The organism is Massilicoli timonensis, from assembly GCF_900199515.1.
In the GTDB taxonomy this organism is placed as follows: domain Bacteria; phylum Bacillota_I; class Bacilli_A; order Erysipelotrichales; family Erysipelotrichaceae; genus Massilicoli; species Massilicoli timonensis.
Genome location: NZ_LT963434.1, coordinates 1,235,154 through 1,292,384, shown reverse-complemented (window position 1 = coordinate 1,292,384; position 57,231 = coordinate 1,235,154). Strand labels below are relative to the sequence as shown.

Genomic DNA, 57,231 nt, shown 5'->3' with positions numbered 1-57,231 from the left:
CCCATCCTCATTCTCTACACGCACCTCATGTCTTAATGCGGAGAACTTCAATACTCCGAAAGTCTTTTCCTTATCTAATACAATTCCATTCGCTAATCTCATAATCTGATACCCCCTTTACTTGCTTTCCTCGACTGGAAGCATATCGTCAGCCGTTAAGATATAGTTGGTGTAGCCACGACCTCGCACGTTCTTTCCCTCGGCGGTAATCTTAGGATTGACGAGCTTTACTTTCTGCTCATACTTGAAACGCTTTTCCCCAACCTTTGCAGGAAGCACCACGATAATGTCGTCGGCTCTCTGAATGTCGGAATACAGGTTATAGCTTCTTGTCACGGGAACAAAGCGACCATTGACACGCTGTTGCTCCACGTCATTTTCTCCTGCAAACTCTAAGTTACCAAAAGTCTGTGCCATATTTGGCACGATATATTTTAATTTCATGTGTTCTACCTCATTTCTTTCTGTGATTGATATGTGGGGAGCTACACTCCCCACGCCCCTAGTGGACTGTTCTTTTCCGTCAATCCGCAAGCAGATTAACAGAAAAGGAACAGTTTCGATTTTCATTTCCTGTTACAAGTACATACGGCGGGGAACGGGATTTCTTCATTATCATAAGCAGACCGCCCGATTAAGAGCGTCTACGCTTGAAGAAGTATGTCCCTGCCACGCCTGCACCAGAGAGAACAAGAAGCCCTAAGAATAAGGCAATGTTTGTATTATCGCCTGTCTTTGGAGCGTCTGTTGTCTTGCTCGGTGTATCTGGTGTGGTCGGCTGTTCCGGCTCTGTTGGTTCTTCTGGTGTTTCTGGTACTTCTGTGATTGTCACCGTCTGCCCGTCGTCCTCAATGTCCTTATGCTCTGTAACCTTTGTCGGTTCATCTGGATTGCTCAAATCGTATAATTCCTCAAAGGTCACAAGCTCTTTCCCGCCCAGCTCGGAAGCGTCGAATGTAAAGGAAATCTGTACTTCCATGCTTTCACTGTCGGCAGTAAAGGTATAGTCATTCTCGACACGCTCTCCGTTGATGATAAGCTCTGCGTTTTCGTCCTTAATCATCTGCCAGCCTACAAGCTGATACTTTGTGCCGATTTCCAATCCGTCAAACGTAACGGTATCAATGATTGTCACGTCTTTTCCTGCTTCAATCTCTTTCTTTCCGTCCTCGCTGGTCGCTGTGGTATGGATAGAGATGATACGCTCTGTGATAAGCACCGTCTGTCCCTCGTCGTCAATGTCCTTGTGTTCTGCCACCTTTACAGGCTCGTCCTCGTTGGAAAGGTCGTAAAGTTCCTCAAAGGTTACAAGGTTCTGACCGCCCAGAGAAGAAGCGTTGAACGTATATTCCATTTCAAACTTCATTTCTTCGCTGTCGGCTGTGAATGTGTAATCACTTTCCACACGCTGTCCGTCGATAAGAAGCTCGGCGTTTTCCTCTTTCAACATCTGCCAGCCTTTGAGCTGATATTTTGTGCCTTTTTCCAGCCCGTCAAGCGTAACCGTGTCAATGATTGTTACCTCTTTGCCAGCTACGATAGACTTCTCGCCGTCCTTGCCTGTGGCTGTGGTATGGATAGAGATTTCTTTCTCGTATTCATCAGTGAGTGTCCCTAAGTCAACGGTCACATTGTTTCTGGACACCACGATTTCAAACGGCGGGATAAGCTCAAAGCCTTTGTTGCCCTCACAGCGTAATTCCTCAATGATATAGGTATCGTAAATCAAAGCACCTTTGCTGTCGTCTGGCTCACTTGTTCCAAACCAGATACCGTCCTCGCTGGTCTTTCCTGCATTGGTGTTATGTTTGTGGGAAGCCCAGTCGGAAGAAGTAGAGAACTGCCCGTTATCATCTGTCACGATAATGTGGCTCTCACCTGTGGTCTTGCTTGTGATCCTAAACGGAACTCCCGCAAGACGCTGGTGTGTGCCAGCTCCAATCTTGACACCCTCTAGGTCGCCACGCTTCACTTGATTGTAAATTGATGTGTCCGCACCTGTAAGGTCAACGATTTTTCCGTCCTCTGTGATTTCAAATTCAATCGGTTCTGCACCGTCCGTCAGATAGCCCTCTGGAGCTTTGCTTTCCTCGATACGGTATTTCCCGTAAGGTAAGAGGTCAGCGGAAGTAGAAGCCACGCCCTCAATGTCGGTAAGGATTGTCTTTACCACTTCGCCTTTATTGTAGAGCTTGCCCTCGACAAGTACGGCATTGTCATTAAGGGAAATGATTTCAAATTCAGCGTCTTTCAAGGTCGCACTTCCTTGACCTTTGGTATCGCTGGTTTCCAAATCTCTTTTCTGGATTTTCACACCGCCACGGATAACCTTGTCTGATACATGGTACTGATTGCTTCCAGACAATACGGCAATGTCGCCGTCCTCGGTAATCTGTGTAAGGTACATTCCTTTAATCTGTTCTTCGCTACCGTTTGCCTGCATATACGCACCGTCAAGAAGATAGCCGTTAGGAGCTTTCGTTTCCTCAACGGTCAGCGTCCCTAGAGGAAGCACGTTCTTTCCGTCCTGTGTATAGAAGCTGTCTCCAGATACCTTGTATTCATCAGAAAGGCGGGAAACATAATGGATAGTGCCGTCGCTGTCCTTTTCAGCGATTGTCTTTGTCACCCATGTTTTTGTAGGCTCGCTGGGGAGATTGTCAACGGTATAGTGTCCCGCATAGAATTTCCATGTGAACTCCGCACCCTCTAGGGAAGCGTCGCCCTGTGGAGCGTCTTTCTGTGTTTCCATGTCAATCTTGAAAAGCTCGATAAGGGTATCTGTAACCTTTGGCGTATCGGATACGTTCAAGGTCGCTGTCTTGCCAGCTTCCACATTTAAGGAATACACTGTATTGTCCACCTTGTAGCCAGCGGGAGCGGAAAGCTCTTTGATGTAGACTGTACCAGCCTTTACTTCCACGGTATCAGTGTTTCCGCTGTTATCCGTCGTAAGGGTGGCAAGCTGTTTTGTGCAGTCCTTATCAGAATAGACACCATAAGTCGCACCAGCGATAGAGTAAAGCCCGTTCCCGTCGGTAATGCTGGCATTACTGGAAGTCTTTTTCAGTGTGGCATTTCCTACGGCAAGTTTCGCCCAGAACTGTCCAATGTCCTGCCCCTCGCCAGAGTAGATATAACCGCCACATTCATAGCGTCCTTTGTTCTCGCTGGCAAAGGCTTTCGCCCCAGCGTACACCTCGTCCTGTATCGCTTTTGGGATTTCATCATAGGAAGCTCTGACGTTATCGCATTGCCAGCCTAGATGAACACTCAATCTCTGCCATACGACGCATTGTTTCAAAAGGTAGATATGCTGACTGCTCAATCCGCTGTGGCTCTGCACATACTGATTAACATACTCGATTGAGAGGGCAACATCTGAAATCTGGTCGTAGCTCATGCGTGTGCTTGCGTCGGCTCTGGTCTTATAACCGTTGCGGAAGTTGGTGTTAATATCCACGCAGAAAGCGTCCTCGCCCTCAACGGTCATGTGTCCCTCATTGAATGTCGAACCGATAGAACCGTCATTCATTACTTTTTCAACGATACCGACACGCTCGGCACTTTCTGTCCAGTATTGCTTCTCGGAAGCGTGGACTGCCGTTGTCGGCAAAGCGGTAACGATAGTCGCAAAGGCAAGGAAGCCTGTGGCTAATCGCTTCAATATCTTTTTCATAGCTTTTAAAATTCTCCTTTCGTTTGGATATAGAAAAAGCCGTCCATTTCTGAACGGCTGGAAATAGAAAAGGAACGTCAATATCGGCGTTCCATAATCTACTTGCGATATTCAATTTTTAGTTTATCAATACTGATGTGCTGTACCATATCTTTGCAAATCTGGGATTTCTAACGTATCAAGGCTCATTCAATGGTAGTAAAATCGTAGTAATTTGAAGTATTTCAACCCTTGAAAATGCTGATAGATACAGTGTTTTAGCGGACAATCAGATTTTTAGTTGGTTTTTGCAATATAAAAAAAATGAAGCTGATATACCCTGTAACATGATAGCGGATCTTCGTAAGATTGCCATTGACGCATACATCATGTAAAAAGATCAAGCCTATTAAGGGAATGAGAAACAGAGAGCTTAACTATATCCAAAATCCGGCAAAGCAAACAGAATGAGGATAAGCATTGGATAGGAATGACAAATGATTTATGCTATAACCAAGAACGGGGGTGAGGAGGAGGAAAAAGGAGTGGAGGGGGATAAGGGGGGGAGTAAGTGGTATCATTATGGATGGATTAACATATACGACTTCTATGATACAGGAAATTAAAGAATTGCTTTCCAGCACACGTCAGCGGATCGCCGTACAAGTGAATACAGAATTGTTGTCTACTTACTGGAATGTCGGTCGCATTATCGTGGAGCACGAACAGAACAGCCAAGAACGAGCAGTTTATGGAAAGCAAACCTTAAAAGCACTATCCAAAGAATTAACGAAAGAATTTGGCAAGGGATTTTCTGTTTCAAATCTCCAGTTTATGCGCCGTTTTTATCAGACTTATCAAATTCAACAGACAGTGTCTGTTAAATTGTCATGGTCGCATTATTGCGAGCTTTTGACAATTTCCGATGATGAAAAGCGCAGATTTTACGAAAAAGAAGCGATTAACTCCGGATGGTCGATACGGGAAATGAAGCGTCAGATCGCAACCTCTCTCTATGAACGTCTACTGCTGTCCGATGGAAAAGCTAACAAAGCAAAGATACTTGCCCTTGCAGAAAAAGGAATTGAAATGACGCAGCCTGTGGACATGATAAAAGACCCATATGTTTTTGAGTTTTTAGGGTTACCGGAAAATAAATCGCTTATGGAAAGTGACCTTGAAAAGGCTCTTGTAGAGCAGATAGAAAAATTTCTGTTGGAATTAGGGCGCGGTTTTATGTTTGTTGGAACCCAGCAGCGTGTTACGCTGAATAATACGCACTACTATGTAGACATGGTTTTCTACAACAAAATTCTTCGCGCTTATGTTCTGATAGAATTAAAAACTGTCAAGCTCATGCCCGAAGCAGTGGGACAACTGAATATGTACTTGAACTATTACGCAGCAGAAGTAAACGACGAACATGACAATCCGCCTATCGGTATCATTCTTTGTACGGATAAAGACAGTGTAGCCGCTGAATATGCGTTAGGCGGTCTTTCAAATAATATCTTTGCTTCCCGATATGTTTCTTATATCCCGAATAAAGAGCAGCTTATCGACCAAGTAGAAACGGTATTGCAGGAATGGCACAATGACGAAAAATGAGAAAAGAACGGCTGCGGCAGTCAATATGTCGGCTGCTGCACCCGAAAGCGGGTAATGGTTTTTATATCTTCCTCCTTAATTTCGGTGCTGCATTTAACGCGTTTTGCCATACGCGCTTATAAAGCAAGTTTATGTGGAGATACGGCAAGATGAATGACAATATGTGAAAAACTAGATTGTAAGCTATGTAAAACTTTATAAACATTCGCGAGGACTTATAAGAAGATTTCCATCTTTCCAATCAATAAAAAAGCATTTCGATGATGAGACACAAGAAATATCATCAAAGAAATGCTTTTTATTATGCCTGTTCTTCTGTTGTGATCAGGTGATTTAATTTCTTGAACTCTGCTGTAACAAACAGCGCTACGACAATACCGGCGCCGATGTCGGCAATCGGTCCGGCATATAAAATGCCGTTTAATCCAAGTGTATTGCCTAAAATGATGATGAGTGGAATTAGCAGGATCACCTGTCGCATCATAGAAAGGATCGTTGCCTTGAGCGGCTGTCCGCTGGCTTGGAAATATCCTGTTGCGGCAATCTGGAAACCGGCCGTAAAGATGCCCATCAGAAAGATACGCATCGACAATACCGCAAACTCGGTAAAAAGCGGTTCGCTGTCACCGAAGATCGAAAGGATCTGATTAGGAAATAACAGACAAAGCGCCCATCCAAGCGTAGATACCGTCCCGGCGATCCCAATGCTCATCATACTGGTTCGTTTCACCCGATGAAATGCCTTGGCGCCGCGGTTGAAACCGATGATCGGCTGTGAACCGATGCTGATGCCAATACAGATCGACGTTAAGATCATGGAAATTTTGGTTACGATGCCCATGGCGCTCAAAGCGATGTCACCGCCGTAGATGCTGGCATTGCCTTGTGTGATGAGCATATTGTTCATCGTGATCTGTAAGATCGTACCGGCCATCTGGGTAACCCCGCTGGAAAACCCCAGTCCTAAGATCCGCTTACAGATGAAAGGGTCAAGCCGCAGCGTTTCTTTACGCAAGCGCATCTGTCCTTTTTTAATGAAATAATAAGTCAGGATCACTGTGGAAATGATCTGAGAAGTGATCGTTGCCAGCGCTGCGCCGAATACGCCCCAGTGAAATACGAAGATGTAAAGCGGGTCAAGGAATGTATTTAGGATCGCTCCAACTAACATGGCATACATGGCAAGCTTTGGATTTCCATCGGTTCTTACCAAATTTGACAAGCCGATGCCAAGCAGGTTAAATGTCGTACCGACGATCAAGACCGCTGTGTAAGTTTTTGCGTAATCCCATGTTTTTGCGGTTGCCCCAAACAGATGAAGCAAAGGATCGATCGCCAGCAAGCCTATCACTGTCATGATGATCCCGATGATGCTTAACAGCAAAAATGCGTTGCCCAGTGTGAGCTCTGCCTCCTCATTGCGCTTTTCACCCAGTTTGATCGCCGCATAGGCACTGCCTCCGGCACCGATGGTCGTACCTACCGCTAAAATGATCGTAACGATAGGAAAAGCGATGGTCGTGGCCGCATTGCCAAGATATCCGACACCCTGTCCGATAAAGATCTGATCGACGATATTGTAGATCGCGTTAATGAGCATGGAGATGACCGCAGGTAGCGCAAACGCCCGCAGCAGTTTCCCGATCGGCTCATATCCCAGTGGATTTGCCTGTTGTTTTTCCATAACATTCGCCTCCTTAAAAAATGAATAAGCAATCATTTGTTGCAGTTATCAACATGTTAGTATTATAGCATTCCTATTTGTAAAAGTATAGAAAGAATCAATTACCATGCACATCAAAAAAAGAACGAGACAAAAGAAAAAGATGCAGTGTGTAAAAATGACAAATTTCGTAAACAGGCAGCTATATCATGAGGATGATGCAGGATCGATCAGATAGATCTCTTACTGCATGAATCAAGCGCCGAAGCGGCAAGTCGGCTTGTTTGATGATCAGGAAAGGAGGAAAGAAGCAAAGACAAGCGATTTGAAGCAGGCAGCTATTGGAGGAAAAATATGAAACTGAAAAAATTAGGCAAAGTATTTTTTGTGTGCGGCTTGTTGCTGGGAATGCATACGCCTGCAGTAATGGCAAAAAACTACAACATTGCTGATTATGGCGTCAGCTATCACGACTATGTGTCTTTTGTCGTTGCCGGGAAAGAATATGAAATGCGTGATCTGATGGAGGCTGGAAAAGTGGATCTCAGCGGTGTTGATCGCAGTGCCGAGGTTACGATGCAGGTGGATATCGACGGTCTGAATCAGGCGCTGGAAGACGCCGGCAAAAAACCGCAGGCAGTCCATCAGGATTCTTACATCAGCCGCTATGAGAGCAGTAAGCCGACCGTTTATCATCTGGATCTTATCGGTGATGATACATACGCGATCGTAGATGAAGACAATGAACAGATGACTTTGGAAGAGTTTGCTTATGTGAGCACGGTACTTTTGTATTTAGATACAGCGTGGGATGGGACAAGCGTAAATCGCTATTATGGTATTGACACAAAGACAGCCGGAATTTTCCATATCAACGTAGCGGAAAAGAAGTATGCCAATGCACGATTCCATTTTGTCGATGCACAAAACAGTAAAGTGGAATATGCTTCCTATGCCTATACGTCAAAAGAGATGGGTGAACACGGAACTACCACGTTAGTCAAATATAAAGATCTGCCGATGCCGGAAGGCCTTGTTTATGCGGGACCGGAAGATGGCGGCGCTTATATTACATATGGCTATAAAGGTGTAGAACATGATGTATTGGTCATCAAGGAGGAAACAGATTTCAGCGCACTGCAGGAAAGTGTCAAAGAAGCAGAAGCTCTTTTACAAAATGCACAGATTTATGAAGAAGATGGTGTAAAAAAACTGCAAGCAGCTTTATTAACGGCACAGATTCTGCTGGAAAAAGGACAAGCTGCGATACAGTTTGAAGTGAACGATGCAAAAGACGCACTGGATCTTGCCATGGATGCACTTGTTTATGTAAAAGCGGATTATACAAAAGTAAACGCGGCGCTTGAAAAAGCGATGGCGCTGGATCCAAGCGACTATCAGGATTTCAGTGCGGTAAAAGAAGCGATCGACAAAGTGATCTTTGACCTTGATATCACCAAGCAAAAACAGGTTGATGCAATGGCCGAAGCGATCTTTCATGCAATCGACCAGCTGAAGGAAAAAGAGGACGATGCACAGATTGTTCCACAGCCTTCACCGATCACACCGCCTCAGCAAAATACATCTAACCAAGGAGCGATCACACCGGCACCGAATACCGGTGATACGACTTCTGCCGGTATGTATCTCGCCTTTATGATGGTGAGCGCAGGTATGGCAGGTGCACTTTATGTGAAAAGAGCGTGGGAGAAAAAAGCAAAATAACTTAGAAAGTGTAAAGGGAATGCGGAAATAGACGTGAAACGAGAGGATCGTTTTTGTAAAAGACGCATTCCTTTTTTAGGTTGATCGTAAAAAATGCGCCGATTCTTAGTTTTTACCTGTAAATTACCTTGCATAAATAAGATAAATCTTTTATAATAATCATGTACCCAAAAGACTTGTATAAAGGTCAAGATATGGTTGACAAGTTTCTACCCACTCTCCGTAAATGAGTGGACTACAAGCAGATTTTTTACTTTTTTCATAAAAAAGGCGTAAAGTTTGCTTGTGTAAGTATTGCTTGCGCTTTTTTTATTTATAGGAGGATACCGGTATGACTGTCAAAAAGATCGTCAGGACATTGGAACATTCTATGATAAAAAAGAAGTTGTATGTTGATGGTATTGCATATTGATTTTTTCAATATGTATTTTTTTTCATTTTAGGGAGGTAAAAAGATGAAACCAGTTGTTAGTATCGTAATGGGAAGCCGCAGTGATCTTCCTACCATGAAGGCGACGGGCGAGGTGCTAAAGGAGTTTGGACTTGCTTATGAAATTCGCATCATGTCAGCACACCGTACACCGGAAGCAGTGGAGGAATACGCGAAAAGTGCGAAGGACAGAGGCATTCAGGTCATCATTGCCGCAGCAGGAGGGGCTGCACATTTGGCAGGGGTGATCGCCGCTTCAACAACGCTGCCGGTAATCGGCGTGCCGATTCAGTCAAAGGCGCTGAATGGTTTAGATTCTTTGTTGTCGATCGTGCAGATGCCGGGAGGGATCCCGGTGGCAACGGTGGCCATCGGCTCGGCAGGTGCGAAAAACGCAGGGATCTTGGCAGCGCAGATGATCGCCTTGGCTGATGAAGCAATGGCGCAGAAACTGGTTGCTTATAAACAGGCGATGAAAGAGAAAGTATTGGCGGATTCTATCGTTGTGGACTTTGAATAGGAGAGGGAACATGAACGGACGTATTTATGTAACAAAGAAAGATGCCTATCAGGTAGAAGCGACTTCTTTATTGGCACAGCTGCGTACAGATCTGGGGATGGCGCAGTTAAAGAATGTCATTTTGTATAATGTGTATGATGTATTTCATGCCGATGAACACGATATGGAATTACTGAAAAGCAAAGTGCTTTCCGAAGCGGTAACCGATCAAGTGTTTGACGAGCTATCGTTAGCGGGAAAGACTTATGTGGCATATGAATGTCTGCCCGGTCAGTATGATCAGCGTGCGGACAGTGCGCAGCAGTGCTTGATGTTATTAAACAACAAACAAGATGTCGTGATCAAAAGCGGCAAGATCGTGGTTTTAGAAGGGGAAGTCGGTGATGCGCAGCTGGCGGCAGTCAAGCACTATTTGATCAATCCGGTGGAAATGCGAGAAAAGGATCTAAGCGTTTTGGCGTTTGAGGAAGATGTGGAAATCGAACCGGTGGAAACCGTAACTGATTTTGTCCATATGTGCGATGAAGCGATCGAAGCATATCGAAATGCGCAGGGACTGGCTATGACAACGCAGGATCTTTGTTATATCCGCGATTATTTTGCAAATGAAGAACACCGTGATCCGACGATCACGGAAATCAAAGTGCTGGATACCTACTGGTCGGATCATTGTCGTCATACAACCTTTGAAACGGTGCTGCAAAATGTAAAGATCGAAAAAGGAACGATGCAAAAAAGCATTCAGAAAGCGTATGAGCTCTATCTGCATTTGCGTGAAGCGGTGCATGAGAACCGCAAGCCGCAGACGCTCATGGATATGGCGACGGTGGCAGGAAAATATCTGCGCAAGCAGGGAAAATTAGACGATCTGGAAATCAGTGATGAGATCAATGCCTGCTCGGTGGAAATTGATGTCGATGTCGATGGAAAAACGGAAAAATGGCTGCTGATGTTCAAGAATGAAACACATAATCACCCTACGGAGATCGAACCTTTCGGTGGGGCGGCTACTTGCATCGGCGGAGCGATCCGCGATCCGTTATCAGGCAGAAGCTATGTTTATCAGGCGATGCGAATTACCGGCGCCGGGGATATTACGGCTGATCTTGCGGATACACTGCCTAATAAATTGCCACAGAGCCGTATCTCCAAAAGTGCCGCGCATGGCTATTCTTCTTACGGCAATCAGATCGGTTTGGCAACTACTTATGTCAAAGAGATCTATCATGAGGGATATGTGGCGAAACGAATGGAAGTCGGCGCTGTTGTAGGCGCCGCACCAAAAGCCAATGTGAAGCGCTTAAAGCCGCAGCCGGGCGATATTGTCGTACTGATCGGCGGTGCGACCGGACGCGATGGCATCGGCGGTGCGACCGGTTCTTCCAAAGAGCACAATGAAACTTCTCTGAGCAAATGTTCATCGGAGGTGCAGAAAGGAAACGCTCCGACGGAACGCAAGCTACAGAGATTATTCCGCGATCCGCAGGCAACCAAGCTGATCAAAAAAGCCAATGACTTCGGCGCAGGCGGGGTCAGCGTGGCAATCGGCGAATTGGCTGAGGGCATTGCTATTGATTTAGATCGGGTTCCGGTCAAATATGCCGGACTGAACGGTACCGAACTGGCGATCTCAGAATCACAGGAGCGTATGGCATGTGTGATTGCCAAAGCGGATTATGAGAAATTCAAGGAACTGGCTTATCGTGAAAACTTAGAGGCGACGATCGTTGCGGAAGTAAGCGAAACGCCGCGTTTGGTAATGAAATGGCGGGGACAAGTCATTGTGGATATCGCCCGTTCTTTCTTAGATACCAATGGAGTGCGTCAGTATCAGGATGTCGTGATGAAAGATACGACGGACTTGCAGGCAGATCCTTTTGCATCAAAGACGATCCATAAAGATGTGAAACAGGCGGTACTGGATAATTTAGCACAGCCAAATACCGCATCACAAAAGGGATTGGTGGAGATGTTTGATGCGACGATCGGGAAATCGACTGTTTTGATGCCATATGGCGGCGCGTATCAGCTAAGTGAAAGCGAAGGCTCGGTACAGAAACTGCCGGTATTTGGCTATACCGATACCGCATCGGTCATGACATACGGATACAATCCCGAGATTGCCGTATATTCTCCATATTTAGCCGGCAGCTATTCGGTTGTCGAAGCGCTTGCCCGCATGGTAGCGCTGGGATGCGATTATCGGCATGCGCGTTTAAGCAATCAGGAATACTTTGAACGCTTGAACGACGACAGCGGTAAATGGGGCAAGCCGATGCAGGCACTGCTAGGTGTCATTGAAGCGCAGATCGCATTTGAAACACCGGCGATCGGCGGTAAAGATTCGATGAGCGGCACTTTCAAAGATCTTCATGTACCGCCAACGATCATTACCTTTGCGGTTGCGACGCAGAGCGCGGCTAAGATCGTTTCCAGTGAGTTTAAGCAGGCCGGCAATTATCTGTATTTTGTAAAACATACGCCAAAAGAGGATCATGCTCCTGATTTTGAACAGTTGAAGCATCATTTTGACACTGTATTGAAACACATGGAAAAAGGAACCATCGTATCCGCATCGACCGTAAAATACGGTGGTATTGCGGAAGCGGTATGTAAGATGGGCTTTGGTAATAAGATCGGTGCGCACATTGAGAGCAGTGAACCGTTATTTGACTTAAATGTCGGCGGTATCGTTGTAGAAGCGACTTGTGAATTACAGGATGATTGCTTTACACCGATTGGAAAGACGTCGGAAGGCGGCTTTGTATTCAATGGCACGCCGGTAGGAATGGAAGAAGCGATCCATGCATGGATGCACTTATATGAAGGGATTTATCCATCGAAAACAGATGTGTCAAAAGAAGTGATCACCACGCCTGTTTATGAAGCAAAACAAAAGAAAAAAGCAAGTCGTACATATGACAAACCGAAAGTCATCATTCCGGTATTCCCGGGAACAAACTGTGAATACGATACGAAACAGGCATTTGAGCGCGCCGGTGCGGAAGCAGAGATCTATGTATTCAATAATCTCAGTGTTGAAAGCATCCAGCGTTCTTTGAAAGAATTGAGTGAAAAGATCGCCGCTGCTCAGATCCTGATGATTCCGGGCGGTTTCTCCAGCGGTGATGAGCCGGATGGCAGCGGTAAATTCATTGCCAATGTTTTACGCAATGAACAGGTAAACAATGCCGTTCAAACCCTGCTGAGCAATGACGGTCTGATTTTGGGAATTTGCAATGGCTTCCAGGCGCTGATCAAATCAGGACTGTTGCCTTATGGCGATATCGAAGGCTTGAATGAAACAAGTCCGACCCTGTTTAGAAATAATATCAACCGCCATGTGTCCAAGATCGGCACCACGAAGGTAACTTCCAATATGTCGCCGTGGCTGGCAGGCTTTACACCGGGAGAACTGCACAAGATCGCGTTCTCACATGGGGAAGGTAAATTCGTAGTGAGAGATGATGTGGCGAAAGAGCTGTTTGAAAACGGACAGGTGGCGACCCAGTACACAGATTTAGATGGACAGACGACGATGAATGGGGAATACAACATCAACGGTTCCAGTTTTGCGATCGAAGGCATCACCTCCAAGGACGGCAGGATCTTCGGCAAGATGGGACACAGTGAACGCTATGAAGAAAATTTGTTCAAAAATATCTATGGAAACAAGATGCAGGACATCTTCAAAAACGGTGTCGATTACTTTAAGAAATAGCGGAAAGGAGAAAGACATGAGCGAAATAAGCAAGAGTGAATTATACGCACAGGCCGGTGTAGATCTGGAAGCCGGTTATGAATCGGTGAAACTGATCAAATCGCATGTGGCGCGTACCCAGATCAAAGGTGCAATCGATTCGTTAGGGGCATTCGGCGGGATGTTTGACGTATCGGCGCTGGGCTTGAAAGAGCCGGTGCTGGTTTCGGGAACCGATGGTGTCGGTACAAAGCTGATGCTGGCATTTGCGATGGATAAGCATGATACGATCGGCATTGATGCGGTGGCGATGTGTGTCAATGATGTCTTGGTGCAGGGCGCCAGTCCGATTTTCTTCCTCGATTATCTGGCAGTAGGAAAAAATGATCCGAAACGCATAGAACAGATCGTAAAGGGCGTGGCAGATGGCTGTGTGGAATCTCAGTGCGCCTTGATCGGCGGAGAAACGGCGGAGATGCCGGATATGTATGACGCTGATCACTATGATGTCGCAGGCTTTTGTGTCGGTGCGGTAGATAAAGCGAAGCTGATCGATGGCAGCAAAGTGGAAGTCGGCGATGTATTGGTCGGTTTGGCAAGCAGCGGTACGCATTCTAACGGTTTCTCTTTGATCCGTAAGATCTTATTGAAGGATGCGAAACTGGACCTGCATGCTTATGTGCCGGAGCTTCAGAAAACGCTGGGGGAAGAACTGTTGACGCCGACCAAGCTTTATGTCAAAGCGATGAAGCACTTGTTTGATCAGATCGATATCCATGGGGCAAGTCATATCACCGGCGGCGGCTTCTATGAAAATATCCCGCGCATGTTGAAAAAGGGACAGGGTGTTACGATCGATACGACCTGTTATCCACATAAACCGATTTTTGATTACATTCAGAAAATCGGTCATGTATCCAATAAGGAAATGCACAATGTCTTTAATATGGGCATCGGCTTCATCATTGCCATCGCAAAAGAAGATGCACAGAAAGCAGTTGATCTGTTGAAAGAAATCAATGAGGACGCTTATATCATCGGTGAAGTTACCGACAGCGGCAGCGTCGATCTGAAATGGTAAAGAAAGAAGGAATAAGATGAAACGAGCATTGGTAAGCGTATCTGATAAAACAAATTTAGTGCCTTTTGTTTCAGGATTGGTGGAACTTGGCTATGAGATCATATCGACCGGCGGAACAAAAAAAGCGCTGGAAGAGGCGGGCATTGCCACCATCAGCATTTCTGATGTAACCGGCTTCCCGGAAATCATGGACGGACGGGTAAAGACCCTGCATCCGAATGTGCATGGCGCTCTGCTCTGTGTGCGAAGCAATCCTGAACATGTGAAACAGCTGCAGGAACTGGGCATTGCCTATATTGATCTGGTGTGCGTCAATCTGTATCCGTTTAAGCAGACATTGTTAAAGCCGGGCGTTACCCATGAGGAGATCATCGAGAATATTGATATCGGCGGTCCGAGCATGTTAAGAAGCGCATCGAAGAACTATCAGTCGATCCCGGTATTGGTCGATCCAAACGACTATGACGCAGTTTTGAAGGAATTAAGAGAAAACGGGGAAACCTGCCCGATTACACGAGAGTTTCTGGCTGCTAAAGTATTCCGTCATACTGCCGCATATGATGCGATCATTGCGGAATATCTGACACAGCGCACAAACGAAAAATTCCCGGAAACGATCACGCTGACCTATGATAAAGTGCAGGATCTGCGTTATGGTGAAAATCCGCATCAGCAGGCGGCTTTCTATCAGAACCGCAATCCACGCTATTCGATGGCAAACGCCAAACAGCTGCACGGGAAAGAACTGTCTTACAACAATATTCAAGACGCCAATGCGGCGATCGAAATCTTAAAAGATTTTGATGGACAGATCGCTGTTGTCGGCTTAAAGCATATGAATCCATGCGGCGTCGGTATCGGCAATACGCTGTTAGAAGCATGGGATAAAGCCTATGAAGCAGATTCCACTTCTATTTTCGGAGGCATTGTGGCAATGAATGCGCCGGTGGATCTGGCAACGGCAGAAAAACTGTCGCAGATCTTCTTGGAAATCATCATTGCGCCTGCTTTTGAAGAAGAAGCGTTTGCGTTATTAGCAAAGAAGAAAAACATTCGTCTGATGACGTTGGATACAAGCTTGGAAGTGAGCTCAAAATTAAAGGTTACCAATGTAAATGACGGTTTATTGGTACAGGATGCTGATTTAGGTACCGTTAGGGAAAGTGAATTGACCTGTGTGACAAAGCGCAAACCAACCGAAGCGGAAATGAAGCAGCTCATGATGGCATGGAAAGTCGTGAAGCATGTAAAATCCAATGCGATCGTATTGGTGAAAGATGATATGACGGTCGGTGTCGGCGCAGGACAGATGAATCGTGTCGGTGCGGCCAAGATCGCAATCGAACAGGCACAGGAAAAAGCAAAGGGTGCGGTCATGGGATCCGATGCGTTCTTCCCGATGCCGGATACGGTAGAAGCGGCAGCCGCAGCGGGCATTACGGCAATCATTCAGCCGGGCGGATCGATCAAAGACCAGCTTTCTGTCGATGCCTGTGATGCGGCCGGCATCGCTATGGTCTATACCGGCATGCGCCATTTCAAGCACTAATGCGCTTTTAGAAAATCTCATAGAAAGGACGGCACAAAGCTGTCTTTTTCTATTTGATCACATTGTCGGTTGCAAAAGGTCATGATGCGCGATGAATATGTTATAATGTTATACGGTGATGGTATGAAATTGGAGACAAATTTGAAACAGACACAAATTCAGACACAGAAGCTGTCCTTGAAGCAGCAGTTTTCTTTGAAAGTGCTGGAAATGAATGATACCCAGGTATTAGATGCGATCGTTGCGGAACTGGAAATCAACCCGGTCTTGGAAGCCAACGAAAACATTTATGCGATGCAGGAGCACGCTTATGGCGATCGCACACCTTTTGATCTTGCACTGAATTATGTCGTACAGGAAGAAAGTTTAAGTGAAACACTGCTGAAGCAATTACATACCGATTCCAATCAAGTGAATGAAGCACTGGCAGATTTTATCATCGAATCACTGGATTCTAATGGGTACTTACGCCTATCAATGGAAGAACTGATGGAAATTACCCATGCTTCTTTTGAAGAATTGGAAGAAACGATCAACGTGATCCAGACCTTTGAGCCTTATGGCGTATGCGCCCGCTCTTTACAGGAATGTATTTTGATTCAGTTGTCTTACTTGCAGCATCCTGCCTTAAAAACCGCAATTACGATCACCGACCGCTATTTAGAAGAGCTGGCACAAAATAAGCTGCCTTGGCTTGCATCATGCTTAAACATTTCTTTAGAAGAAGTAAATGCGGCAGCCGCTCTGATACGCAGCTGTAATCCCAAACCGGGAAGCAGTTATGCACATCCTTCGGCTTATGTGGCGGCAGATGCGAAAATTACAGTCATAGACAGAGAGGTGCAGATCGAATTGCTTTCTACTCGCTATGACCTGCGCATCTCAAAACGCTATCAAAGCACCACAGACAAGGAAATGCAGAACTATTTGAAGAAATACATCAAGCAGGCAGAACTGTTGATCGCAAGCATTGAAAAGCGCAATGTTACTTTGCTTGGCATCGTACACTGCATCATCGACCATCAGAAAGACTATTTCTTAGACCATCGTCCATTAAAAGGATTCACCTTAAAAGAAGCGGCACAGGCGCTTGGCATTCATGAATCTACGGTATCGCGTACGATTGCCAATAAATATGTTTCTTTTGAAGAAAGGCTGATCCCCTTAAAATTTTTCTTTCCCGCAAAGCTATCCTCGTCAGATTCCGCACATGAAGCAAAGGAGCGCATCAAAGAACTGATCACATCGGAAAACAAGCAGCAGCCCTACAGCGATCAAGATTTGGCAGATCTGCTGTTAGAGGAAGGCATCCGCTGTTCCAGAAGGACCGTTGCCAAATATCGGGACGCATTGGGGATCCCAAGCACATCAAAACGAAAGCAGTATCGCTAGATCTCAAGAAGGCGGAACTGCTTTTTTATCGGCACCGCATTTCCACCATATATGCCATAAAAAGACGTATATTTTACAGTCATTTTACGTTTGCTTAACGGATGATGGATAGAAAGAATACCGGTCTTTGTTTATACTTGAGGTGGGGATCCAAGAAGAACAGAGCGTCTGTAAACGCGCATAGCATGAAGTGAAAAATGCTTTTGCATTGCATAGAGAATGGGAAAGAAGAAAGGAACTGCTTATGAAAATTAAAATGGTAATCTTTGATTGGGCAGGCACAACGGTGGACTATGGTTGTTTTGCCCCGGTCGATGCACTTCGCACCGCTTTTTCCATGTATCAGATCGCAGTCAGTGAAAAAGCGATTCGAGAGCCGATGGGCATGGCAAAAATCGATCACATCAAAGCGATGTTAAAAATGCCGGATATTGCCAAAGCATTTTACGACGTGTATGATCGAAACCCTAATGGGGAAGATGCAAGACGCATTTACGATTTGTATCGTGTAGTGATCATGCAGAGCTTAGCGCAGTTTTCGACCTTGACGCCATATGTGCAAGAATGTGTTGCATGGCTGCGTGAACATGATATTGTGATCGGCTCTACCACAAGCTATACGGATCAGATGATGGAAGTAGTAACGGCTGTCGCCAAACAAAACGGCTATGAACCGGACGCCTGTTTTTCAACTGACAGCAGCAATGGCTATGGGAAACCATATCCTTATATGATCTTTCGCAATATGGAAAAGCTGGGCGTTGCGGAAGTACGCAGTGTGATCAAAGTAGGCGATACGATCACTGATATACGTGAAGGGAAAAATGCAGGGGTCTATACGGTGGGAGTGATGGAAGGAAGTGCGGAGATCGGTATGTCAAAGGAAGCATATGAGGCGCTTTCCGCTACTGAGAAACAAAAAAGGATCGCAAAGGCAGGAAAGCGGTATTTATGTGCAGGCGCCGATGCAGTGATCTTAAATCTGAGTGAATTACCGGGATTGATCGCCCGTTTAGAAGCAAAAGCAGGTTGATCAGTAAAAGAGAAATGATGGATTCAAAAACAGGCAGGTCAGTAAATTGATCTGCCTGATTCCTTCTATGCGAGAATCAAAGTGTCATTATTGCTGTTCAGGCGGGTAAATTTCCTTCCCAAAGCGATATGCTTTTTCCAAATAGTCGGTCTTTTGTATTTGTGCCGGACCGTTGGTGCTGCCGCATCCCCCTGCTAATAACATTCCTCTGTCATGAAAGCCGATGTATCGCACTAAGGTAAAACGATAGTATGAAACTGCCTGTTCAAATGTCCAGAAAAAATGATCGGCAGATGTCATCAGTAAAGCGCAGTCTTTGATCGGGTACTTTTCGTATCTGCCAAACGGAGGGTTTTCATCTTTTTGGGCAATGCAGTAAAAGCGTTCGATAAAAGCTTTCAGTTTAGCAGAGAACGTCCAAAAATAAAGCGGAGAAGCAAAGACGATCAAATCCGCTGCTTTGATCTTAGGGATCAGTGAAGCAAAATCATCTTTTTGAATACAGGGTTTTTCATAACGGCACGCGTTGCATCCAAGACAGCCGTTGACCTGCAATTCCCGTAAAGAAACGAGTTCCGTTTGATGTCCTGCTTCTTTCGCACCTTTGATAAAAGCATCGCATAGCTGAGCGGTATTGCCGTTTGCCCTGCCGCCGCCCAGTACGACTAAAATTTTTTTCATATCCGAATATCCTCCCTTGTTTTTCGGTTCTTCTCTTTGTTATCATTATATACGTAGAAAGAAAAAAAGATAAGTACGCACTTTTCGGAAAGGTACTTACAAAAAAGGAAGTGTTAAGATGAGTATGCAGGAATATGAAAAAAAGATCACTTCATTGCGTGATACACCGTTTGGCTATACGTTGTCAATGATCGGCGGGAAGTGGCGGTTAGTGATTCTTTATTGGCTCGTAGAACAAGAAACGATGCGCTTTAACGAGCTAAAACATAAGATCGGCACCATCAGTGACAAAACGCTGAGCGCGGAATTAAAAGCGATGGAAACAGACGCTCTGATTCATCGTAAAGTCTATCCGCAGATACCGCCGAAGGTAGAATATCGTTTGAGTGAGAAGGGACGATCTTTGCTTCCAATCATGGAATGTATGTGTGCTTGGGGAACAGAATACAGCAATCAAAAGAAAGTGAATGAAAAGCAGTGAATAAAAAACGTCTTATGCCGGATAACATACGGAATACATAAGACGTTTTGTTGTATCTGCCTGTAAGATCATTATGATTTTGTCAGTTTCTTTCACCGAAAAGGATCGTGCCCAGACGAATCATGTTTGCCCCGCAGGCAATCGCGATCTCATAATCACCGCTCATTCCCATAGAAAGGGTATCGATCTGAGGCCATCTCGCCTGCGCCTCTTGATAAAGTTGATAAACGCTTGTAAAACAGGCTTTGATCTGTTCTTGATCGTCGATGTTTGGACCGATCGTCATTAACCCTCTCACTCGCAGATGGGGAAATGACATACACGCCGCTAAAAAAGACAATGCTTCTTCCGGGGCAACCCCGCTTTTGCTTGCTTCTTTAGAGCTGTTTACCTCGATCAACACATCCATGACTTTGTCGATCTTCGCACACTGCTTTTCGATTTCTTCAGCCAGCGGCAAAGAATCTAAGCTTTGGATCATATCTGCCAAAGGTACGACATCTTTCACTTTATTGCGCTGTAAATGACCGATCATATGCCAGTGGTAAGCAGGATCATATTTTTGCTTGAGTTCCTGCACGCGGTTCTCCCCAAATGTGGAGATGCCCAGCTTTGCCATTTCGTGAATTTCTTCGATGCTGCGCGTTTTTGATACGGCGATCAAGGTTACCTGCGCAGGTATGCTTTGTATGATCTTTACCGGATTCATGATTCAGCCACCGGTAAAAAGCCTTCCCAGCCTGCCAAATAGATTTGATGAAATGCGTCAATGCCATGTTCACGATATAAAATATCCCAAAGGAATAATCCGCTGATTGTCGGGAAACGCTCCCAGAAAGAACCGGAAGTGGCAATTTGAATCGCACTTTGTTGGTTCTGTGCATCTTTTTCGATCAGTGCCATCTTCATCATGATAAATGCATGTTTGCGGTATTCTTCGTATTTCTCGGTATTTAACTGATAGTGAGAAGCATCTTCGCCCCAAGAAAGATAAGTGGCAAGACCTTCATCAAAGCTCAAATAGCGCATCATATCCGCAAAACGATTGATCTGGTCATAGGGAAATGCCTGATGAATACAGAAATGTGAGCATTCTTTTGTTAAGAAATTGCGGATGATATAAATCATTTTATGTACTTCGTTCACATAATCTGCGATTTGATGCAGATCGATCAGAAACAAGTAAGCACCGTCTTTCTGTCTGACTGCCACATCATAAGGCTTAGGCGCCCCAACGACCAGATAAATCGTTACCGGCTCCAAGATCGTTTCCCATTCGGGAAAGAGGCGGGTAAACAGGGAGTGATTAAAGAAAAGTCCTTCCTTCAATAAGATGTGGAGCTGTCTGGCTAATTCGATCGTTACTTCCTTGCGCTTTGGATCAGGCGTATGGAATAAATGCTTGCCTTCTTCATACAGATCATACAGCCAGCTGTTTTCCGGAGTGTCGATCGGCTGATCCTGCCAGAAACACTGCAATACTTGTTCGTTGATATTCATATGTCATCACCTCATTTTACTTTTTTATTGTACTATATTGCGAGGAGGAAGAAAAGAGCGTAAAAAAACGTCTGCCTCTTCCTTTTCAAAGACAGACGTTTGTATATAAAACAAGTTTAACCGATAAACAGCTGTACGTAATAGTTGCCATATACGCCGATCGCGATCGTCGTAAAACTTCCCGTTAAGATGTTTTGACGATGACCGGATGAATTCATCCAGCCTGCCATTACCGCATAGCCGTCAGGATAGCCGCCTGCGATATTTTCCGCCGCCGTGGTGTAACTGACGCCGTATTGAGATAAAACGCTGAAGCAGGCGCTTCCATCTGGTCTGGTATGACTGAAAGATACGGCAATCTCCTGTGCCCGCAGATCCGCAGCTGCCTGAAAGGATCCGCTTCCTAATGCCAAAGGCGCCAAACCGGCTTTGCTTCGTTCGACATTGACCTGTTCAAAGATCTGTGCGCGTTTGGTTTGGGCATCGGAAGAAGGTGTAGTGGATGGAACGGATGGCGAGGATGGTTCGCTCGGTGCAGATGGCTGGCTGTTAACGGTGCTGTTTGAAGAAGGCTTGGAAGTTGGTGTGCTTGGATTTGTTTGTGCGGTTGGTTTCGTTTCAGCCGGTTCTGTAATGGTTACCCGGATCGTCTGTTTACTGCTGTTTCCGTTTTTATTCTGTGCATAAATCACAAAGGTATATTCACCGGCAGTCTTTCCGTCAGGCAGATCCTGAAAAGTATAATAGCCTTGCTTCTTGTCTTGATCGGAAGGTGTTTGTGCATAAGTAAGTGCACCGTCCACCTCATCGCGTACCGCAGTGATCAGATCGCGGGGATCCCATGTACTTCCCGCCTCAAAGCTGATCTGTTCTTCCTTTACCTCGATGATCGGCGCTTTGGTATCTTTTATCGTAACGGTGTAAGTAAATGTCTTGCCGTCCGCCTGAAATTTCAGTTTTTGTTTTCCGGTCTTTGTCGTATCTAACTTTGGATATTGGATCTGCCCGGCATTTGTTTCTTTGATCAGATCCGCTGCTTTGATCGTATCGCCGTATTCGATCGTTTGATACTTTTTATCAAAAGTCATGGTAATCGTTTCTTTCTGTTCACATGCACCCATGCAGAGGGCGATGATACAGAGAGCGAATTTTCCTTTTTCCAACATACACATCTTCCTTTCTCATGCTTTTATTGTAATCGAATCGAAGGTATTTGCCCAGCGGTAATATCTGTATTTATAGTTTTATTTATCAAAATATTCTTCCATCGTCAATCCGCCTGCATTTAATTTCGTCGCCAGAGCCACGCCGACATAACGATAATGCCAAGGTTCAAAGATATAACCGGTCAGGTTTGTCTTATTTTGCGGATAGCGCATGATCCAGCCATATTTCCACCCATGTTGGTTGATCCACTCTCCGAGCGCTGAGGTTTGCAGGTCATGATGCAGCTGCCAGTCATAGCTGACGTCGATCGCCAGTCCCAGCTCATGTTCGCTGGTGCGTGGATAAGCGCTGTAATATTGGGCGTTCTGCGGATCGCTTGCCATGTAGCGGTTATAGAGACCTGTTTGATAAGCTTGGGTGCGATAGGAACTGACGACGTAGATAACAATGCCGTCATTTAACGCTGCACTGCGCATTTCTTCCCATTTTTCTGCCGCTTCTTTGCGCAGATAATGCACCGCACCGCTATTGCTGTTGATCGCTGTTAAATCATTCGGCGCCCAGCCGTTTGGCAAAGCGTGCGTCTTGTTTAATAAAACGCTGACTGCTTCCGGATCGCTTACGATCGTTTTTCCACTGTTGTCTGATGGACTTTGATAGGAAGTGCTTTTTGCAACGGTGTACAAAGGGAACATAATAAAAAACTTAATAATGGACTGCCAATCTTACACAAAGTACCGCCCAAACGAGACTACGGGCGGTATTTTTGTATCTTGGCGGAGAAAGGAGGAACTTCCCACGGGGGCTTGACTGAAAAGTTGAGCCCCTTTTTTTACGCCCAAAAACAGGAGGTAAATGCTTATGGCAGATGATAAAACCACGAAAATGCCGGAGCAGCCGGTAACGGATACCGGGCCGGGCAAGGAAACTCCACCCGAGCCGGAGAAAACGCCTACTTCCCCGGAGGCCGAAAAAAAGACGGAACAGCAGGCAAAGAGCCCTCAGGTGTCCGTCTATGACTTCGCTGAAATTATGAAAGGAAAGAAAGCCGAGGAACGGGCGGCAGCTTCCGGCGGGGAAAAGCCTGCCCCGGCAAAAACGGAGAAACCGGAAAAGCAGCCGGAGGCTCCGAAAAAGGCCGAGGGAAAACAGGAAAAGCCCAAAGAGCCCGAACAGCCGAAGCGCCGGGGCCGTCCTCCGAAAGAGGATAAGGACAAGGCCGCCGCTCCGAAACCCAAAGCCCCCGCACAGAAAAAACAGGAAAAGGCCCCCAAAGAGAAACCGGAGAAAAAAGCGGCTCCCACGGTGCAGGCCGCTCCCGCTCCGAAGGAACCCGAGGGGCCGAAGGAGGCTCCCCGCCGTGGCGAGGAACAGATCGTATATATCAAGCTGAACGAGCTCCACGCCTTCAAAAACCATCCCTTTGAGGTCCGGGACGATGAAGAAATGCGGGCTATGGTGTCCAGCGTCAAGGACAAGGGCGTTACCCAGCCCGCTATCGTCCGTCCCCGTGAGGATGGCGGCTATGAGATCGTGTCCGGCCACCGCCGCCAGAAGGCCAGCGAGCTTGCCGGATATGCGGATATGCCCTGTATCGTCCGCAACCTGACGGACGATGAAGCCATCACGCAGATGGTGGAGGACAATCTGAACCAGCGCGAAGAAATCCTCCCCAGCGAGCGGGCCAAAGCTCTGAAAATGCAGCTTGAGGCCATCAAGCACCAGGGCTCCCGCACTTCGGGTCAGATTGACCCGAAGGACGCCGGCAAACGCTCCAACGAAATCGTGGCCGAGCGGAACAAGATGGCCGTCAAGCAAGTACAGCGGTATATCCGGCTGAATGAGCTGGTCCCCGACCTGATGAAGCTGATGGACGAGAAAAAGCTGGGCTTCACTACGGCGGTGGAGCTTTCCTACATCGGCAAGAAGAACCAGAACTATATCGCCGTCGCCATCGACAGCCAGCAGTCCTCGCCTTCGCAGGCGCAGGCAAAACGTATGCGGGAGCTGGACGAAAAGAAGCTGCTCAACGGGGATGTAATCGACGGCATTATGATGGAGGACAAAAAGGAGGTAGACAAAGTGATTCTGACGGGTGCGGAACTGAGCAAATACTTCGGCAAGGAAACCACGCCGAGGGAAATGAAGGACCAGATCATCAAGCTGCTGGACGACTGGAAGGGCCAGCAGAAGGAACACGAAAAGCCGGAGAAGAAAACCGAGCCGGAAAAGTAAGCCGAAACTTCGGGTCAAGATGGCCCGAGGATTGCGGGGCGCTGCCCCGCGCCCCGAAGCTCTGGAGATATAAATTATTCCCCGTCGCCAGTTATTCCGTAGCATAGCCGGGAAAATCAGTCAAGGGCAACGCCGCCGCAGGCGGTGCCAGAGGCACCCTTGACGGATTTCTCCCGGTTATGCTTTTTCCCGGACAAGCGACGGGGATATAAATTCTCCAGAGCCGTCCCCCTTCCCGGGGGAAGGGGCGGAGGGGTTGGGCGAAACCTTGCTTTCCGCAAATCAGAAAGAAATGGAGGTTGAACCAATGAAGCGACCTTTGGCCTATCTGACCGCCGCATGGAGCGGTGAGCCGGATATTGATATGGAGCTGGCGGCCCACTACTGCCGCCTTGCCTATGAGGCGGGCTTTTCCCCCATCTGCCCGCTTTTGTATCTTCCGCTGTTCTTGAATGACAGCGTTCCCGAGGAACATAAGGCCGGGATTGATATGCGCCGGGATATGCTGCGGCGCTCCCATACCCTGATCGTCTGCGGCGGTGCGGTGGACGAGGATGTGAAAAACGACATTGCGGTTGCCGGGCGGCTGGGTATCGCGGCTACTACGCTGGACGGGGTTCTTGCCGTGAAGGGACACGGCGGCCCGGGCCATGCCGGACATTAAGCTGGGGAGCCTTTTTGACGGGATAGGCGTTTTCCCTCTGGCGGCCTCCCGCTGCGGTATCCGTCCGGTGTAGGCCAGCGAGATTGAAAAAGCGCCGATCTCCATAACCAAAAGGCACTTTCCCGATATGCCGCACTTGGGGGACATTACGAAGGTGGACGGCGGGAAAATCCCGCCTGTCCATGTGATAACCTTCGGCTCTCCCTGTCAGAACCTTTCTCTGATCGGCAACCGCTCCGGCCTTGCCGGGGCAAAATCCAGCCTGTTTTATCAGGCGTTTCGTATCATACAGGAAATGAGGGATGCCACTGATAACCTATATCCAGCTATCGCTGTTTGGGAAAACGTCATGGGAGCGTTTTCTACAAATGACCGGATGGATTTTAGAGCCGTCCTATCCGCCTTCTCGGACACCGAAGTTCCAATGCCTCCTTCTGGAAGATGGGGAAACGCCGGAATGGTGCGAGGGGGAACGCCTGATGTGTGCTGGCGGCTCATGGACGCCCAGTATTGGGCAGGCTCCCGAAGGCTGGCGCGAAGGCAGCGAATTTTCATCGTGGCGGATTTTAGAGGCAAACGTGCCGCCGACATACTATTTAAGCCCCGTCCAATGCTCCCACTTCCTCCGCCTTGCCGAGAGGGCGGGCGGACCGCCGCCGAAGGAGATCGAACATCTTCTTTTGAAACAGGGCGGCAAATACCAGTCATCCACCCCTTTCAATGCTTCCGTATGCGGGGAGCGGCAAAAAGGCAGGAAGAAACCGCCTTCCGAAACAGCTTCGGATTACCAACTGACCCTTTTCCCACTCTTTTAGCCAGCGATGTGACGCCCTTCGCCTTTTGGTACGAGGGCGACCCGGACGGCGGCTGTATCCGCTTCTTGACGGAAACGGAAAGCGAGCGGCTGATGGGGCTGCCGGAGGGCTGGACAAAGTACGGGGCGGACGGCGAGGAAATCCGGCCTCTGCAACGCTACAAGGCGCTGGGAAATGCGATTGCTCTCCCTTGTGCCGATTACATCATGGCCGGGATTTATGAAGTGCTGGCAGACAGGGCCGGAAAGGAGGAATGAGCCCATGTTTGAAGCCTATATAACCAACACGGCCCTGTACCCCATGATGGGGATTGAAGTGGGAACAACGGTCCATTTCCCCACGACCACACAGGAGGTACAGGCCGCCCTTGCAAAAATCGGGATAGACGGAAAGCGGTACAGCGAAGTGTTTATTACCAGCTTTGACAGCGATGTGCTGGGACTGTACGACTATCTGGACGAGTACGAGAACATCGACGAGCTGAACGAGCTGGGCCATGCCCTGCTGGAAGTACGGGACAAGGGCGGATTGGAAACCTTTGAGGCCGCGCTTGTCTTGGGAAAACACACGGGCAGCGTGAAGGACCTAATCAACCTGACGCAGAACCTTGACCTCTACCGCTTTTACCCGGATATTTCCGATGATGCAGGGCTGGGCCATCTGTACGCCGACGAGCTGGGGACCATCGACATACCGGAGCACATTCAAGGCTACTTCGATTATGAGGCATACGGGCGGGATATGCGTATCAACGAGGGCGGCGTATTCGCTCCCGGCGGATATGTGGCGGCGGACCCGGTTGGCTTCAAGGAGCATTACCACGGGACGCAGGACATACCGCCGGAACACCGGGTATTTGCCTATCCCGAAAAGGCCGAGCCTGTCTATTCCATTCTCGGCGCGCTCAAACGGTTTCAAGAGGCCCCGCCCGCTCCGCAAAAGGACAAGGCGGGGCCTTCCCATGAGGAACGGTAAGACTTCGGGCCAACATGGCCCGAAGCATGAAGGAGGTGCATACCATCAACTATTACCCCATCAATGAAGGGGCCGCCCGCCGGGCAAAGGAAATGAACAGCTTTTCCGACTATAAGGAAGGGAGCGCAACGGCGGAATACCGGGCAATGGTAGATAAGGCCGCAGCCATAGCCGAACAGCAAAAATCCCGGGTGGACCCCATGTACCATGAGAAGATCGACCATCTGTTAGACACCTACGCCCGCAAGCTGGCCGAAAACATGAACCAGGGCTTTGCCATTGACGCGAGGGTTCCCTCTGTGCTGATTGCCGGGCCTTCCAATTTCCCGGTGGGAAAGAAAGAAAAACAGAACCGGGCGCGGGACAGCAACATGGAGGAATGGCGGCATATTCAAGGGCTGCTGGATAAGATACGCAGCACCGGCATGGGCGGTATCAGCGCCGATGACCCGGCGGCCATTGAAAAGCTCCAGAAAAAGCTGGACGGGCTGGAACGCTCCCAGCTCATTATGAAGGAGGTCAACGCTTATTACCGCAAGCATGGCAAGCTGGACGGCTGTGCGCTGCTGTCGCCCGACCAGATCGAAAAGCTGAAAGCCAGCATGGCGTCAAGGTGGCGGAGTGACCCGAGGCCCTTTGAAAGCTACCAGCTTACCAACAACAACGCGGAGATCCGCCGGGTAAAGGCCCGTATCGAACAGCTTTCCAAACAGGCGCAGCGGGAGTTTTCCGGCTGGGAGTTTGACGGGGGCCGTGTGGAAATGAACCGGGAGGATAACCGCTTGCAGGTGTTCTTTGATGGAAAGCCTGACGCGGACACCCGGGCCGAGCTGAAAAGCAACGGCTTTCGCTGGGCTCCCAGCGTGGGCGCATGGCAGCGGCAGCTCACGGACAACGCCATCCGGGCGGCTGACCGTCTGGAATGTATCAAGCCGCTGTCCGGCGAAAAGCCCTCCCAGCTTCAAAAGAAGCCCTCTATCTTGCAGGCCATGCGGGAACAGGGCGAAAAAGTCCAGACGGAGCCGGAAAAGAAAGCTCCGTCCGGCAGGGATGCCGAGCGGTAAGCCTCGGGCCACATTGGCCCGAGGTTTTCTGTTGCCCCGGAGTGTACGGGGGCCTCCCGTCTACCGGGAGCCCTGACGGAAAGGAGGTTTTATGCAGGAAGAAGTAAACCAAAAAACAGTTGCCCTTTCGATCAAGACGGCAAAGCTGACGGGAAAAGTGCTGGCCGCCGCTCTTGGCAAGGTGGTTCGGGCGCTGCAAAAGCACCACCGGAAGGCGCTGACCCCGCAGGGCCGCCAGAGCGTGAAGAAGCTGATGAACCACTACGGCGGCAAAAACGCCATGCAGTATGTGGGCGCGCCGAAGGATTTTGACCGGATAGCGAAGGAGTTCCATGTGGACTACGCTTTCCATAAAGTGAGCCCCGGCCATTACCTGCTGTTCTTCAAATCCAATCAGGCGGACGCCATCACGGCGGCCTTCCAGAAATACAGTACAAAGGTGCTGAACAAAGACCAGGACAAGACTTCTATCCTCGGCCAGCTCCGAAAGCTCACGGAGCAGATCAGGACGAAGCCGAAGGAGAAGCAGCGGACCAGAGAGGCGGTGAAGGACGGACGTTGAGTGACAAGATCAGAAAATATGTGCTCCCCAACCTGCCGTACCTCTTTGTGTTCTGGTTTTTCTCCAAAATCGGGACGGCCTACCGTATCGCGCCCGGCGCAGACTTCGGGACAAAGCTCATGGGGATGCTCGACACCTTCCCCAAAGCCTTTGAAACTTACTGGCCGGGGCTGGGTGGCATTGACCTGCTGGTGGGCCTCGCCGGTGCGGCTGGGGTGTATCTGCTGATACAGTCCAAAATCAAGCAGGCAAAGAAATTCCGGAGGGATGCGGAGTACGGCACCGCCCGCTGGGGAACAAAGGAGGATATAAAGCCGTTTGTAGACCCCAAATTTCAGAACAATGTCATTCTGACCGGGACGGAGTTCCTTACCATGAACACCCGCCCGAAGATACCCGCCAACGCCCGCAACCTGAACGCCTGCGTCATCGGCTCGTCCGGTTCGGGCAAGACAAGGTTCTGGCTGACCCCGCAGCTCCTTCAAGCCCACTCCTCGTATGTGGTGGTGGACCCGAAGGGCGGCACCCTCGACCAATGCGGGCGGTTCCTGCAACGGGAGAAATATAAGGTGCGGGTGTTCAATAGTATCGACTTCTCCAAATCCATGCACTACAATCCGCTGGCCTACATCAAAACGGAAAGCGACGTGCTGAAATTCGTCACCGCCCTGATCGCCAACACCAAAGGCGACGGCAAGGAGGGCGACGAGTTCTGGACCAAAGCCGAAACCCTTTTATACTGCGCTCTTGTGGCCTACATCGTGTTTGAGGGGCCGGAGGAAGAACGCAACATGAATACGCTGGTGGAAATGATAAACAGCATGGAAGTCCGGGAGGATGACGAAACCTTCAAAAATGCGGTGGACTATATGTTTGACGGGCTGGAGCGCCGGAGTCCCCAGCACTTTGCTGTGAGGCAGTATAAGAAGTACAAGCTGGCAAGCGGCAAGACAGCTAAGAGCATACTGATTAGCTGTGGAGCCAGACTTGCCCCCTTTGACATTCCCCAGCTTCGGGAGATCATGTCCTATGACGAGCTGGAGCTTGACCGGCTGGGGGATGAAAAATCGGCGCTGTTTTTCCTTATCAGCGATACGGACACCACCTATAACTTTCTTGTGGCCCTCGCTTTCTCGCAGATGTTCAACCTTCTGTGTGAACGGGCCGACAACACCTACGGCGGACGCCTGCCCCATCATGTACGGGTGCTGTGGGACGAGGCGGCCAACACGGGACAGGTGCCGGGGCTGGAAAAAATCGTTGCCGTTATCCGTTCCCGGGAGATCAGCCTGACGCTCTTTTATCAGGCTATGAGCCAATGCAAGGCGCTGTACAAGGACCATTCCGAAACCATCATGGGAAACATGGACAGTATCGTGTTCCTCGGAGGCCGGGAGGCTTCCACCCTAAAGGATATTTCGGAAAACTGGCTGGGCAAGGCCACCATCTCCATGCAGACCGAAGGCCGCAGCCGGGGTCAGTCCGAGAGTTACAGCCAGAATATGCAGCGGCTTGGCCGGGAGCTGATGACGACCAGCGAAATCACTACTATGCCGGGAGACAAGTGTATCTTGCAGCTTCGAGGGCTTCCGCCCTTCTTTTCTCCCAAATACGATTTGAAAAAGCACCCCAACTACAAGTACACAGCCGAGTTTGACAAAAAGAAAAACGCCTTCCACTTGGAAAGCCTGTTCCGCCACCGGCCATTGAGACTAAAGCCGGAGGACGAATACACGGTGTACGAGGTGGACGGCTCCGACACAGACGAAGAAGCTGACCTGTTGAATTTCGACGATCTGGACAGCGACGAGTTTGTGTAACTTCGGGCCATGATGGCCCGAAGCGCCGCCAATGTGGGCGGCTTTTTTTGTACCCAAAACCAAAAAACAAAATGGAGGAACGTATATGGAATTTTTCAACTCTGCTATCGACATTCTCAAGATTCTGGTCATGGCGCTGGGCGCTGGTCTGGCGGTGTGGGGCGTCATCAACCTGCTGGAAGGTTACGGGTCCGACAACCCCGCGGCAAAGAGCCAGGGCATTAAGCAGCTCATGGCGGGCGGCGGTGTCGTCCTGATCGGTATGCAGCTTATCCCTCTGCTGTCCGGCCTGTTCAGCTAACCCTTACCCGTTGTCCCTTTTTCCAGAAAAGGAGCTGATGTATGGACTTTATCATCGACGCAATCGTTGAATGGCTCAAAGGTTTGCTTGTCGATGGTATCATGGGAAATCTGGATGGCCTTTTCAATAACGTCAATCAGAGCGTTGGCGAGATCGCCACACAGGTAGGCACGACCCCGGCGGACTGGAACGCCGGGGTCTTTTCCATGATACGGCAAATCTCTGAAACCGCCATCCTGCCAATCGCCGGGGTCATCCTCACTTTTGTAATGACCTATGAGCTGATACAAATGCTCATTGACCGCAACAACCTCCATGACGTTGACACATGGATGTTTTTCAAGTGGGTGTTCAAAACCTTTGTGGCGGTAATAATCCTGACGAATACCTTCAATATCGTGCTGGCCGTCTTTGACGTGAGCCAGCACGTCATCCAGCAATCGGCGGGCATTATCCAGAACGGGACAGAGATCACAACGGATGTAATGGACAGTCTGCGGACCGAGCTGGAGGCAATGGAGTTAGGTCCCCTGTTTGGCCTCTGGCTCCAGTCATTCCTGATTCAGCTTACCATGATTGCCTTAAACATCGTGATCTTCGTGATCGTATATGGCCGTATGATTGAAATTTACTTACTCACAAGTTTGGCACCCATCCCGTTTGCCACCGTCCCCAACCGGGAAACCGGACACATGGGGCAGAACTATTTCCGCTCCCTCTTTGCGGTGGGCTTTCAAGGCTTGCTCATTTTGGTCTGTGTCGCTATCTATGCGGTGCTTATCCAGAGTATCGCCACCGACGGCGACCCCATCGGGGCGATCTGGGGCTGTGTGGGCTATACGGTGCTGCTGTGTTTTACCCTGTTCAAAACGGGCAGCCTTGCAAAATCCATCTTCGGCTGCCATTAAGAGACTTCGGGCCATGCTGACCCGAAGCGGAAAGGAGGCGGTATGCCCCGGCGCTACAAACAGGGCGCGGACGGACAGCCGCACCCGGCTTTCTACGGAAAGCTCCCCGAGGAATTTTCTAAAACAGACACCATGCGCTTTATGGTAGAAGCCGATCTGAAACTGTCCGGGTGCGTATCGGCGGACACGCTGGCGGCACTCCGGGCGGAAGGCTATGACTACAAGGACGGGAATCTTGTTCCCGCCGGAAAGGAGGAAACCATGCAGGAAAAGGTTGCGGACACCACCCCCGCCGCACCGTTGAAGCTGGATGTAAGCGTGCGGGTCATCGAACCTGTGAAAAACCTGATGGGCTTTGCCAGCGTGAAATTCAACGACTGCTTTGTGGTGGAAAATCTGAAAATCGTGCAGGGCAGCAAGGGCCTTTTCGTGGGGATGCCCAGCCAGCCGGACGGCAAGGGCGGCTACCGGGATATGGCCTATCCTGTCACGAAGGAGTTCCGGGAACAGCTCAACACCGCTGTTCTGCAAGCCTATGAAGTAAAGCTGGAACAGATGGCGGAGCGCGGCTCTGCCGGGCGTGCGTCCATCAGCGAACAGCTCAAGGCCGGGAAAGCGGCTGCCGAACAGGCAAAGGCGGAACGGCCCCCGAAGGAAAAGCCCAGCCGTGGCACAGAGCGTTGACCTCGGGCCATGCTGGCCCGAAGCGGAAAGGAGGCGAAACCCATGCCACGCAAACGGACGGGCTATGACGCGGCCTGCTACTATGACGGCAAGCTGCTGGGCCGCTGTACCAAAGCGGACAGCGACGCCTATACCCTGTTGATGAACGCCTGCGGCGGGGACGCCGCCCGTGTCCTGCGGGAATACGCCTACTTTTCCCCGGAGCTGAAGGCCATCTTGGAAAAGGCGGCTCTCATGCAGGCGGACCGGAGCCGGACGGGCGGGATGTTCCATGCGCCCCGGACCTCCCCGTGGGGAGAGGTGCAGAGCTGTGAAGTTCTCTGCCCGGGCGTGTTTTTGGTATCCACCGCCAGCCACGGCGGAACGATGGTTGCAAACGAGGTGGCCGCCGTCCTCTCTCCGGCGGCGAAAAAATGCGGTTTCAAGGACAAGGGCTATATCTGCTATGAGGAGGACGCACAGGAAAGCGTGGTGCTCCGGGAGCTGCTGGACAAAAAGCTCTGGAAGATCCCCGACCGTATCAAGGACAAAGAGCGGTTTGAAGAAAACCTCAATCAGTCCATCCGGCAATACAATCCCGAATACTGGCGGGCAAGGCAGAGCGGACGGGAGGCCGCCGAAGCCGCCCGCAGCACAGCCCCGGCCAAAGAGGCCGCAAGGTAGCTTCGGGTCATGTTGGCCCGAAGCGGCAAAGGAGGTGTAACGAAATGGCCTATGTGCCAGTACCCAAAGACCTGTCCAAAATCAAGACAAAGCTGGCCTTCAATCTCACGAAGCGCCAGCTTATTTGTTTTTCCGGCGCGGCGGCGGTGGGCCTTCCGGCCTACCTGTTTTCCCGTGGCAGTATCGGAAACAGCGCCGCCATGTTCCTGATGATCGGCCTCATGCTCCCGTTCTTCTTTTTCGCCATGTATGAGCGGGACGGCCTGCCGCTGGAAAAGGTGCTGAAAAACATCATCCGCACCCGGTTCCTCTATCCCCGGGTGCGGCCTTACAAAACCGAAAACTTCTATGCGCTGCTTGGCGCCAGAAAGGAGGCGCAGCCGATTGCAAAACAACAGAAGGGCCGGAAAGCCCGCAGGCAAAAAGCCTGACAAGACGGGCCTTCTCGGCCTGTTCACAAAGGGAAAGGACATTCCCACCACCGCCCAGCAAACCCTCCCTTACCGGGAAATGTACCGGGATGGGGTGTGCCGGGTGGAGGACCGCTATTACACCAAAACCATTGAATATGAGGACATCAACTACCAGCTCGCTCAGACCGAAGATCAGGCGGCCATCTTTGACGGGTGGAGTGCCTGTCTGAATTACTTTGACAGCTCCTTGCCGTTTCAGCTTTCTTTCCTCAACCATCGGAGCCGCCCGGGCAGCCGGTACAGCGTCAACATCCCCATGCAGGAGGACGACTACAACAGCGTCCGGCGTGAATATGTGGAAATGCTGGAGAACCAGATCGCTAAAAGCAACAACGGCATTGTCCGCACAAAGCTCCTGACCTTCGGTGTGAATGTGGACGACCTCTCCACCGCAAGGGCGAGGCTGGAGCGTGTGGAGGCGGACATTTGCGGCAACTTCAAAAAGCTGGGTGTCAAGTGCCGCTCCCTCTCGGGGCTGGAACGGCTGGAGCTCCTTCACGGGCAGCTCCACCCCGGCGGCACCGACCCTTTCCGGTTTTCGTGGGATATGATACCCCAGACCGGCCTTTCCACAAAGGATTTTATCGCACCGGACAGCTTCGACTTCCGTTTCAGCCGCCTGTTCCGGGTGGGGACGACCTGGGGCGCTGCCTCCTATTTGCAGATTTTGGCCTCGGAGCTCTCGGACAAGCTGCTGGCGGAGCTTTTGGAAATGGATGCGGAAATGACGATCACGCTCCATATCCAGACCGTCGATCAGGCCGCCGCCGTGAAATCCATCAAGGCCAAAGTCTCCGATATTGACAAGATGAAGGTGGAGGAACAGAAGAAGGCCGCCCGGGCCGGGTACGACATGGACATACTCCCGCCCGACCTTGTGACGTACAGCAACGACGCAAAGACCCTCTTGGAAGATTTGCAGAGCCGGAACGAGCGAATGTTCCTGCTGACCTTCCTTGTGGTGAACATGGCCCCGACCCGCCGGGAGCTGGACAACGACCTGTTCACGGTGTCGGGTATCGTTCAGAAATACAACTGCACCTTGAAGCGGCTGGACTTCCAGCAGGAGGACGGTTTTCTTTCCAGCCTGCCGCTGGGCCATAACGGCATTGAGATCAAGCGCGGCATGACCACCAGCTCCACGGCTATTTTCGTTCCCTTTATGACGCAGGAGCTCCGCATGGACGGCGAGGCCGTCTATTACGGGCTCAACGCTCTTTCCCATAACGTCATCATGGCAAACCGGAAGAAGCTCAAAAACCCCAACGGCCTGTTTCTCGGTGTGCCGGGCTCCGGCAAATCCTTTGCCGCAAAGCGGGAGCTTGTGAACGTGTTCCTTGCCACCCGTGACCGGATTATCGTGGTGGACCCGATGGGCGAATACTCTCCCCTTATCAAGCGGCTGGGCGGGCAGGTCATCGAGATCGCCCCGGACAGCCCGCACCACATTAACCCGATGGACATTGATTTGAGCTTCGACGAGGAAAACCCGATGGCGCTGAAAGCCGACTTTATCTTGTCGCTGATGGAGCTGATCGTCGGCGGCAAGGACGGCTTGCAGCCGGTGGAACGGACCGTCATTGACCGCTGTGTGCGCCAGATGTACCGGGAGCATTTGCAGAACCCGGAAACGGCGAAAATGCCGACCCTCCAAACCCTGTATGACCTGCTCTGTTCCCAGCCCGAGGGCGAGGCGGTGCGGCTGGCAACGGCCCTTGAAATCTATGTGTCGGGCTCTCTCAACGTGTTCAACCATGAAACCAATGTGGACCTGAACCGCCGCCTTGTGTGTCTTGACCTGAAAAAGCTGGGGGCCGGGCTTCGGACGATTGCCATGCTCATTATGCAGGACCTTGTCAATTCGCAGGTGTCCATGAATTTCCTGCGCGGTATTGCTACATGGTGCTACTTCGACGAGTTCCATGTGCTGCTCCGTGACCGGCTGACGGCAAGCTACTGTGTGGCGATCTGGAAAATGCTCCGTAAGAAGGGCTGCGTACCCAGCGCCTTAACGCAGAACGTGAAGGACTTCCTTGCCAGCCCGGAGATCGAGAACATCTTTGAAAACTCGGACTTCCTTGTGCTGCTCTCGCAGGCGCAGGGCGACAGGCAGATTTTAGCCAAACAGCTCGGCATCAGCCCTCACCAGCTTTCCTATGTGACCCACACTAATTCCGGCGAAGGGCTGTTGTTCTTCGGGAACACCACCATCCCGTTTGTTGACCGCTTCCCGCAGAATACCGAGCTGTACGCCATTATGACCACCCGCCCGGAGGACAAGAAACAGGAAATGAAGCGGGCGTAACACACTTCGGGCCATGCTGGCCCGAGGTTCGGAAAGGAGGGATACATCATCGGAAAGAAACCGGATAAACGGAATTTTCAAAGGCCGGGGCCGCCGGAGGATACCGGGAGCACTCGCCCCGGACCGGCTGACCGGGAAGGACCTTCCCCCGCACCGTCCCGACGCCTGCGGTTTGAGGACGAGGATACCGGGCAGACCGGCGCTTCGGGCCATGCTGGCCCGAAGTTCAAAAGCGGCAAGTTTCAAGAGGACAGCCGGAAAGCCCGCCCTTCTGACCGCATGAGACAGGAGGATGACAGAGGCGGTCCGCAGGATACCGGCAAGGCGCAGGAGCCGGAGGGCTCCGCCGAGAAAGCCGGGAGCAAAAAGGACAAGTACCAGAAGGCGCAGGCCAAAGCGGAGCGCGCCGGGGAAAAACTGGGAAAGGCCCGGGAGAAGCTGGATAAGGTCGAGGCGAAACGGGCGGCGCAGAAGCCGCCGGGGCTTGCAAAGAAAGCCGTCCGGGGAGCCCGCACCGAGGCATGGTTTTATCTCCACAACAAAATCCACGAAGTCGAACATGAAAATGTGGGCGTGGAAGGAGCGCATAAATCCGAGCTGACCGCCGAAGCCGGGACCCGGAAACTGACCCGGTATGCCAAACGGCGCTGGCGGGAACACCCGGCCCGGAAGGTGGCAAAGTGGGAACGGAAGGACATAAAAGCCCGGGCCAATGTGGATTTTCAGAAGATGGCCGCCGAACACCCGGAGCTTGCCAGCAATCCGCTGTCCCGGATACAGCAGAAGTGGAAACTGAAACGCCGGTATTCCAAAGAGGCAAAGGCCGCGGCAAAACAGAGCGCAAAGGCCGCAAAGAAAGCCGCTGCCGCTTCGGGGAATGTGACCCGGCGGGCGGCGCAGTTTGTGACCCGTCATCCTGTGGCGGTTTTGGTTTTGGTGCTGTTGCTGCTGGTCTGCTATCTCCTGTCGGCGGTAAGCTCCATCTTTCCCACGCTTGGCAGCGGCCTTGCCAATGCGGTGTCCGGCACTTCCTATGCTTCGGAGGACGCCGACCTGCTTGGCGTGGACGAGGACTACACGGCGCTGGAAAATGAACTGGCGCAGACGGTAGCGAACATCGAAAGCACCCATCCCGGCTATGACGAGTACCGCTATTCCGTGGACGAGATCGGCCACAACCCCTATGAGTTGGCGTCCTATCTCTCGGCAAAGTACCATGTTTATTTCCGGGAGCAGGTGCAGGACGAGCTGCGGGAGATCTTCGAGGCGCAGTATGAGCTGACCTTGACGGAGGAAATCGAGATACGCTACCGTACCGAAACCAGCACCGACCCGGAAACCGGAGAAACCACCACCGAGGAAGTCCCCTATGAGTATTACATCCTCAATGTGACCCTCACAAACAAAACGCTGCCTGCCGTGATCCTGCCGAGGCTGGATGAACAGCAGCGGGAAATCTACACCGTCATGCAGCAGCTCAAAGGCAACAAGCCCTATTTGTGGGAAGGAATTTATACCGGCGGCGAGGACACCGGCCCCAGCTATGAGATACCCGGCGAGGCGCTGGATGACCCGGCCTTTGCGGCGCTCATGGCGGAGGCGACAAAGTACATCGGCTGGCCTTATGTGTGGGGCGGCTCCAGCCCGTCCACCTCCTTTGACTGTTCGGGCTTTGTCTGCTGGGTGTACACGGCCAGCGGCGTCCACAACCTGCCCCGTACCACGGCGCAGGGCATTTACAACCAGTGTGCCATCATTTCCCCCTCCGAGGCAAAGCCGGGCGACATTATCTTTTTCACGGGAACCTATGACAGCCCCGGCCCTGTGTCCCATGTGGGGATTTATGTGGGCGACGGGATGATGCTCCATTGTGGTTCTCCCATCCAATACGCAAATATCAATTCAAGCTACTGGCAGACACATTTCTACGCCTTCGGGCGCTTGTGAGCCAGAGGAAAGGAGCCCTTGCATGAACAAGATCGACAAGCTCGATAAGGAGCTGGAAAAGGCCCGGGAGAAGGCCACCGAGTGGCAGGCCAAAATCCGGGAACTGGAAAAACAGAAACAGGAGGAAGAAAACAGCCAGATCGTGCAGGCGGTACGCTCTCTCAAACTGACCCCCGCCGAGCTGATGGCATTTCTGAACGACCCCAAAAACAGCCTTGCCGCTTCGGGCCACAATGGCCCGAAGCCGGAGGCACCCGAAAAGGAGGAAACGGCCCATGAAGAAAACTAAATTTCGCAGGCTGGCGGTGATGACTGCCAGCCTTTTGTGTTGCCTGATCTTTACGGTCCCGGCTTACGCCCAGAGCAATGAGCCGCAGCCCGAGGCCACTCCCGCCCCGGTGGAAACCGAGGCGGAGCCGGAAACCCAGAACCCCTTTACCCCGGATGGAACGGGAACGGTGGTGGACAACGCCACCGACGAGGACGGCAAAGAGTTCTACACCATTACCACCGCAGACGAGAGTGTTTTCTATCTGGTGATCGACAAGCAGAAAACCAGCGAAAACGTCTATTTCCTCAACGCTGTAACCGTGGATGACCTTCTGCCTCTTGCCGAACAGGGCGAGGAACCAGCCGAGGAAGTGACCCCCGAACCGGAGCCGGAGCCCACCGAACCCGTGGAGGAAGTGACCGAGCCGGAACCCGAACCCGAGGCCGAAAAAACAGACAGCCCACTTCTTTCGCTGCTCCTGATCGGGGCGGTGGTGCTGATCGGCGGCGGTGCCGGTTATTACTTCAAGATTTACAAGCCGAAGCACGAAGCGCCGGACCTGGAGGACGACTACTGCGAATATGAGGACGAAGGGCCGGAGGAAATCGCAGAGGAACCCGAGGACGAGGATACCCCTCCGTGGGACGAGGACACGGAAGAACAGGAGGCCCGCCAGTGAATTTTACCAACAGCCCCTTTGAGCGAATGATGAAGGAAGTGCCGTGGCCGGGCCGGGGCAGCGATGACCCTTGTACCGGATGCCGCTACTACAAGGAGTGCAAAGGCAGGAAAAAACAGTGTCGGAAGAAATTCCGGGCGCTGATCGTGGAGCCTCGCCCTTCGGGCCATCGTGGCCCGAAGTCCTGAATGGACGCCCGGGAGTTGACCCGTGACGAGAAGAAGAAAATCCGTTCCCTTGTCACGGGGATGTGCGCCAACTATGACCGGGAAACGGGCCTTTGCCTGCCGCTGGACTGTGGCTGCTATATGCTGCACAAATGCTGGACGGGCGCTTACTGTCGATATTTCCGGGAGGCCGTCTTGCCCCTCGACCCGGAGCTTCTTGCGGCGCTGACCGTGGAAGGTGGCTCCCCGGAGCTTCGGGCCTGTACGGTCTGCGGGCGGGCATTTTTACCCGAAGGGCGTCAAGCCTACTGTTCCGACGCCTGCAAGGCCGAAGGGAACCGCCGGAAAAGCCGGGAACGCATGAGGAAAATGCGGGAGAAAAGGCCGGGCGGCGGTTACGATTTGCCACCCCGAAAGGCTTGATATTCCGGGCTTTTTTGAGGGCGTTTCCGGGGCGGGAATACTGCAACCCATCCCGCCCCGGTTTACTCCCTCATTTCGTAACATACCACACTTCGGGCCATGTTGGCCCGAGGTACAGAAAGATTAACTATTAAAAGTCAACCCCAAAAATGAATGGTGGTGGTGAAAAAGAGATGGCTCAAGAAAGGTATAGCAAAGCTGAGGTCTTGTCAGACCCCTGCTGGCTATTCAAGTAGCTGCACTTAAGCCGCTGAGCAATATGGCTGCCTGGATTTTTCCAAGGCAAAAATTAAACGTACCAATTTCTTGGCAGCGTGAGAGATGGCAATATTGTAGTGTTTTCCCTCCGCTCGCTTCTTGGCGAGATAATCAGCAAAGGTCGGGTCCCAGTGGCAGACATACTTGGTTGCGTTGTAAAGTGCGTAGCGTAAGTATCGGGAGCCACGCTTTTCCATGTGAGGGTAGCAATTCTTGAGCTGTCCGGACTGGTAAGTGGAGGGGGACATCCCAGCATAAGCCAACAGCTTGTCCGGGGAGTCAAACCGGGTGAAGTCGCCGACCTCAGCCAGGATCATGGCGGCCATGCGGAACCCCAGCCCTGGGATGGTGGTTATAGGAGAATGAAGTTCATCCATAATGGATTGAATCTGCTCTTCAATTTCAGCGATTTCGTTGTCCAATTCTCGGATGAGCCGGATGGTGTGCTGCAATTCCAGGGACTTGGCAGGCAGCGGGGAAGCAATAGAGTTTCTGGCAACCTCTCGGATTTCAAGGGCCATATCTCGTTTGTAGCGGCCTTTAGAGGCGGTTTCGAGCAGTGCTTTCAGCCTCGTCAAATGGGCTGCGGCAACCTGTTTGGCCCCAGGGAACTCTTCCAGCAGAGCGTAGACAGAGGCAATATGCAGAGAAGGAACGAGTTTTTCCAATTCCGGAAACAGAATGCAGACCAGCCGTGCAATAGAGCTTTTCAGTTTGGCGCGTTCCTTCACCTTGTCAAAACGGTATCTGGTCAGTGACTTTAATTCCTCGTTGTGGTATGCTGTATCTGTGTAGGGTTTGAGGCCCGCATCGGATAACAGCATAGAAGCAATCGTTCGTGCATCCACCCGGTCGGTCTTAGTCTTTCGTAGACTGAGGCTCTTTCGGTAAAGATTTGCGCGCAAGGGGTTCAAGACATAGGTGGCCAGACCGTTGTCAAGGAGAAACCCGAGCAGATTGTAGCTGTAATGTCCGGTAGCCTCAAGCCCTACTTTTATTTTGTCTTGTGAATTGCTGCATTTCCAGATTTGTTGAAGCAGGCTGTGAAAACCGTCCATGGTGTTCGGGATAGTGAACACATCCGACAGGACTTCCCCTTCGGAGCTGAAAATGAAACAATCGTGCTTATCTTTCGAAACATCGATGCCAACAGAAACCACCATAACAAATACCTCCAACGATAAATATGTGATGCTGCATCCACAGTGCACCTTACTTTTGTAGCCTTGTTCCACATAAACCGTCTGGCGGTATTTAACTGATCAACAAAATTGTAAGGGGCTGTGGTTGGAACCTTTCTGGAACCATCTCGTGGTAGGAGGTTGCAACCAATCCACAGCATCCCTTACAGTGTAGCACAGCCCTTGGAGAGGGGCTCTAATAACTACTACTCTATAATACAAGGAGGTATCTCTTGGAGATCGTACAAGGCTATGCCATTTTGAAAACAACCACTTTTGACAGCGGACACGGCTTTGCGCTGGGGCATAATCCGGGAGCGCCGGACCCATTTGTGACCTGGCAGTTTACCGAAGGCGAAAAGGGCCAGCGGGATTACTACTGGGGCCGCTATGGAAACAGTCCGGAATGGGCGCAGCGGGACTTTGACCGCCGGGTGGACGATTATCAGCACCTTTACCATGCAGCAGTCAAAAATACAGAGCTGGGCCCGGATGGCGTTTACCGCTACTATTCCACCCAGCGCCCTGTGGACATAGGCACCTACCCGAAGCCCCCGGATAACCTTCCGCTTTCCATCGTCAACTACGATGACGACAGGCGGCGTCCTGTGGCAAATGGCAGGCTGATGGCATGGGGAGAACTGACCTATGCGAAGCCGCTGACCGAAAAACAGATGGAGGACTACGAGCTGAAACCCGCACCGGCCAATCCTGACCGGGTGCGCCCCTCCATCACCGCCCGGCTCAAGGATGCAGCCAGAGGGCAGGAACCCCCGAAGGAGCCCAGCCAGAAGCGGGGCCATAAAAACCATGAGGAACGATAAAGGAGGATTGCCATGCACGAAAAAGACAACTATCTGAAAACCGCCGAACTCTCCACGGAGCAGAACTGCAACATGATCGACGGCGTACCCAACAACACGCCCATCCCGCCTGCGCCCCCGGAGCTGGACGCAAAGCCGCTGGATAAAGTGAAGGAGCCCAAAGAGCGCAGAAAGGGCCGGGAGCTGGAACGCTGATGGAGAACCGCAAGCGGAATGTCCATCTGCACGTCATGGTGACGCCGGACGAGCTGGCGGCCATCCATGAGCGGATGGCCGAAGCGGGCATTTCCAATGCCGGGGCTTATGTGCGGAAGATGGCTCTGAACGGGTATATCCTGCACGTTGACCTTGCGCCCATAAAAGAATTGATCTCTCTGCAAAGGCGCTGTTCCAACAATCTCAATCAAGTCGCCATACACGCGCATACCTACGGCGTATACCCGGAGGAAATCGACGGATTGAAGCGGGACTATGAAAAGCTGTGGGGTGAGGTGTCAAAGGTGCTGCGGGAGCTCTCCGAGCTGGTGGCAAAGTAAGACGAGGGCGGCAGGATGTTTTGTCCTGCCGCCCTTTCTTTTTTACCATCTATATCTGCGCCGTTGAAAATATAACTCCCGGAGTCCAGTCTCTTTGCAGATGGAGGATAGAATTTTCAATATTTCTTCTCTTGTAGCGTTGAACCATTCACCGAGTTCTCGATCATTGAAGCAATAGGCAACATCCTCGCCCCGACCATAAGTAGAGTAGGTATGTTCTTCCTTTGCCACTTTCAAACGCCTACGGATTGCAGTCAACAGATCGGCAATGGTAGAGAGTTTTTCGCGCCATAATTGGTTCTGCACAGAAGATTTTCCATCAGCCTGTTTTATTATTGAACCGTCACGAGTTCTCAAAACTCCAGTATTCAAGGCAATCAATGTATCTTCGATTGCTTTATCGAAATCTTCCATTCTCCCTTCTTGGTAAATATCATCTTGAAAAGCAGGGCGGTCAAAACATTGAACATAAAATTTTATTAAATCCTTGTCCTGCTCAAAAGATTGTGCCGGTGAAGCCGTTTCCACTTCCAGAATAGCAGTTTGTTCCGCAAGTTGTTTCCAGTTTTGGAGCAACTCTTTAGGATAACGAGAGGTGTCCGTGTCAATCAGTTTAGAGCATGATTGGCAAAGCCAAATCCCATTTTCGGGTGACTTTCTTTCCTCGGGGGTCATAGATGCGTCATATCTCGGCCCACCTTTAGCCGCAGCACAGATATGAGCTGCTACGCCAATATTTGTGACTTTATCTGGATTAGTATTGGCACAGCAAGTCAATTTACGGCAACCCGGATTGCTGCATTTCATTCCAACACGATTAGCTAACAGTTCCTTTGTTTTTGCGGAAAAATCATCCCGAGTATTTTCCATATCTACCACCTCACTTTGTTAAAAGTATTGGCTTTATTATAACACAAGTTGTTTAGTGTATCTATTAAATTTCGGGCCATGTTGACCCGAAGCTCCGGGACAGGATTCACTAATCTTTCGCAACATTTATGTCCCCGGGCAGGCATGGTAAAATGAAGGTAGAAAAGATAAAGGAGGTTTTGATGATGAAGATACTACTGAAAATATTGGTTGCGCCCTTCGCTCTGGCGCTGTTTGTTCTGACCGCCCTGTTTATGTTCCTCTTTGATATTTGTGCTGTCCTTCTGACGATTGCCTCCGTGATCCTGGCGGTGCTGGGTATCGCCCTCTTTTTCACGCCGACCCCCATCGGCGGGATTGTATTTCTGTTCCTCGCCTTCCTCCTTTCGCCGTATGGGCTGCAAGCGGCGGCTGGTTCTCTGCTTTGGGCGCTGGACGGAGGCAAATCCGCTCTGTATCGGTTTCTGGCAAGTTAAACAGCCTCGGGCCATGTTGGCCCGAAGTCGGGGCGGTCTGGACGGGCCGCCCTTTTTTCATAGAAGGGAGGGATGATTTCTGGCTACCACAACTTTGTTGCAGCGCCATGCGGGCGAAGGAGAAACGATTGCCGAGGCCATCCGGGATTGTCTGGACTATGGTAAAAACCCGGAAAAAACAGAAAGCGGAAAGTATATCTCCGCTTATGAGTGCGACCCTGCCACCGTGGCGGACGAGTTTCTTTTGGCGAAAGCCAGCTATGCCGCCATGACAGGCCGGGAACAGAAAAAGGCCAATGATGTGCTGTGCTATCAAATACGACAGTCCTTTTATCCGGGAGAGATCACCCCGAAGGAGGCGAACCGTATCGGCTATGAGCTGGCTATGCGCTGGACGAAGGGGCGGCACGCTTTTATCGTTACCACGCACACAGACCGCCAGCACATCCATTGTCACATCTATTACAACTCCACCACCCTTGACTGCACCCGGAAATTCCGAAACTTCTGGGGCTCCAGCTTCGCCCTCCGGCGGCTCTCCGACAGACTGTGCCTTGAAAACGGGCTGTCTATTGTAGAGAACCCGAAGCCCCGGAGCAAGGGAAAATACCGGAACTATGGGGAGTGGCAGAAAGAACGGAAAGGGCCGCTTTCGTATCAGGACCGGCTGCGCCTTGCCATTGATACTGCGCTGGCGGAGCGCCCCGCCGATCTGGACGAATTTCTCGGCCTGATGAAGCGCGCCGGATATGAAGTCAAGAAGGTTCGGGGCGGTGGTATCAGCTTCCGGCTGACCGGCCAGGGGCAGGAACGCTTTACCCGTCTGCGGGCCTCTACGCTTGGGGACGGCTACGATCTGAAAGATGTTCTTGCCGCCATTGAGGGCAAAGAAAAACGCCCCGGACGCCCGGAGCGAAAAATCAGTCTGGCGGTGGATATTCAAGCAAAGCTGGCTGCCGGAAAGGGGCCGGGCTACGAGCGGTGGGCGAAGGTGTTCAACATCAAGCAGATGGCCGCCGCCCTTGCCTATATACAGGACAACGGCCTGACTGATTATGAGCAGTTGGCGCAGAAAGCCACCGAGGCAACCGACCATTTCCATGCGCTTTCCGAGCAGATCAAGCAGACGGAACAGGCCATGAAAACCAACGCCGGGCTAAAGGCCGCAACGGTTCAGTATGCAAAAACGCGCTCGGTCTTTGAGCAGTACAAGGCTACCAAGTACAGCCGGAAATTCCTTGCGGAGCATGAGGCCGATATTGAACTGTACCGGGCGGCACAGGCGGAAATGCGCCGTCTGCTGGGCGGGGCGAAGCTCCCGAAAATGGATGCGCTGAAGGAGGAAAGCCGTAAGCTCACGGCAAAGAAAAAGCGCCTTTATGGAGAGTATCAGAAAGCGCGCCGGGATATGCAGGAGATCGTCACCATCAAGGTAAATATTGATACTCTGCTGGGCTACACCGAGCCGGGCAGAAAGCAGGAAAAGGAGCGTTGAGGTTATGAAAACAAGGAGCAAAGCGACGCAAATACTTCGGGCCATGTTGGCCCGAAGATACGGGTTTGGGGCGAGCCCCAACAAGCAGCGTCCGGGCCTTTGTGGCCACGGAGGCATTGCTTGCCACTTAGCGGCAGCCCTCAAAATGGCATGAAAAAACGGAGGCTCTTACTCTTGAACCTCCGTTTCTCTGGCTTTCTTGAGCCCTTCGGCTGTGGCCTCCATAACAACAAGCTCTTTCTCATTCATCGAGCTTAAAAGCACATCAATATGCTTTCTGCAACTGTTCTCTCCACGCTGACCTTCTGTATAGAAAAACTGATCTACGGAAATATCGAACAGAGTGACGAGTTTGAAAAACAGGTTGAAGCTGGGGTGCTGGCCTTTGTTCTCAATGTTCATAATGGTGCGGTCAGTCTTGCCGACCAGCTCCGCCACATAGGCTTGCGTCCAGCCCTTTTCCTCTCTGGCTTGTTTCAGAGCCAGCCCGAGCCCGTGAAAGTCAAACCTTCTTTCATCTTGGTTCATTCTCATATCACCCTATATCATTGTACATTTCGGGTCAGATTATGAGAATGTAATGAAATTTTATATTGTGGTCTAAATTATTTTACCTAATATGCACTTGCCATTTTGCTCTTATTGTGTTATGCTGTTATATATAATAGTATAACAGTTAAAACAGCAAGAAGGTGAGATGGATTGAAACTAATTATTTCAAATGTATCAGGCGTACCCATCTACGAGCAAATTAAGCAGCAGGTCAAGGCGGCAATCCTATCTGGAGAACTGAAAGAGGACGAAGCCTTACCTTCCCTCCGAACGCTGGCAAAAGATTTGAAAATCAGCGTCCTAACAGTTACACGGGCTTACACAGAATTAGAGCAAGAGGGATTTGTCAAAAATGTCCAGGGGCGCGGCTGCTTTGTCATGGGCCGTGGCTCTGAACTAATGAGAGAGCAACTTATCTGCAAAGTAGAAAATGGGTTGACCGATGCAATCAAGGCGGCAAAAATAGCAAATCTTCCAAATGAGGAACTGCACCGTCTTTTAGATATTTTATTGGAGGCGAATACAGATGACTAACTATTTAGAGGTTAAAAACCTCTCGAAATCCTTTGACAGTTTCCAGCTTCACAACATCAGCTTCACTTTGCCAAAGGGATATATTATGGGGCTGATCGGGCCAAATGGCTCCGGCAAGACAACCACTATCAAACTCATTCTGAATATGCTCCAGCGCAACGGCGGCGAAATCAAGATCATGGGGCTGGATAATATCGCTGACGAGCAGAAAGCAAAAGCGGAACTCGGTGTTGTATTTGATACCAACTATTTCAGCGATGATTGGCAGGTAACACAAGTAGAGAAATCCATCTCCGTTTTCTATCCCAACTGGAAGTCGGAACGGTTTGCCGAGATGCTGCGGAAGTTCCATATTGCTCCCACCAAGAAAGTGAAAGAACTCTCAAAGGGGATGCAGATGAAGTTGATGCTGGCCTGTGCGTTCTCTTACGATGCAAAGCTGCTGATCCTGGACGAACCCACCAGCGGCCTCGATCCGGTTTCCAGAGATGAACTGCTTCAAATTCTCTCGGAATATATCGAGGACGGAGAACACAGTGTACTGTTCTCCACCCATATTACCGGCGATCTGGAACGCGCTGCGGACTATATCACTTATATCAGCTATGGAGAATTGTTTTTCAGCGGCAGCAAGGATGAATTTGTCGATATGTTCCGCATTGTCAAAGGAGGAACAGAAGAACTGTCTGCTGACCTGAAGGAAAAAGCGGTCGGTGTCCGTACATTCCCTACGGGCTTTGAGGCTCTTGTCAAGACCGAAGATACGGGCGCTTTTTCCCCTTTGAGCATTGAACCGGCGACCATTGATGAAATCGTTGTATTCACGAGCAAGAAAGGTGACGATTATGAGTAATACATTAAAAGCAACAAAATTGGACTTTTCGCTGGTAAAGCCCTATATCAAGGTAATCGGGTTTACCATGCTTCTTCCTATCGCTTTTGCGGCCATTAACCGTTCCATCCTGACCGGCGTTTCATTTGCCATGTGCTTTATCGCCATGACCACAGGCTACACTTTCTCGGTAACAGAGAAAAACAGCATGGAGCGTTTGTATGGGATTTTACCCATCAAGAAAAGCGAAATGGTAACAGGCCGGTATCTCTTTGTTCTTGCGCTGGGCGCGATGGCTCTGGTGGTTTCTCTTATCACACAGCCGATTGTGCTGCGCGCAATGGGTGAAAGTGTTGGAGCATTTGATATGATCAGTGCGGCCATTGGCGGTTTGTTCCTGTTTGCCCTCTATACCGTATTTCAAATTCCGGGCTATTACAAATATGGAGCCATTAAAGGCCGTGTGTTCATGTATATTCCTGTGGCTGGATTTTTGGCGACCTTGTTTTTCCTGCCCAAGATGCCCGCAGACAATCCCTTTGTGACTACGGTTGTAAGTTCCCCGGTACTGCTGATCGGTCTTGTGCTTGTACTCGTCGTTGTCATGTATGTTGTGTCGATCTGGTTCTCCATTCGGATTATGGAAAATAAAGAAATGTGAGGTGAGCAATATGGATTTCACAATTTTAGCGGTAGTTCTTCTGATTGGCGTTGGCGTTCCTATCCGTAATAAACTCATACGGAAATATCGGGATAAAAAGAAACAAGAAGATAATAAGGATAAGCTGAAATAATATATAAACAGCACCGGGGGGATATGAAAATATCTTCTTTGGTGCTGCTTTTTTAATAGAGCTATATTTTGCTGATAGATTTTTTGAAAAAATCCGTCCGCTGTAACATTTCGCGGACATTTGCCTGTTATACTATCTGCAAAAAGCAAAGGAAGTGAGGATATGAAGCAGATTTTAATTGTCGAGGACGACAGTTTTTTGAATAAGATGTTGGCCTATAACCTGACCGTAGACGGCTACGGCGTGACTTCTGTCCTAAACGCCAGAACCGCAGCCGACGCCATCCGACAGCGAGAATTTGATTTGGTGCTGCTGGACATTAACCTGCCGGACGGGAACGGTTTTGAGCTGTGCAAGCTGATAAAGCCCCAGCACCCAGACACCATTGTAATCTTCCTGACCGCTAACGATCAGGAGAGCGACCAGATACGAGGCTATGAGGTGGGCGCGGTGGACTACATCACAAAGCCCTTTGTGATCGGGACCTTGCAGCGGAAAATCAAAGCTATGTTCGCCATGCTGGAACACCACAAACCGGCCAAGGACATTTACGACGACGGGCGGCTGTTTCTGGACTTCTCGGAGCAGACGGCTTCCTTAAACGGCAAGCCTCTGTCCCTATCCCCGATGGAGTACAAAATGCTGAACCTGTTCCGTAAAAATCCCCGGCAAGTGCTGACCCGTGGGCAGCTTTTGGAAAAGTTGTGGGATATAGACGAGAGGTTTGTAGACGAACATACCCTGACAACCTCCATCAGCCGGATTCGCAGCAAGATTGAATCCGACGGCGGCGCACCCTACATTAAGACCGTTTACGGCATGGGCTATCAATGGACGGGAGGCGAGGCAAAATGAAGTTTCAAAACCTCTCGGTAAAGCGGCTGTTTGGCCGGGTGGTAATAGGGCTTGTCCTCTCCATGTCCGGGATCACCATAGCTCTGTTTCTTGTGACAAAACAGACGGCGGTGCTGTTGACGGGCGGGGCGCTGCTACTGTGCGCCCTTGTGGGAATTTTTGTACTGACACAGGTGTTTGGAAAGCGGCTGTCGCAGTTTACCGCTGACCTGTGCCAGACCTTAGACCACATGATTGCCGGAAATGAAGCACCCCAGCGCCCGGAGGACAGCGAAACCCAGCTTGCCAGAATCGGACACCGGCTGACAAGGCTTTACCAGATCATGCAGGAGAACCGCCGCCGGGTGGACGAGGAACGGCAGGAGCTACAGACCCTTGTATCAGATATTTCCCATCAAGTGAAAACGCCGGTAAGTAACCTGAAAATGGCAACGGACACCCTGCTGGAAAAGCCAATGACCGAGGCGGAGCGCACCGATTTTATCCGTGGAATCCGCAGCCAGACGGATAAGCTGGACTTTCTTTTTCAAGCCCTTGTGAAAACCTCCCGGTTGGAAACGGGTGTGATTCAGTTGGATAAGAAGCCGGGCCGTCTATTTGATACCGTGGCGCAGGCCATGAGCGGAATCGTGTATGCAGCGGAGAAAAAACAAATCGCTGTGTCCGTGGACTGCCCGGAAGATCTCACCCTCTCCCATGACAGCAAGTGGACATCCGAAGCCCTCTTTAATCTGCTGGATAATGCAGTAAAGTACACCCCGGCAGGCGGGAAAATCACGGTGTCGGTGGTGCTGTGGGAAATGTATGTAGAAATCAAAGTAGCCGACACTGGCAAGGGCATTTCCGAAAGCAATCAGGCCGCCATCTTTCGGCGCTTCTATCGTGAGGAAGAAGTACACGAACAGCAGGGCGTGGGTATTGGCCTGTATCTGGCCCGCGAGATCGTAACGCGGCAGGGCGGCTATATCAAAGTGGTTTCGGAGCCAGGTAAGGGTTCGGAATTTTCCATTATGCTTCCTTTGCGTTGAGAGGAACTTTCTACTTCGGGTCAAGTTGGCCCGAAGTGCAGAAATAAAATGAAATGTCCGAGCGTTGTAACATTTCACCCCGATTTTCAATGAAATTTTTTGGCCGCTGTAACATTTCGCGGACATTTGGGTTTTACAATAGCCTTATCAACAGGCAGGAAGCCTTGAAAGGAGTTTTGAATATGAGCGTTTTACAGACGATTGACCTGAAAAAGTATTACGGCACAGAGCCGAACATCACCCGCGCCCTTGACGGCGTGAACTTCTCCGTGGAGGACGGCGAGTTTGTGGCCGTTGTGGGAACTTCTGGCAGCGGCAAGTCCACCCTGCTTCACATGATGGGCGGGCTGGACACCCCCACTTCCGGCAATGTGATTGTCCGGGACAAAGAGCTGTCGAAAATGAACGACGAACAGCTTACCATCTTCCGCCGCCGCAACATCGGCTTTATCTTCCAGAACTATAACCTTGTTCCCATCCTGAATGTATATGAGAACATTGTCCTGCCGGTGGAGCTGGACGGGGATACGGTGGATCAGAAGTTTTTGGACGAGATTGTTCACCTGCTGGGGCTGGAAGATAAACTGAAAAATATGCCGAACAATCTTTCTGGCGGCCAGCAGCAGCGTGTGGCGATTGCCCGCGCCCTAATTACCAAACCGGCTATTGTGCTGGCCGACGAGCCGACCGGCAACCTTGACAGCAAGACCAGCGCCGAGGTGCTGGGGCTTATCAAGCGTACCAGCGCGGAGTTCCGGCAAACTGTTGTGATGATTACCCACAACAACGACATTGCCCGTCTTGCAGATCGGATTGTCCGCATTGAGGACGGCAAGATCGTGGAGTAAGGGGGTGGCAGGCTATGACATGGCCTTTTGAAAATGATACCAGCACTATTATAAAGAAACTGGCGAAAGCTGACCTAAAGGAACATAGGCTCAAGACTTTAATCACTGCAATTATTATTGTAATTGCGACTTGCCTAATGGCAACCGTCTTTTCGATTTTAGTAAATGACGCACTGAAACAATCCACACAAGCACCTTATCATGCTATGTTTCGCGCTGTGAGCGAAGATACGAAAAATAAGTTACAGACCGATAATGATTTTGAAGCAGTTGGTGTTTACAAAACTTTTGGTAATATTGTGAACGATGATGGGCGCACTGATCTGGCATACATGGATGATCCGGCAATGTCCCTTTTGGGCTTTGAACTGCTGGATGGAAACCTGCCGCAAAATAACACAGAGGTACTTGTATCTGAAACTTATCTGTCTATTCACAAATTGGTATTAGGTGATACATTTTCCTTTGAATATGTAGACACCTTGACAAATGAATTGAAAGAAAACACATTTACTGTTTGTGGCATTATCCAAAACAAAACACAGGAAAAAGGAAAACAGTTTTATATTCTGACCTCTGATCGTTTCCGCACAGAATACGCAAAGCAGTACAGCGAGCTTTCTTTAACTTACAGCACGCAAACCGCTACGACGGTTGATGTATTAGTTTCACTTAATTCGGAAAAAGCCGATATGAGTCCTGACACTCAAAAAGATTTTTTGAAAAGTAAAGGCGAAGCCGAAGGTATTGAAGATTTTGACATCATATTAAATGACAGATATATTGATGGAATCTATATTGATGGTGCTGTGGTGGTCGGTATTATCTTTTTTGCGATATTCATTATGTTCGCCAGCAGTTTTGTAATTTACAGTATTTTTTATATTTCCATTGTCAATTCGATGCCGATGTATGCCCAGTTCATTTCATTAGGGACGACGAAAAAACAGTTGCGTTACTTTTTGAAAATGCAGGGGAATTTACTGGCATTACGGTTTATCCCTTTGGGAGCATTGATTTCTATTTTGATTGTAGTTATTCTCTCCGGGGTGCAATGGCTTTTATATGACATGGCGATTGTTTTATTGTCTGGTTTCTTGATTTTTGCTGTTATCAAGTTCGCTTTGAGAAAGCCGGCGAAACTTCTTGCCAAAACTTCTCCTATTGAAGCAATGAAATTTCAAGGGGAAAAGGCCAGACAAGGACACAAAACATTGAAGCGGATTACACCAAATACTTTGGCGCAAAGCAACCTGAAAATGAATCAGAAGAAAAACCGTATGTCAATTATTTCATTGAGTATTAGTGGAACCTTGATGATTGCATTAGCTATCCTTATTTCTTCCATCAATCTTCCGGCTATGTTGCGACAAAGCTATCCATTAGACGAGGATTTCCAGATTGGCATACAGATGGATAACTTTTATGAGCGTTTTCCGACTATCATTCAAGACAATCCTCTATCAGAGGATTTGCAGGCACAAATATATAAAATTCCCGGCGTAGAAAAGATTGTATTGGATGGATGTGTCGTGGGCCGCTTAGTAGAATCAAAAGTTGTCTACGATTCGCCAGAGGACAATTTAGAAATTGTAAACAGTCTATCACCAGAACTTGTTGCTAATGCAAGTGAACTTGTGGACGGTACAATCAATTATGATGAAGTCGGTCTGGATGGCATAGTTGTCAATAAATACCGTACAGATCGAAGTGATACAAACTATGGCGATCTGAAAATTGGAGATACACTATTATTCCATTTTGATGTTTCCGGAAAAAACATTGAAAAAACTTTTACCGTTGCCGGGATTGCGTACTTCCCATCAACAGGGTTGTTCTATTGTACCAGCGAAGCAATAGCAGAACTTTCCCCTTATAATAATACATCACATTTATCCGTTTTTTGCGACCCGGATTATAGGGAAGCTGTTCAAGATGGGATCATGGCGCTTATAAGCGGAAATCCGAATTTGAGGCTCAAAATTTACGATGAAGAATTTTCTACAATTAGATGATTCATAAAGGCAACCACAAGCAGTCTGTATGGTATCTCTGCATTTGTAATTCTTTTCGGGCTATTAAATATGGTGAATATGCTAATCAGCAGCGCTATTGTCCGTAAACGGGAATTTGCGCTTTTACAGGCAGTTGGAATGACAAATCAACAACTAAGAAAAATGCTTTACCGAGAGGGAATGAGCATTAGTGTAAAGTCTGCAATATTGGCAACCTTTTTGGGCGTTACAGTAGGTGCTTTGCTATGCTATTTGGCAAATAAGGTATTGGCTCTGAAATTTATCCTTTTTGAGTTTAATATATTCCCGATTCTTTTATTCTCCATTTTGCTCGTCGGATTGCAGATTTGCATTAGCTATGGGGTTAGCCGATCCATTGAGAAAGATACTTTGGTGGATCGATTGAGAACGGAATAGCAACTGTATGGGATCGGCGGGGGGCGTATGCTACCCTGCCGGTTCTGCTATTTCTCAAATATTTTTTGAAATGTCCGAGCTTTGTAACAATTCAGCCTGTTTTTCTGTCGAAATCAAAGGCACCTCGGACATTTGTGTAACATTTGTAGTTTATGCTTGTGGTAAATCAATAAGAAACATCTGCCTCCACAGCGGAGGAAAGAAAAAAACCGCTGACGGGCAGACAATTTCTTGTGCTTTTATGACACCTCTATATCCTTACGGCGGTTTTGAGAAATCAGAGCCGCCGTTTCTTTTCGTTTATCCTAAACCAACGACGACCTAACACCGTGTAAATCCACGGCGGCATATAGGAGGATTGCCGCCGTGTCTATTTTTGTCTTTTTTTACAGTATCCATGACCTGCATCAGTTAAAAAAAGCATAGCTCCCCCTCCGGGTTATTCCGGCTATGTATGTGAAATTTGTTGGAACCTTAACTGCTATGTCATTTCATGCGTCCGAGTGGCCTTGTGCCGCCCGGGCGCTTTTGCGTTCTTATGGGACTGCTTCGGGCCATGTTGGCCCGAAGTCATTCCCCGGTGCCGCTCCCCGCCGCCTCTGTTTCGGTCACTTGTCAACCACCAACCGAAACGGAGGTCAATATGGCTATTATCAATCTGCGGGACTACTACCCGTTTTATACATCCGATTGCTTCATGGAAGTATCGGACGAAGTTGCTGAAATGTTCAAAGAATTTGACCGCAAGGAGGCTGCTTACCGGCTGCGTACATACCGACATAAAGCCTACTATTCCCTTGATCGGGATGATGGGCTGGAGCATGAGGCTGTCTTTGTCGCACTTACGCCCCATGAACTGTACGAGCGGAAAGTTACTATGCAGGAGCTTCACGCTGCTATTGCCAGCTTGCCGGACAAACAGGCAAAACGGATTTACGCCCACTTCATTCTTGGCATGACGAAACAGGACATTGCCCGGGCAGAAGGGGTCAATGAGAAAGTAGTCCGTGTGGCAATCGAGCGAGGGCTGCGGCACTTGGAAAAAATTTTGAAAAAATCTTTGTGAGGTGTACCGATTTAGGCCAAAAAATGAAATGGCTTATGAGAGGCAAAACACTTCGGGTCAAGGTGGCCCGAGGTTCGGACAAGCACTCATGCAAATCGAAAACTGAATAAAAAGGCACCCGGATACGAAGGGAAATGCGCTGTGTGACAGGCCCGCCACGACCTCTGCTTTTGGAGAATACAGTCTCTATAAAACAGGGCGAGCGATCAGGCTCATGCCATAGGTGGGGCAAGGCTGGCTCCACCGGAACAGGTACATAACCCGGATACTTGCGTTTAGTCACAGTCCGAGCGTTGAAGCGGCCTTGCAAGCCGTGAGCCGTCGCAGGCAATGAAAACGCCTTGCCATCAGAATGGGGAGAGTTGAAATACTATGGGGCAGAAAGCCTATGCCCGTCCGGTGTGTCTGTAATGTAGTAAAAACCTGTGGGGAGCCCTCCGGCAATGCTGTCTGATGATAGGCCAACCAATCCGGCGGGGCTCCCCATCTTTTTTCTCAAAGGAGTTTCTTATGGAAAATGCGTTTGGGATGTTTCCCGGTTTTGAGCCGGATGAATGGAGCAACGATGCCTGCCGCGGCTATGTCATCATGGCAATGGAGGACTGCGGCTTTTCAAAGAAGGATATTCGTCGTGTTGTGGGACAGCTTTATGAAGTCTTTGATCTCAACAGCGTGGAGGACGCCAAACAGAAGTTCCACTCCAGTCCGTACTGACCTCGGGCCACATCGGCCCGAAGTGGAGAAAGCTCAAAGGGCGGCACCTGCGGGTGCCGTCTTTTGACATTTCCCCATAGGACAAGAGGGAAACGCTGGCAAGTACACCCATTCTGAAAAGGAGGTTTCCAATGACACAGGCCGTCACATATCAACGAGAAACAAAGTCTGTACCCTTTCAAGGGAAAACCATTGTGCTGGAAAGCCTCACGCCGGTACTTTCCCCGAAGGAGAAGGAACAGCGCAAAAAAGAAATTGAACGCCGTCTTTACGATGTGTTCAGTAAGTACGGGGACAGATTTCACTAACCATTCGCAACATTGTTGTCCGGGGCTGCTGATAGTATAATATAGTTGTAAGGTTGGTAGCTCCATTCCAACAAGGAAAGGAGCCCAATATGGAATTTATCAGAGAAGATTGCATTTATGCGAGACAGTCAGTAGACCGTAAGGACAGTATCAGCATTGAAAGTCAGATTGACTTCTGCAAGTATGAATTGAAAGGTGGGAGCTGCCGGGTATTTAAGGACAAAGGCTATTCCGGCAAGAATACCGACAGGCCGGAGTTTCAAAAGCTGCTGGGCGAGATCCGCAAGGGAAAGGTTCGGCGGGTCATCGTGTACAAGCTGGACCGGATAAGCCGCTCTATTCTGGACTTTGCAAATATGATGGAGCTGTTTCAAGAGTACGATGTAGAGTTTGTATCATCCACGGAAAAGTTTGATACCTCGACCCCGATGGGACGGGCTATGCTGAATATCTGCATTGTATTCGCCCAGCTTGAACGTGAGACAATCCAGAAGCGCGTCACGGACGCCTACTATTCCCGGTGCCTGAAAGGCTTTCACATGAGCGGGCAGGCTCCATACGGCTATCAGTTGGAGCCCACCGTGGTAGAGGGTATCCGTACAAAAAAGATGGTTGCCGACCCCGTAGCCGCCGACCATGTACGGCTGATGTTTGAGATGTACGCCGAGCCGGAAACCTCTTTCGGAGACATTACCCGCTACTTTGAAGAACAGGGTATCAAGATTTACGAAAAGTCAATGGTTCGGAGTTTCCTTTCCCAGCTTTTACGGAACCCTGTTTACGCACAGGCCGACTTGGAACTGTACGAGTTTTTCAAGAGCCAGGGCGCAGCGATTGTCAATGACGCTTCCGATTTTGCCGGAACAAACGGCTGTTATCTCTATCAGGGGCGGGATGTGAAGGAGGACAAGGACAGGTGCCTAAAAGACCAGATACTTGTTATCGCTCCCCATGAAGCATTGATCCCCTCGGACACATGGCTGAAATGCCGGAAAAAGCTCATGGCAAATACCACCTTCCAGCAGGGGCGGAAACCGAAAAACACTTGGCTGGCCGGAAAAATCAAATGCGGGCATTGTGGGTATGCGCTGAAAGCCACCCATGTACCAAACAGCACAGGCTATTTCCGCTGCACCAAACGGACGGAAAACAAAGGTTGTCCGGGCTGCGGGAAAATCCGCAAAGAAGAATTTGAGCAATTTATTTTCTCGGCCATGCAAGAGAAGTTCAAAGATTTTCAGATACTCCACGGCAAAGAGGAAAAGGTCAATCCGAAGCTGACAGCCTATCAAGTAGAGCTGGCACAGGTGGAGGCAGAAATTGAAAAACTGCTGGACACGCTGACCGGAGCCAATGCGACCTTGCTTGCCTACGCCAACAAGAAAATCGAAGAACTGGACACCTGCAGTCAGACCATTTCAAAAGTCATAGCCGATTTGAGCGTCGAAACCATATCGCCCCAGCAGATAAAGAAACTGTCCTATTATCTTGACAACTGGGAGAGCATAGATTTTGACGACAAAAGAAAAGCCGCCGATGGCTTGATTTCTACAATCAAGGCCACCAGCGACCATGTTCAGATAGAGTGGAAAATCTGACATTTCCGCTCTATCGCCCCTCATTTCTATTTTATCTCGTTTGTACCCCTTGTACACCGATGCTTTCTTTGACCGTTATATGAATCAGGATTTCCGCACGGTTCCCGGAAGAATCATGAACCGATACGGTATGTTCCTGTTCCCCTGCCTGCGATGTGTCGATTTCTTCCATGTGCAGTTGATCGCTGAGATCTCCGTCATACGCGTCATAGGCGCTGATATACAGATCGTGAATGCCAAAGGCTTCTCCCTGTGTGATCGTATATTGTATTTCGCCGCTGAGCTTCGGTGCAGTGGTATCCACCACTTTTACTTTTACCGAAAAGACAGCGTCTTCGTCTTTGACCCTGTAGGAAATGTGATACGTTTTTAATTCCGTAAAGGCTGGTTCTTCATAAAAGATTTCATAGACGTCATTTCCTTTTTTTGCTTCCAGCTGCAATGCCTCTGGTGAAAGGTCCAGCGCTTCGCCGTATTCATGCGTCAGGATAAGCTGTTCTTTTACTTTTCCCTTGATCGTAAAGCGAAGCGGTTTTTCTTTTCGGTTCAGGAAGACGATCAGCAAAATGATGATCATAATGAAAAAAGCAACGGCAGTGATTCGTATGATTCTGTTTCCCTTCATGATAAGATCCCCTTTCTCATGACCGCTCCTGTATCCCCTTTCTTTATGCTTTCATTTTATCACAAAATCATGACGTTTTGGTTAGGAAAATGAACCTCTTGGGCAATCGCTCTTTACGCCTAAACAAAACTGTGGTTTACTATGGGCAAGGAGATGAGCGACGTGAAAATCAGTATTGCACTAGAAGAACAACTGGAAGAAATCGAAGTCCATATTCGCGCTGCACGCATCTCTGAAGAACTGCGGCAGATCGAACGCGCC

General features: G+C 49.8%; 59 protein-coding genes and 1 riboswitch (2 of these 60 running past the window's edge). Of the genes, 46 read left to right on the top strand and 13 right to left on the bottom strand.

Translation table 11 applies throughout. The annotated features are described in order from the left end of the window. The 3 genes from C1712_RS08400 to C1712_RS08390 form a co-directional block, all read right to left on the bottom strand. A protein-coding gene (locus tag C1712_RS08400; protein WP_074143641.1) for a YdcP family protein crosses the window boundary here: on the bottom strand, positions 1–102 show its start. Its footprint begins 285 nt before the window's first position; 102 of the gene's 387 nt are visible here — the first part of the coding sequence; it begins with the start codon at positions 100–102; the stop codon falls past the left edge of the window. Positions 103–117: 15 nt separating this feature from the next. Further along, positions 118–444, bottom strand: coding sequence for a YdcP family protein (locus C1712_RS08395; RefSeq protein WP_074143642.1), 327 nt, complete (start codon positions 442–444; stop codon positions 118–120). A 190-nt stretch (positions 445–634) separates the two neighbouring features. Next, the gene (locus tag C1712_RS08390) at positions 635–3,679 is read right to left on the bottom strand and encodes an SrtB-anchored collagen-binding adhesin (RefSeq protein ID WP_099124526.1); all 3,045 of its coding nucleotides are present in this window, start codon (positions 3,677–3,679) and stop codon (positions 635–637) included. Positions 3,680–4,240: 561 nt separating this feature from the next. Here C1712_RS08390 and C1712_RS08385 point away from each other — a divergent pair. Beyond that, a complete protein-coding gene (locus tag C1712_RS08385) occupies positions 4,241–5,266 on the top strand; it encodes a PDDEXK nuclease domain-containing protein (RefSeq protein WP_102268419.1) in 1,026 nt (341 codons plus the stop codon). 301 nt (positions 5,267–5,567) lie between these two features. Here the strand turns inward: C1712_RS08385 and C1712_RS08380 are convergent, their stop codons facing one another. Next, a complete protein-coding gene (locus tag C1712_RS08380; protein ID WP_102268418.1) occupies positions 5,568–6,950 on the bottom strand; it encodes an MATE family efflux transporter in 1,383 nt (460 codons plus the stop codon). 333 nt (positions 6,951–7,283) lie between these two features. Between C1712_RS08380 and C1712_RS08375 the strand changes: the two genes are divergently transcribed. From C1712_RS08375 to phnX, 7 genes are all read left to right on the top strand, one after another. Beyond that, positions 7,284–8,654, top strand: a complete 1,371-nt coding sequence (locus C1712_RS08375) for a hypothetical protein (RefSeq protein WP_102268416.1) — start codon at positions 7,284–7,286, stop codon at positions 8,652–8,654. 156 nt (positions 8,655–8,810) lie between these two features. Beyond that, positions 8,811–8,912: riboswitch (purine riboswitch) on the top strand. A 197-nt stretch (positions 8,913–9,109) separates the two neighbouring features. Beyond that, positions 9,110–9,604 carry a 5-(carboxyamino)imidazole ribonucleotide mutase gene (gene purE, locus C1712_RS08370; protein WP_102268415.1) on the top strand — a complete coding sequence of 165 codons (495 nt, stop codon included), beginning with the start codon at positions 9,110–9,112 and terminating at the stop codon, positions 9,602–9,604. Positions 9,605–9,614: 10 nt separating this feature from the next. Next, complete coding sequence (locus tag C1712_RS08365; RefSeq protein ID WP_102268413.1) at positions 9,615–13,325, top strand: phosphoribosylformylglycinamidine synthase; 3,711 nt, start codon at positions 9,615–9,617, stop codon at positions 13,323–13,325. A 16-nt stretch (positions 13,326–13,341) separates the two neighbouring features. Next, complete coding sequence (gene purM, locus C1712_RS08360) at positions 13,342–14,385, top strand: phosphoribosylformylglycinamidine cyclo-ligase (protein WP_102268411.1); 1,044 nt, start codon at positions 13,342–13,344, stop codon at positions 14,383–14,385. Positions 14,386–14,401: 16 nt separating this feature from the next. Further along, on the top strand, positions 14,402–15,934 hold the full coding sequence (gene purH / locus C1712_RS08355) for a bifunctional phosphoribosylaminoimidazolecarboxamide formyltransferase/IMP cyclohydrolase (protein WP_102268409.1): 1,533 nt from the start codon (positions 14,402–14,404) through the stop codon (positions 15,932–15,934). A 123-nt stretch (positions 15,935–16,057) separates the two neighbouring features. Further along, complete coding sequence (rpoN, locus tag C1712_RS08350) at positions 16,058–17,326, top strand: RNA polymerase factor sigma-54 (RefSeq protein WP_180963105.1); 1,269 nt, start codon at positions 16,058–16,060, stop codon at positions 17,324–17,326. Between the two features lie 244 nt (positions 17,327–17,570). Then, positions 17,571–18,359, top strand: a complete 789-nt coding sequence (gene phnX, locus C1712_RS08345; RefSeq protein WP_102269827.1) for a phosphonoacetaldehyde hydrolase — start codon at positions 17,571–17,573, stop codon at positions 18,357–18,359. Positions 18,360–18,446: 87 nt separating this feature from the next. Here the strand turns inward: phnX and C1712_RS08340 are convergent, their stop codons facing one another. Then, on the bottom strand, positions 18,447–19,040 hold the full coding sequence (locus C1712_RS08340; RefSeq protein WP_102268405.1) for a flavodoxin family protein: 594 nt from the start codon (positions 19,038–19,040) through the stop codon (positions 18,447–18,449). 118 nt (positions 19,041–19,158) lie between these two features. Here C1712_RS08340 and C1712_RS08335 point away from each other — a divergent pair, with 118 nt between their 5' ends. Next, positions 19,159–19,521 carry a winged helix-turn-helix transcriptional regulator gene (locus C1712_RS08335; RefSeq protein ID WP_102268403.1) on the top strand — a complete coding sequence of 121 codons (363 nt, stop codon included), beginning with the start codon at positions 19,159–19,161 and terminating at the stop codon, positions 19,519–19,521. A gap of 82 nt (positions 19,522–19,603) precedes the next feature. Here the strand turns inward: C1712_RS08335 and C1712_RS08330 are convergent, their stop codons facing one another. From C1712_RS08330 to C1712_RS08315, 4 genes are all read right to left on the bottom strand, one after another. Continuing rightward, positions 19,604–20,230 (bottom strand): YggS family pyridoxal phosphate-dependent enzyme, encoded by a 627-nt coding sequence (locus C1712_RS08330; RefSeq protein WP_102268401.1) that lies wholly within the window; start codon positions 20,228–20,230, stop codon positions 19,604–19,606. Then, positions 20,227–21,021, bottom strand: a complete 795-nt coding sequence (locus C1712_RS08325; protein ID WP_102268399.1) for a hypothetical protein — start codon at positions 21,019–21,021, stop codon at positions 20,227–20,229. The genes C1712_RS08330 and C1712_RS08325 overlap by 4 nt, the downstream gene beginning before the upstream one ends. A 116-nt stretch (positions 21,022–21,137) precedes the next feature. Further along, positions 21,138–22,187 (bottom strand): CAP domain-containing protein, encoded by a 1,050-nt coding sequence (locus C1712_RS08320; RefSeq protein ID WP_180963104.1) that lies wholly within the window; start codon positions 22,185–22,187, stop codon positions 21,138–21,140. 78 nt (positions 22,188–22,265) lie between these two features. Next, a complete protein-coding gene (locus C1712_RS08315; RefSeq protein ID WP_102268396.1) occupies positions 22,266–22,883 on the bottom strand; it encodes a M15 family metallopeptidase in 618 nt (205 codons plus the stop codon). A 166-nt stretch (positions 22,884–23,049) separates the two neighbouring features. On the opposite strand from C1712_RS08315, the gene C1712_RS08305 reads away from it, so the two are divergent. The 17 genes from C1712_RS08305 to C1712_RS08210 all read left to right on the top strand — a co-directional run bounded on the left by C1712_RS08305 (position 23,050) and on the right by C1712_RS08210 (position 39,144). Continuing rightward, positions 23,050–24,423: a ParB/RepB/Spo0J family partition protein gene (locus C1712_RS08305; protein ID WP_219718851.1), complete on the top strand. Its 1,374-nt coding sequence runs from the start codon at positions 23,050–23,052 to the stop codon at positions 24,421–24,423. 307 nt (positions 24,424–24,730) lie between these two features. Then, a complete protein-coding gene (locus C1712_RS08300; RefSeq protein ID WP_036744842.1) occupies positions 24,731–25,087 on the top strand; it encodes a DUF7768 domain-containing protein in 357 nt (118 codons plus the stop codon). A gap of 82 nt (positions 25,088–25,169) precedes the next feature. Continuing rightward, positions 25,170–26,159 carry a DNA cytosine methyltransferase gene (locus tag C1712_RS08295; RefSeq protein WP_281254641.1) on the top strand — a complete coding sequence of 330 codons (990 nt, stop codon included), beginning with the start codon at positions 25,170–25,172 and terminating at the stop codon, positions 26,157–26,159. A 4-nt stretch (positions 26,160–26,163) separates the two neighbouring features. Next, entirely contained in the window at positions 26,164–26,877 is a 714-nt protein-coding gene (locus C1712_RS08290; protein WP_102268392.1) for an antirestriction protein ArdA, read from the top strand. Between the two features lie 26 nt (positions 26,878–26,903). Beyond that, entirely contained in the window at positions 26,904–27,941 is a 1,038-nt protein-coding gene (locus C1712_RS08285) for a hypothetical protein (protein ID WP_245858107.1), read from the top strand. Positions 27,942–28,032: 91 nt separating this feature from the next. Then, positions 28,033–28,503 carry a PcfB family protein gene (locus C1712_RS08280; protein ID WP_102268389.1) on the top strand — a complete coding sequence of 157 codons (471 nt, stop codon included), beginning with the start codon at positions 28,033–28,035 and terminating at the stop codon, positions 28,501–28,503. Beyond that, positions 28,500–30,323, top strand: coding sequence for a VirD4-like conjugal transfer protein, CD1115 family (locus tag C1712_RS08275; RefSeq protein ID WP_102268387.1), 1,824 nt, complete (start codon positions 28,500–28,502; stop codon positions 30,321–30,323). The genes C1712_RS08280 and C1712_RS08275 overlap by 4 nt, the downstream gene beginning before the upstream one ends. 85 nt (positions 30,324–30,408) lie before the next feature. Next, positions 30,409–30,624: a Maff2 family mobile element protein gene (locus tag C1712_RS08270; protein WP_021419859.1), complete on the top strand. Its 216-nt coding sequence runs from the start codon at positions 30,409–30,411 to the stop codon at positions 30,622–30,624. Between the two features lie 41 nt (positions 30,625–30,665). After that, positions 30,666–31,532 carry a VirB6/TrbL-like conjugal transfer protein, CD1112 family gene (locus tag C1712_RS08265; protein ID WP_102268386.1) on the top strand — a complete coding sequence of 289 codons (867 nt, stop codon included), beginning with the start codon at positions 30,666–30,668 and terminating at the stop codon, positions 31,530–31,532. A gap of 42 nt (positions 31,533–31,574) precedes the next feature. After that, positions 31,575–32,216, top strand: coding sequence for a septation protein SpoVG family protein (locus C1712_RS08260; protein ID WP_180963103.1), 642 nt, complete (start codon positions 31,575–31,577; stop codon positions 32,214–32,216). Positions 32,217–32,258: 42 nt separating this feature from the next. Continuing rightward, positions 32,259–32,879: a DUF7007 domain-containing protein gene (locus C1712_RS08255; RefSeq protein WP_245858105.1), complete on the top strand. Its 621-nt coding sequence runs from the start codon at positions 32,259–32,261 to the stop codon at positions 32,877–32,879. A gap of 44 nt (positions 32,880–32,923) precedes the next feature. Continuing rightward, positions 32,924–33,310, top strand: coding sequence for a PrgI family protein (locus tag C1712_RS08250; RefSeq protein WP_021419855.1), 387 nt, complete (start codon positions 32,924–32,926; stop codon positions 33,308–33,310). Further along, entirely contained in the window at positions 33,228–35,657 is a 2,430-nt protein-coding gene (locus C1712_RS08240; RefSeq protein WP_420884399.1) for a VirB4-like conjugal transfer ATPase, CD1110 family, read from the top strand. Before C1712_RS08250 ends, C1712_RS08240 begins: the two co-directional genes overlap by 83 nt. 279 nt (positions 35,658–35,936) lie before the next feature. Then, the gene (locus C1712_RS08230; RefSeq protein ID WP_102268380.1) at positions 35,937–37,604 is read left to right on the top strand and encodes a C40 family peptidase; all 1,668 of its coding nucleotides are present in this window, start codon (positions 35,937–35,939) and stop codon (positions 37,602–37,604) included. A gap of 22 nt (positions 37,605–37,626) precedes the next feature. Continuing rightward, complete coding sequence (locus C1712_RS08225; RefSeq protein ID WP_102268378.1) at positions 37,627–37,893, top strand: DUF4315 family protein; 267 nt, start codon at positions 37,627–37,629, stop codon at positions 37,891–37,893. Then, complete coding sequence (locus C1712_RS08220) at positions 37,880–38,554, top strand: DUF4366 domain-containing protein (RefSeq protein WP_102268376.1); 675 nt, start codon at positions 37,880–37,882, stop codon at positions 38,552–38,554. Before C1712_RS08225 ends, C1712_RS08220 begins: the two co-directional genes overlap by 14 nt. 188 nt (positions 38,555–38,742) lie before the next feature. After that, positions 38,743–39,144: a cysteine-rich VLP protein gene (locus tag C1712_RS08210; RefSeq protein WP_102268374.1), complete on the top strand. Its 402-nt coding sequence runs from the start codon at positions 38,743–38,745 to the stop codon at positions 39,142–39,144. Between the two features lie 242 nt (positions 39,145–39,386). Here C1712_RS08210 and C1712_RS08205 read toward each other — a convergent pair whose 3' ends face one another. Then, positions 39,387–40,565: an IS110 family RNA-guided transposase gene (locus tag C1712_RS08205; RefSeq protein WP_245858104.1), complete on the bottom strand. Its 1,179-nt coding sequence runs from the start codon at positions 40,563–40,565 to the stop codon at positions 39,387–39,389. A 251-nt stretch (positions 40,566–40,816) separates the two neighbouring features. Between C1712_RS08205 and C1712_RS08200 the strand changes: the two genes are divergently transcribed. The 3 genes from C1712_RS08200 to C1712_RS08190 are packed head-to-tail and all read left to right on the top strand — an operon-like array spanning position 40,817 to position 41,943. Continuing rightward, entirely contained in the window at positions 40,817–41,407 is a 591-nt protein-coding gene (locus C1712_RS08200; protein ID WP_102268372.1) for a defense against restriction DarA-related protein, read from the top strand. 12 nt (positions 41,408–41,419) lie between these two features. Continuing rightward, entirely contained in the window at positions 41,420–41,602 is a 183-nt protein-coding gene (locus tag C1712_RS08195) for a DUF4316 domain-containing protein (protein ID WP_077727373.1), read from the top strand. After that, positions 41,602–41,943, top strand: a complete 342-nt coding sequence (locus C1712_RS08190; RefSeq protein WP_102268370.1) for a plasmid mobilization protein — start codon at positions 41,602–41,604, stop codon at positions 41,941–41,943. Before C1712_RS08195 ends, C1712_RS08190 begins: the two co-directional genes overlap by 1 nt. Positions 41,944–41,985: 42 nt before the next feature. Here C1712_RS08190 and C1712_RS08185 read toward each other — a convergent pair whose 3' ends face one another. Then, a complete protein-coding gene (locus C1712_RS08185) occupies positions 41,986–42,813 on the bottom strand; it encodes an HNH endonuclease (protein ID WP_180963102.1) in 828 nt (275 codons plus the stop codon). A gap of 185 nt (positions 42,814–42,998) precedes the next feature. On the opposite strand from C1712_RS08185, the gene C1712_RS08180 reads away from it, so the two are divergent. Continuing rightward, positions 42,999–43,289: a CD1845 family protein gene (locus C1712_RS08180; protein ID WP_102268368.1), complete on the top strand. Its 291-nt coding sequence runs from the start codon at positions 42,999–43,001 to the stop codon at positions 43,287–43,289. A gap of 94 nt (positions 43,290–43,383) precedes the next feature. Continuing rightward, positions 43,384–44,784 carry a relaxase/mobilization nuclease domain-containing protein gene (locus tag C1712_RS08175; RefSeq protein ID WP_245858100.1) on the top strand — a complete coding sequence of 467 codons (1,401 nt, stop codon included), beginning with the start codon at positions 43,384–43,386 and terminating at the stop codon, positions 44,782–44,784. 168 nt (positions 44,785–44,952) lie between these two features. Here the strand turns inward: C1712_RS08175 and C1712_RS08170 are convergent, their stop codons facing one another. Beyond that, on the bottom strand, positions 44,953–45,312 hold the full coding sequence (locus tag C1712_RS08170; protein WP_087216216.1) for a helix-turn-helix domain-containing protein: 360 nt from the start codon (positions 45,310–45,312) through the stop codon (positions 44,953–44,955). 174 nt (positions 45,313–45,486) lie between these two features. Here C1712_RS08170 and C1712_RS08165 point away from each other — a divergent pair, with 174 nt between their 5' ends. From C1712_RS08165 to C1712_RS08115, 14 genes are all read left to right on the top strand, one after another. Further along, positions 45,487–45,870, top strand: a complete 384-nt coding sequence (locus C1712_RS08165; RefSeq protein WP_102268364.1) for a GntR family transcriptional regulator — start codon at positions 45,487–45,489, stop codon at positions 45,868–45,870. Beyond that, entirely contained in the window at positions 45,863–46,723 is an 861-nt protein-coding gene (locus C1712_RS08160) for an ABC transporter ATP-binding protein (RefSeq protein ID WP_102268363.1), read from the top strand. The genes C1712_RS08165 and C1712_RS08160 overlap by 8 nt, the downstream gene beginning before the upstream one ends. Next, positions 46,716–47,363 carry an ABC-2 transporter permease gene (locus tag C1712_RS08155; RefSeq protein WP_102268361.1) on the top strand — a complete coding sequence of 216 codons (648 nt, stop codon included), beginning with the start codon at positions 46,716–46,718 and terminating at the stop codon, positions 47,361–47,363. The genes C1712_RS08160 and C1712_RS08155 overlap by 8 nt, the downstream gene beginning before the upstream one ends. 10 nt (positions 47,364–47,373) lie before the next feature. Further along, entirely contained in the window at positions 47,374–47,496 is a 123-nt protein-coding gene (locus C1712_RS13120) for a hypothetical protein (protein ID WP_262348839.1), read from the top strand. A 162-nt stretch (positions 47,497–47,658) separates the two neighbouring features. Next, positions 47,659–48,351, top strand: coding sequence for a response regulator transcription factor (locus tag C1712_RS08150; RefSeq protein ID WP_102268360.1), 693 nt, complete (start codon positions 47,659–47,661; stop codon positions 48,349–48,351). After that, entirely contained in the window at positions 48,348–49,379 is a 1,032-nt protein-coding gene (locus C1712_RS08145; RefSeq protein WP_102268358.1) for a sensor histidine kinase, read from the top strand. The genes C1712_RS08150 and C1712_RS08145 overlap by 4 nt, the downstream gene beginning before the upstream one ends. A 182-nt stretch (positions 49,380–49,561) precedes the next feature. Beyond that, positions 49,562–50,227, top strand: coding sequence for an ABC transporter ATP-binding protein (locus tag C1712_RS08140; protein WP_002592092.1), 666 nt, complete (start codon positions 49,562–49,564; stop codon positions 50,225–50,227). A 14-nt stretch (positions 50,228–50,241) separates the two neighbouring features. Then, positions 50,242–52,242 carry an ABC transporter permease gene (locus tag C1712_RS08135; protein ID WP_219718849.1) on the top strand — a complete coding sequence of 667 codons (2,001 nt, stop codon included), beginning with the start codon at positions 50,242–50,244 and terminating at the stop codon, positions 52,240–52,242. 3 nt (positions 52,243–52,245) lie between these two features. Next, the gene (locus C1712_RS12895) at positions 52,246–52,659 is read left to right on the top strand and encodes an FtsX-like permease family protein (RefSeq protein ID WP_342744967.1); all 414 of its coding nucleotides are present in this window, start codon (positions 52,246–52,248) and stop codon (positions 52,657–52,659) included. Positions 52,660–52,666: 7 nt separating this feature from the next. Beyond that, positions 52,667–52,984: a hypothetical protein gene (locus C1712_RS08130; protein WP_102268357.1), complete on the top strand. Its 318-nt coding sequence runs from the start codon at positions 52,667–52,669 to the stop codon at positions 52,982–52,984. A 318-nt stretch (positions 52,985–53,302) separates the two neighbouring features. Then, positions 53,303–53,725 carry an RNA polymerase sigma factor gene (locus tag C1712_RS08125; RefSeq protein ID WP_180963100.1) on the top strand — a complete coding sequence of 141 codons (423 nt, stop codon included), beginning with the start codon at positions 53,303–53,305 and terminating at the stop codon, positions 53,723–53,725. A 510-nt stretch (positions 53,726–54,235) separates the two neighbouring features. After that, the gene (locus tag C1712_RS08120) at positions 54,236–54,439 is read left to right on the top strand and encodes a hypothetical protein (protein WP_021419835.1); all 204 of its coding nucleotides are present in this window, start codon (positions 54,236–54,238) and stop codon (positions 54,437–54,439) included. Positions 54,440–54,570: 131 nt separating this feature from the next. Then, a complete protein-coding gene (locus C1712_RS12710) occupies positions 54,571–54,747 on the top strand; it encodes a hypothetical protein (RefSeq protein WP_166435075.1) in 177 nt (58 codons plus the stop codon). Positions 54,748–54,836: 89 nt separating this feature from the next. Beyond that, positions 54,837–56,345: a recombinase family protein gene (locus C1712_RS08115; protein WP_102268353.1), complete on the top strand. Its 1,509-nt coding sequence runs from the start codon at positions 54,837–54,839 to the stop codon at positions 56,343–56,345. 31 nt (positions 56,346–56,376) lie between these two features. Here C1712_RS08115 and C1712_RS08110 read toward each other — a convergent pair whose 3' ends face one another. Then, positions 56,377–56,970: a DUF5011/hyalin repeat domain-containing protein gene (locus C1712_RS08110; RefSeq protein WP_102268352.1), complete on the bottom strand. Its 594-nt coding sequence runs from the start codon at positions 56,968–56,970 to the stop codon at positions 56,377–56,379. Positions 56,971–57,132: 162 nt separating this feature from the next. On the opposite strand from C1712_RS08110, the gene C1712_RS08105 reads away from it, so the two are divergent. Beyond that, positions 57,133–57,231: the 5' end (the start) of a LytTR family DNA-binding domain-containing protein gene (locus tag C1712_RS08105; protein ID WP_102268350.1), read on the top strand. The gene runs 354 nt beyond the window's last position; the window shows 99 of its 453 coding nt (coding positions 1–99); it begins with the start codon at positions 57,133–57,135; its stop codon lies off the right edge, out of view.

Bases quoted from the DNA above. Each gene is read 5' to 3' on its own strand.
- C1712_RS08395 (WP_074143642.1), bottom strand. From the start codon at position 444: ATGAAATTAAAATATATCGTGCCAAATATGGCACAGACTTTTGGTAAC.
- C1712_RS08390 (WP_099124526.1), bottom strand. From the start codon at position 3,679: ATGAAAAAGATATTGAAGCGATTAGCCACAGGCTTCCTTGCCTTTGCG.
- C1712_RS08385 (WP_102268419.1), top strand. From the start codon at position 4,241: ATGGATGGATTAACATATACGACTTCTATGATACAGGAAATTAAAGAA.
- C1712_RS08380 (WP_102268418.1), bottom strand. From the start codon at position 6,950: ATGGAAAAACAACAGGCAAATCCACTGGGATATGAGCCGATCGGGAAA.
- C1712_RS08375 (WP_102268416.1), top strand. From the start codon at position 7,284: ATGAAACTGAAAAAATTAGGCAAAGTATTTTTTGTGTGCGGCTTGTTG.
- purE (WP_102268415.1), top strand. From the start codon at position 9,110: ATGAAACCAGTTGTTAGTATCGTAATGGGAAGCCGCAGTGATCTTCCT.
- C1712_RS08365 (WP_102268413.1), top strand. From the start codon at position 9,615: ATGAACGGACGTATTTATGTAACAAAGAAAGATGCCTATCAGGTAGAA.
- purM (WP_102268411.1), top strand. From the start codon at position 13,342: ATGAGCGAAATAAGCAAGAGTGAATTATACGCACAGGCCGGTGTAGAT.
- purH (WP_102268409.1), top strand. From the start codon at position 14,402: ATGAAACGAGCATTGGTAAGCGTATCTGATAAAACAAATTTAGTGCCT.
- rpoN (WP_180963105.1), top strand. From the start codon at position 16,058: ATGAAATTGGAGACAAATTTGAAACAGACACAAATTCAGACACAGAAG.
- phnX (WP_102269827.1), top strand. From the start codon at position 17,571: ATGAAAATTAAAATGGTAATCTTTGATTGGGCAGGCACAACGGTGGAC.
- C1712_RS08340 (WP_102268405.1), bottom strand. From the start codon at position 19,040: ATGAAAAAAATTTTAGTCGTACTGGGCGGCGGCAGGGCAAACGGCAAT.
- C1712_RS08335 (WP_102268403.1), top strand. From the start codon at position 19,159: ATGAGTATGCAGGAATATGAAAAAAAGATCACTTCATTGCGTGATACA.
- C1712_RS08330 (WP_102268401.1), bottom strand. From the start codon at position 20,230: ATGAATCCGGTAAAGATCATACAAAGCATACCTGCGCAGGTAACCTTG.
- C1712_RS08325 (WP_102268399.1), bottom strand. From the start codon at position 21,021: ATGAATATCAACGAACAAGTATTGCAGTGTTTCTGGCAGGATCAGCCG.
- C1712_RS08320 (WP_180963104.1), bottom strand. From the start codon at position 22,187: ATGTTGGAAAAAGGAAAATTCGCTCTCTGTATCATCGCCCTCTGCATG.
- C1712_RS08315 (WP_102268396.1), bottom strand. From the start codon at position 22,883: ATGTTCCCTTTGTACACCGTTGCAAAAAGCACTTCCTATCAAAGTCCA.
- C1712_RS08305 (WP_219718851.1), top strand. From the start codon at position 23,050: ATGGCAGATGATAAAACCACGAAAATGCCGGAGCAGCCGGTAACGGAT.
- C1712_RS08300 (WP_036744842.1), top strand. From the start codon at position 24,731: ATGAAGCGACCTTTGGCCTATCTGACCGCCGCATGGAGCGGTGAGCCG.
- C1712_RS08290 (WP_102268392.1), top strand. From the start codon at position 26,164: ATGTTTGAAGCCTATATAACCAACACGGCCCTGTACCCCATGATGGGG.
- C1712_RS08285 (WP_245858107.1), top strand. From the start codon at position 26,904: ATGAAGGAGGTGCATACCATCAACTATTACCCCATCAATGAAGGGGCC.
- C1712_RS08280 (WP_102268389.1), top strand. From the start codon at position 28,033: ATGCAGGAAGAAGTAAACCAAAAAACAGTTGCCCTTTCGATCAAGACG.
- C1712_RS08270 (WP_021419859.1), top strand. From the start codon at position 30,409: ATGGAATTTTTCAACTCTGCTATCGACATTCTCAAGATTCTGGTCATG.
- C1712_RS08265 (WP_102268386.1), top strand. From the start codon at position 30,666: ATGGACTTTATCATCGACGCAATCGTTGAATGGCTCAAAGGTTTGCTT.
- C1712_RS08260 (WP_180963103.1), top strand. From the start codon at position 31,575: ATGCCCCGGCGCTACAAACAGGGCGCGGACGGACAGCCGCACCCGGCT.
- C1712_RS08255 (WP_245858105.1), top strand. From the start codon at position 32,259: ATGCCACGCAAACGGACGGGCTATGACGCGGCCTGCTACTATGACGGC.
- C1712_RS08250 (WP_021419855.1), top strand. From the start codon at position 32,924: ATGGCCTATGTGCCAGTACCCAAAGACCTGTCCAAAATCAAGACAAAG.
- C1712_RS08240 (WP_420884399.1), top strand. From the start codon at position 33,228: ATGCGCTGCTTGGCGCCAGAAAGGAGGCGCAGCCGATTGCAAAACAAC.
- C1712_RS08230 (WP_102268380.1), top strand. From the start codon at position 35,937: ATGAGACAGGAGGATGACAGAGGCGGTCCGCAGGATACCGGCAAGGCG.
- C1712_RS08225 (WP_102268378.1), top strand. From the start codon at position 37,627: ATGAACAAGATCGACAAGCTCGATAAGGAGCTGGAAAAGGCCCGGGAG.
- C1712_RS08220 (WP_102268376.1), top strand. From the start codon at position 37,880: ATGAAGAAAACTAAATTTCGCAGGCTGGCGGTGATGACTGCCAGCCTT.
- C1712_RS08210 (WP_102268374.1), top strand. From the start codon at position 38,743: ATGGACGCCCGGGAGTTGACCCGTGACGAGAAGAAGAAAATCCGTTCC.
- C1712_RS08205 (WP_245858104.1), bottom strand. From the start codon at position 40,565: ATGGTGGTTTCTGTTGGCATCGATGTTTCGAAAGATAAGCACGATTGT.
- C1712_RS08195 (WP_077727373.1), top strand. From the start codon at position 41,420: ATGCACGAAAAAGACAACTATCTGAAAACCGCCGAACTCTCCACGGAG.
- C1712_RS08190 (WP_102268370.1), top strand. From the start codon at position 41,602: ATGGAGAACCGCAAGCGGAATGTCCATCTGCACGTCATGGTGACGCCG.
- C1712_RS08185 (WP_180963102.1), bottom strand. From the start codon at position 42,813: ATGGAAAATACTCGGGATGATTTTTCCGCAAAAACAAAGGAACTGTTA.
- C1712_RS08180 (WP_102268368.1), top strand. From the start codon at position 42,999: ATGAAGATACTACTGAAAATATTGGTTGCGCCCTTCGCTCTGGCGCTG.
- C1712_RS08170 (WP_087216216.1), bottom strand. From the start codon at position 45,312: ATGAACCAAGATGAAAGAAGGTTTGACTTTCACGGGCTCGGGCTGGCT.
- C1712_RS08160 (WP_102268363.1), top strand. From the start codon at position 45,863: ATGACTAACTATTTAGAGGTTAAAAACCTCTCGAAATCCTTTGACAGT.
- C1712_RS08155 (WP_102268361.1), top strand. From the start codon at position 46,716: ATGAGTAATACATTAAAAGCAACAAAATTGGACTTTTCGCTGGTAAAG.
- C1712_RS13120 (WP_262348839.1), top strand. From the start codon at position 47,374: ATGGATTTCACAATTTTAGCGGTAGTTCTTCTGATTGGCGTTGGCGTT.
- C1712_RS08150 (WP_102268360.1), top strand. From the start codon at position 47,659: ATGAAGCAGATTTTAATTGTCGAGGACGACAGTTTTTTGAATAAGATG.
- C1712_RS08145 (WP_102268358.1), top strand. From the start codon at position 48,348: ATGAAGTTTCAAAACCTCTCGGTAAAGCGGCTGTTTGGCCGGGTGGTA.
- C1712_RS08140 (WP_002592092.1), top strand. From the start codon at position 49,562: ATGAGCGTTTTACAGACGATTGACCTGAAAAAGTATTACGGCACAGAG.
- C1712_RS08135 (WP_219718849.1), top strand. From the start codon at position 50,242: ATGACATGGCCTTTTGAAAATGATACCAGCACTATTATAAAGAAACTG.
- C1712_RS08130 (WP_102268357.1), top strand. From the start codon at position 52,667: ATGGGATCGGCGGGGGGCGTATGCTACCCTGCCGGTTCTGCTATTTCT.
- C1712_RS08125 (WP_180963100.1), top strand. From the start codon at position 53,303: ATGGCTATTATCAATCTGCGGGACTACTACCCGTTTTATACATCCGAT.
- C1712_RS08120 (WP_021419835.1), top strand. From the start codon at position 54,236: ATGGAAAATGCGTTTGGGATGTTTCCCGGTTTTGAGCCGGATGAATGG.
- C1712_RS12710 (WP_166435075.1), top strand. From the start codon at position 54,571: ATGACACAGGCCGTCACATATCAACGAGAAACAAAGTCTGTACCCTTT.
- C1712_RS08115 (WP_102268353.1), top strand. From the start codon at position 54,837: ATGGAATTTATCAGAGAAGATTGCATTTATGCGAGACAGTCAGTAGAC.
- C1712_RS08110 (WP_102268352.1), bottom strand. From the start codon at position 56,970: ATGAAGGGAAACAGAATCATACGAATCACTGCCGTTGCTTTTTTCATT.